General features: G+C 62.5%; 52 protein-coding genes, 1 tRNA gene and 1 pseudogene (2 of these 54 cut by a window edge). 23 read left to right on the forward strand and 31 right to left on the reverse strand.

Going from position 1 to position 55,984, the window contains the following annotated elements; all coding sequences use genetic code 11:
• On the forward strand, positions 1-116 hold the final stretch of the coding sequence (locus tag PFU01S_RS11290) for a DJ-1/PfpI family protein (protein ID WP_027914520.1). It extends 463 nt beyond the left edge of the window; only the last 116 of its 579 coding nucleotides appear in the window; its start codon lies off the left edge, out of view; it ends in the stop codon at positions 114-116.
• 25 nt (positions 117-141) lie between these two features.
• Here PFU01S_RS11290 and PFU01S_RS11295 read toward each other — a convergent pair whose 3' ends face one another.
• Positions 142-540, reverse strand: coding sequence for a nuclear transport factor 2 family protein (locus PFU01S_RS11295; RefSeq protein ID WP_028687215.1), 399 nt, complete (start codon positions 538-540; stop codon positions 142-144).
• Positions 541-655: 115 nt separating this feature from the next.
• Here PFU01S_RS11295 and PFU01S_RS11300 point away from each other — a divergent pair, with 115 nt between their 5' ends.
• Entirely contained in the window at positions 656-1,246 is a 591-nt protein-coding gene (locus PFU01S_RS11300; protein ID WP_028687216.1) for a GNAT family N-acetyltransferase, read from the forward strand.
• Positions 1,243-2,112, forward strand: coding sequence for a carbon-nitrogen hydrolase family protein (locus PFU01S_RS11305; protein WP_027914523.1), 870 nt, complete (start codon positions 1,243-1,245; stop codon positions 2,110-2,112). Before PFU01S_RS11300 ends, PFU01S_RS11305 begins: the two co-directional genes overlap by 4 nt.
• 106 nt (positions 2,113-2,218) lie before the next feature.
• Here PFU01S_RS11305 and PFU01S_RS11310 read toward each other — a convergent pair whose 3' ends face one another.
• The gene (locus PFU01S_RS11310; protein ID WP_028687217.1) at positions 2,219-3,742 is read right to left on the reverse strand and encodes a fumarate hydratase; all 1,524 of its coding nucleotides are present in this window, start codon (positions 3,740-3,742) and stop codon (positions 2,219-2,221) included.
• A gap of 280 nt (positions 3,743-4,022) precedes the next feature.
• On the opposite strand from PFU01S_RS11310, the gene PFU01S_RS11315 reads away from it, so the two are divergent.
• Positions 4,023-4,943, forward strand: coding sequence for an iron-sulfur-binding ferredoxin reductase (locus tag PFU01S_RS11315; protein WP_027914525.1), 921 nt, complete (start codon positions 4,023-4,025; stop codon positions 4,941-4,943).
• An 80-nt stretch (positions 4,944-5,023) separates the two neighbouring features.
• Here PFU01S_RS11315 and pyk read toward each other — a convergent pair whose 3' ends face one another.
• Positions 5,024-6,478, reverse strand: coding sequence for a pyruvate kinase (gene pyk / locus PFU01S_RS11320; protein WP_027914526.1), 1,455 nt, complete (start codon positions 6,476-6,478; stop codon positions 5,024-5,026).
• A gap of 212 nt (positions 6,479-6,690) precedes the next feature.
• On the opposite strand from pyk, the gene PFU01S_RS11325 reads away from it, so the two are divergent.
• The 3 genes from PFU01S_RS11325 to sbcB all read left to right on the forward strand — a co-directional run bounded on the left by PFU01S_RS11325 (position 6,691) and on the right by sbcB (position 9,152).
• A complete protein-coding gene (locus PFU01S_RS11325) occupies positions 6,691-7,077 on the forward strand; it encodes a tol-pal system YbgF family protein (RefSeq protein WP_027914527.1) in 387 nt (128 codons plus the stop codon).
• A 115-nt stretch (positions 7,078-7,192) separates the two neighbouring features.
• Positions 7,193-7,558 (forward strand): PilZ domain-containing protein, encoded by a 366-nt coding sequence (locus PFU01S_RS11330; RefSeq protein WP_033695024.1) that lies wholly within the window; start codon positions 7,193-7,195, stop codon positions 7,556-7,558.
• A 160-nt stretch (positions 7,559-7,718) separates the two neighbouring features.
• Positions 7,719-9,152, forward strand: a complete 1,434-nt coding sequence (sbcB, locus tag PFU01S_RS11335) for an exodeoxyribonuclease I (RefSeq protein WP_027914529.1) — start codon at positions 7,719-7,721, stop codon at positions 9,150-9,152.
• 69 nt (positions 9,153-9,221) lie between these two features.
• Here the strand turns inward: sbcB and mvaT are convergent, their stop codons facing one another.
• Complete coding sequence (gene mvaT / locus PFU01S_RS11340; RefSeq protein ID WP_023534419.1) at positions 9,222-9,599, reverse strand: histone-like nucleoid-structuring protein MvaT; 378 nt, start codon at positions 9,597-9,599, stop codon at positions 9,222-9,224.
• Positions 9,600-9,879: 280 nt separating this feature from the next.
• Between mvaT and purU the strand changes: the two genes are divergently transcribed.
• Complete coding sequence (gene purU, locus PFU01S_RS11345; RefSeq protein ID WP_027914530.1) at positions 9,880-10,731, forward strand: formyltetrahydrofolate deformylase; 852 nt, start codon at positions 9,880-9,882, stop codon at positions 10,729-10,731.
• Positions 10,732-10,913: 182 nt separating this feature from the next.
• Here purU and gpgF read toward each other — a convergent pair whose 3' ends face one another.
• From gpgF to PFU01S_RS22900, 5 genes and pseudogenes are all read right to left on the reverse strand, one after another.
• Positions 10,914-11,906, reverse strand: a complete 993-nt coding sequence (gene gpgF / locus PFU01S_RS11350; RefSeq protein WP_027914531.1) for a glucosaminyl phosphatidylglycerol flippase — start codon at positions 11,904-11,906, stop codon at positions 10,914-10,916.
• Positions 11,903-12,667 (reverse strand): N-acetylglucosaminyl phosphatidylglycerol deacetylase, encoded by a 765-nt coding sequence (gene gpgD, locus PFU01S_RS11355; RefSeq protein ID WP_027914532.1) that lies wholly within the window; start codon positions 12,665-12,667, stop codon positions 11,903-11,905. The genes gpgF and gpgD overlap by 4 nt, the downstream gene beginning before the upstream one ends.
• Complete coding sequence (gpgS, locus tag PFU01S_RS11360; protein ID WP_027914533.1) at positions 12,660-13,781, reverse strand: N-acetylglucosaminyl phosphatidylglycerol synthase; 1,122 nt, start codon at positions 13,779-13,781, stop codon at positions 12,660-12,662. The genes gpgD and gpgS overlap by 8 nt, the downstream gene beginning before the upstream one ends.
• Positions 13,782-13,946: 165 nt before the next feature.
• Positions 13,947-14,711, reverse strand: coding sequence for a methyl-accepting chemotaxis protein (locus PFU01S_RS22895; protein WP_371259667.1), 765 nt, complete (start codon positions 14,709-14,711; stop codon positions 13,947-13,949).
• A gap of 93 nt (positions 14,712-14,804) precedes the next feature.
• Positions 14,805-15,821, reverse strand: a pseudogene (locus tag PFU01S_RS22900) (HAMP domain-containing protein); the annotation flags it as partial.
• Positions 15,822-15,988: 167 nt separating this feature from the next.
• Here PFU01S_RS22900 and PFU01S_RS11370 point away from each other — a divergent pair.
• Positions 15,989-17,464 carry a helicase HerA-like domain-containing protein gene (locus PFU01S_RS11370; protein ID WP_027914535.1) on the forward strand — a complete coding sequence of 492 codons (1,476 nt, stop codon included), beginning with the start codon at positions 15,989-15,991 and terminating at the stop codon, positions 17,462-17,464.
• A gap of 66 nt (positions 17,465-17,530) precedes the next feature.
• Here PFU01S_RS11370 and PFU01S_RS11375 read toward each other — a convergent pair whose 3' ends face one another.
• Both PFU01S_RS11375 and PFU01S_RS11380 read right to left on the reverse strand, forming a co-directional pair.
• Positions 17,531-19,003, reverse strand: coding sequence for an inorganic phosphate transporter (locus tag PFU01S_RS11375; RefSeq protein ID WP_023534437.1), 1,473 nt, complete (start codon positions 19,001-19,003; stop codon positions 17,531-17,533).
• 304 nt (positions 19,004-19,307) lie between these two features.
• Positions 19,308-19,508, reverse strand: a complete 201-nt coding sequence (locus PFU01S_RS11380) for a hypothetical protein (RefSeq protein WP_027914536.1) — start codon at positions 19,506-19,508, stop codon at positions 19,308-19,310.
• A 431-nt stretch (positions 19,509-19,939) separates the two neighbouring features.
• Here PFU01S_RS11380 and pcaR point away from each other — a divergent pair, with 431 nt between their 5' ends.
• From pcaR to PFU01S_RS11395, 3 genes are all read left to right on the forward strand, one after another.
• Positions 19,940-20,815 carry a pca regulon transcriptional regulator PcaR gene (gene pcaR, locus PFU01S_RS11385; protein WP_248694598.1) on the forward strand — a complete coding sequence of 292 codons (876 nt, stop codon included), beginning with the start codon at positions 19,940-19,942 and terminating at the stop codon, positions 20,813-20,815.
• A 184-nt stretch (positions 20,816-20,999) separates the two neighbouring features.
• Positions 21,000-22,202: a 3-oxoadipyl-CoA thiolase gene (gene pcaF / locus PFU01S_RS11390; protein WP_027914538.1), complete on the forward strand. Its 1,203-nt coding sequence runs from the start codon at positions 21,000-21,002 to the stop codon at positions 22,200-22,202.
• A gap of 137 nt (positions 22,203-22,339) precedes the next feature.
• Positions 22,340-23,629, forward strand: a complete 1,290-nt coding sequence (locus PFU01S_RS11395) for an MFS family transporter (RefSeq protein WP_023534482.1) — start codon at positions 22,340-22,342, stop codon at positions 23,627-23,629.
• Between the two features lie 66 nt (positions 23,630-23,695).
• Here PFU01S_RS11395 and PFU01S_RS11400 read toward each other — a convergent pair whose 3' ends face one another.
• The 4 genes from PFU01S_RS11400 to PFU01S_RS11415 form a co-directional block, all read right to left on the reverse strand.
• The gene (locus PFU01S_RS11400) at positions 23,696-24,217 is read right to left on the reverse strand and encodes an Mpo1 family 2-hydroxy fatty acid dioxygenase (RefSeq protein WP_027914539.1); all 522 of its coding nucleotides are present in this window, start codon (positions 24,215-24,217) and stop codon (positions 23,696-23,698) included.
• 158 nt (positions 24,218-24,375) lie between these two features.
• On the reverse strand, positions 24,376-25,830 hold the full coding sequence (locus PFU01S_RS11405) for an AdeC/AdeK/OprM family multidrug efflux complex outer membrane factor (RefSeq protein WP_027914540.1): 1,455 nt from the start codon (positions 25,828-25,830) through the stop codon (positions 24,376-24,378).
• On the reverse strand, positions 25,827-28,979 hold the full coding sequence (gene ttgB / locus PFU01S_RS11410) for a multidrug efflux RND transporter permease subunit TtgB (protein ID WP_027914541.1): 3,153 nt from the start codon (positions 28,977-28,979) through the stop codon (positions 25,827-25,829). Before ttgB ends, PFU01S_RS11405 begins: the two co-directional genes overlap by 4 nt.
• Before the next feature lie 3 nt (positions 28,980-28,982).
• Positions 28,983-30,149 carry an efflux RND transporter periplasmic adaptor subunit gene (locus PFU01S_RS11415; protein WP_027914542.1) on the reverse strand — a complete coding sequence of 389 codons (1,167 nt, stop codon included), beginning with the start codon at positions 30,147-30,149 and terminating at the stop codon, positions 28,983-28,985.
• A gap of 255 nt (positions 30,150-30,404) precedes the next feature.
• On the opposite strand from PFU01S_RS11415, the gene ttgR reads away from it, so the two are divergent.
• Positions 30,405-31,037, forward strand: a complete 633-nt coding sequence (gene ttgR, locus PFU01S_RS11420) for an efflux transport transcriptional regulator TtgR (RefSeq protein WP_023534320.1) — start codon at positions 30,405-30,407, stop codon at positions 31,035-31,037.
• A 77-nt stretch (positions 31,038-31,114) separates the two neighbouring features.
• Here the strand turns inward: ttgR and PFU01S_RS11425 are convergent, their stop codons facing one another.
• Positions 31,115-32,566 carry an MDR family MFS transporter gene (locus tag PFU01S_RS11425; protein WP_027914543.1) on the reverse strand — a complete coding sequence of 484 codons (1,452 nt, stop codon included), beginning with the start codon at positions 32,564-32,566 and terminating at the stop codon, positions 31,115-31,117.
• A 417-nt stretch (positions 32,567-32,983) separates the two neighbouring features.
• On the opposite strand from PFU01S_RS11425, the gene PFU01S_RS11430 reads away from it, so the two are divergent.
• Positions 32,984-33,853, forward strand: a complete 870-nt coding sequence (locus tag PFU01S_RS11430) for an isocitrate lyase/PEP mutase family protein (protein WP_027914544.1) — start codon at positions 32,984-32,986, stop codon at positions 33,851-33,853.
• A gap of 8 nt (positions 33,854-33,861) precedes the next feature.
• Here the strand turns inward: PFU01S_RS11430 and PFU01S_RS11435 are convergent, their stop codons facing one another.
• A complete protein-coding gene (locus PFU01S_RS11435) occupies positions 33,862-34,767 on the reverse strand; it encodes a LysR family transcriptional regulator (RefSeq protein ID WP_028687219.1) in 906 nt (301 codons plus the stop codon).
• Positions 34,768-34,869: 102 nt separating this feature from the next.
• Here PFU01S_RS11435 and PFU01S_RS11440 point away from each other — a divergent pair, with 102 nt between their 5' ends.
• Positions 34,870-35,754: an MBL fold metallo-hydrolase gene (locus PFU01S_RS11440; RefSeq protein WP_028687220.1), complete on the forward strand. Its 885-nt coding sequence runs from the start codon at positions 34,870-34,872 to the stop codon at positions 35,752-35,754.
• Between the two features lie 45 nt (positions 35,755-35,799).
• Here the strand turns inward: PFU01S_RS11440 and PFU01S_RS11445 are convergent, their stop codons facing one another.
• Positions 35,800-36,720, reverse strand: coding sequence for an AraC family transcriptional regulator (locus PFU01S_RS11445; RefSeq protein ID WP_027914547.1), 921 nt, complete (start codon positions 36,718-36,720; stop codon positions 35,800-35,802).
• 198 nt (positions 36,721-36,918) lie between these two features.
• Here PFU01S_RS11445 and PFU01S_RS11450 point away from each other — a divergent pair, with 198 nt between their 5' ends.
• Both PFU01S_RS11450 and PFU01S_RS11455 read left to right on the forward strand, forming a co-directional pair.
• The gene (locus PFU01S_RS11450) at positions 36,919-37,212 is read left to right on the forward strand and encodes an antibiotic biosynthesis monooxygenase family protein (protein WP_027914548.1); all 294 of its coding nucleotides are present in this window, start codon (positions 36,919-36,921) and stop codon (positions 37,210-37,212) included.
• A gap of 81 nt (positions 37,213-37,293) precedes the next feature.
• Positions 37,294-37,536 (forward strand): hypothetical protein, encoded by a 243-nt coding sequence (locus PFU01S_RS11455; RefSeq protein ID WP_033695025.1) that lies wholly within the window; start codon positions 37,294-37,296, stop codon positions 37,534-37,536.
• Here the strand turns inward: PFU01S_RS11455 and PFU01S_RS11460 are convergent, their stop codons facing one another.
• The 6 genes from PFU01S_RS11460 to bglX form a co-directional block, all read right to left on the reverse strand.
• Positions 37,537-38,142, reverse strand: a complete 606-nt coding sequence (locus PFU01S_RS11460; RefSeq protein ID WP_027914549.1) for a flavin reductase family protein — start codon at positions 38,140-38,142, stop codon at positions 37,537-37,539.
• Between the two features lie 117 nt (positions 38,143-38,259).
• Positions 38,260-38,625 carry a hypothetical protein gene (locus PFU01S_RS11465; protein ID WP_027914550.1) on the reverse strand — a complete coding sequence of 122 codons (366 nt, stop codon included), beginning with the start codon at positions 38,623-38,625 and terminating at the stop codon, positions 38,260-38,262.
• Between the two features lie 382 nt (positions 38,626-39,007).
• Positions 39,008-40,327: an MFS transporter gene (locus PFU01S_RS11470; protein WP_023534430.1), complete on the reverse strand. Its 1,320-nt coding sequence runs from the start codon at positions 40,325-40,327 to the stop codon at positions 39,008-39,010.
• Between the two features lie 242 nt (positions 40,328-40,569).
• Entirely contained in the window at positions 40,570-41,904 is a 1,335-nt protein-coding gene (locus tag PFU01S_RS11475) for a sigma-54-dependent transcriptional regulator (RefSeq protein WP_028687221.1), read from the reverse strand.
• On the reverse strand, positions 41,898-43,655 hold the full coding sequence (locus PFU01S_RS11480) for a sensor histidine kinase (RefSeq protein WP_028687222.1): 1,758 nt from the start codon (positions 43,653-43,655) through the stop codon (positions 41,898-41,900). The genes PFU01S_RS11475 and PFU01S_RS11480 overlap by 7 nt, the downstream gene beginning before the upstream one ends.
• 104 nt (positions 43,656-43,759) lie before the next feature.
• Positions 43,760-46,051 carry a beta-glucosidase BglX gene (gene bglX, locus PFU01S_RS11485; RefSeq protein WP_028687223.1) on the reverse strand — a complete coding sequence of 764 codons (2,292 nt, stop codon included), beginning with the start codon at positions 46,049-46,051 and terminating at the stop codon, positions 43,760-43,762.
• A gap of 185 nt (positions 46,052-46,236) precedes the next feature.
• On the opposite strand from bglX, the gene PFU01S_RS11490 reads away from it, so the two are divergent.
• Together PFU01S_RS11490 and PFU01S_RS11495 are read left to right on the forward strand one after the other, a co-directional pair.
• A complete protein-coding gene (locus PFU01S_RS11490) occupies positions 46,237-46,854 on the forward strand; it encodes a membrane protein (protein WP_028687224.1) in 618 nt (205 codons plus the stop codon).
• Between the two features lie 66 nt (positions 46,855-46,920).
• On the forward strand, positions 46,921-48,126 hold the full coding sequence (locus PFU01S_RS11495) for a class I SAM-dependent methyltransferase (RefSeq protein WP_028687225.1): 1,206 nt from the start codon (positions 46,921-46,923) through the stop codon (positions 48,124-48,126).
• Between the two features lie 81 nt (positions 48,127-48,207).
• Here the strand turns inward: PFU01S_RS11495 and PFU01S_RS11500 are convergent, their stop codons facing one another.
• Positions 48,208-49,218 (reverse strand): DUF4917 family protein, encoded by a 1,011-nt coding sequence (locus PFU01S_RS11500; protein WP_027914556.1) that lies wholly within the window; start codon positions 49,216-49,218, stop codon positions 48,208-48,210.
• Between the two features lie 251 nt (positions 49,219-49,469).
• Between PFU01S_RS11500 and PFU01S_RS11505 the strand changes: the two genes are divergently transcribed.
• Together PFU01S_RS11505 and PFU01S_RS11510 are read left to right on the forward strand one after the other, a co-directional pair.
• Positions 49,470-49,694 carry a DUF2188 domain-containing protein gene (locus PFU01S_RS11505; protein ID WP_028687226.1) on the forward strand — a complete coding sequence of 75 codons (225 nt, stop codon included), beginning with the start codon at positions 49,470-49,472 and terminating at the stop codon, positions 49,692-49,694.
• Entirely contained in the window at positions 49,691-50,125 is a 435-nt protein-coding gene (locus tag PFU01S_RS11510; RefSeq protein WP_173645883.1) for an HhH-GDP family DNA glycosylase, read from the forward strand. Before PFU01S_RS11505 ends, PFU01S_RS11510 begins: the two co-directional genes overlap by 4 nt.
• A gap of 48 nt (positions 50,126-50,173) precedes the next feature.
• On the opposite strand, the gene PFU01S_RS11515 is transcribed toward PFU01S_RS11510, so the two are convergent.
• The 4 genes from PFU01S_RS11515 to PFU01S_RS11530 all read right to left on the reverse strand — a co-directional run bounded on the left by PFU01S_RS11515 (position 50,174) and on the right by PFU01S_RS11530 (position 52,739).
• Positions 50,174-50,247, reverse strand: a tRNA-Gly gene (locus PFU01S_RS11515).
• A gap of 111 nt (positions 50,248-50,358) precedes the next feature.
• Positions 50,359-51,051: a pseudouridine synthase gene (locus PFU01S_RS11520; RefSeq protein ID WP_027914559.1), complete on the reverse strand. Its 693-nt coding sequence runs from the start codon at positions 51,049-51,051 to the stop codon at positions 50,359-50,361.
• Positions 51,041-51,265: a cysteine-rich CWC family protein gene (locus PFU01S_RS11525; protein WP_028687227.1), complete on the reverse strand. Its 225-nt coding sequence runs from the start codon at positions 51,263-51,265 to the stop codon at positions 51,041-51,043. Before PFU01S_RS11525 ends, PFU01S_RS11520 begins: the two co-directional genes overlap by 11 nt.
• Position 51,266: 1 nt before the next feature.
• Positions 51,267-52,739, reverse strand: coding sequence for a sensor domain-containing diguanylate cyclase (locus PFU01S_RS11530; protein ID WP_028687228.1), 1,473 nt, complete (start codon positions 52,737-52,739; stop codon positions 51,267-51,269).
• Positions 52,740-52,954: 215 nt separating this feature from the next.
• Here PFU01S_RS11530 and PFU01S_RS11535 point away from each other — a divergent pair, with 215 nt between their 5' ends.
• On the forward strand, positions 52,955-53,365 hold the full coding sequence (locus PFU01S_RS11535; RefSeq protein WP_027914562.1) for a hypothetical protein: 411 nt from the start codon (positions 52,955-52,957) through the stop codon (positions 53,363-53,365).
• 33 nt (positions 53,366-53,398) lie between these two features.
• Here PFU01S_RS11535 and dspII read toward each other — a convergent pair whose 3' ends face one another.
• Positions 53,399-54,505, reverse strand: coding sequence for an enoyl-CoA hydratase/isomerase DspII (dspII, locus tag PFU01S_RS11540; RefSeq protein WP_028687229.1), 1,107 nt, complete (start codon positions 54,503-54,505; stop codon positions 53,399-53,401).
• Positions 54,506-54,631: 126 nt separating this feature from the next.
• Between dspII and ung the strand changes: the two genes are divergently transcribed.
• Positions 54,632-55,324 carry a uracil-DNA glycosylase gene (ung, locus tag PFU01S_RS11545; protein ID WP_027914564.1) on the forward strand — a complete coding sequence of 231 codons (693 nt, stop codon included), beginning with the start codon at positions 54,632-54,634 and terminating at the stop codon, positions 55,322-55,324.
• Between the two features lie 28 nt (positions 55,325-55,352).
• Here the strand turns inward: ung and PFU01S_RS11550 are convergent, their stop codons facing one another.
• Positions 55,353-55,984, reverse strand: the 3' portion of a protein-coding gene (locus PFU01S_RS11550) for an AbrB family transcriptional regulator (RefSeq protein ID WP_027914565.1). It continues 403 nt past the right edge of the window; the window shows 632 of its 1,035 coding nt (coding positions 404-1,035); the start codon falls outside the window, past its right edge; the stop codon is at positions 55,353-55,355.

Genomic DNA, 55,984 nt, shown 5'->3' on the forward strand with positions numbered 1-55,984 from the left:
ACATTGCGGTGGACCAGGCCCATGTGGACGGCAACCTGGTCACCGCGCCCGCCTGGCCGGCACACCCTGCGTGGCTGGCGGCGTTTCTGAAGGTGTTGGGCACCCGTATCCTCTGACCCAACAGGCCGACCGGCCCGTGGGTCAGCCGACTTGCTCGACCCAGTCGTTGAGGTTGTAATAGTTGGTCACGCGGGCGATCTTGCCGCAGTGGATATAGAAGAACGCGCCGGCCGGCAGGACATAGGTCTGGCCGGTGGCCACAGGCAGGCCTTCGTCATCGGCCACGTACTGGCCGTGCACGGTGAATTCCGCCGCTGCGCGACTGCCATCGGCATTTTGCATCACCACGATGTCGGCAAGGCGCTCGCGGTAACACCGGTTCATCTTGTCCATGAAGGCGGCGAACCTGGCCTTGCCCATCTGCCGCTCACCCTGGTTGATGTCGTGAATTACATCCTCGCTGAGCAGGGCCAGAAACCCTGGCATGTCGCCTGCGTTGAAGGCAGCGTAGTAAGCGTTTACCAATTCGGTAGCGGTCATGGAACATTACCTGTCGTGTAGGGAAAAGGCGTGTCGTTGGCCTGGATGATAGGGTTTCCCCTCAAGCCCGGCTTAGCCGAGCGCGTCATCCACATCGACAAAACGACCGCCAAGCATGCAAATACGCCTACTGCACGGCGCCGCCATCGCGCCTTATATCGATGACCTCGCTCGTCTGCGCCTGACCGTGTTCCGCGAGTTCCCCTACCTCTACGACGGTTCGCCCGAGTACGAAGCCGACTACCTGGCCACCTATGCCCGTTCCGGTCGCAGCCTGGTGGTGCTGGCCGTGGATGAGGACAAGGTGGTGGGCGCGTCGACGGGCCTGCCCCTGGTCGACGTCGCGCCCGAGTTTCAGGAGCCGTTCGTGGCCCAGGGTCGCGACCCGGCCAGCGTCTACTATTTCGGCGAGTCCGTGGTTCTGCCGCAATACCGAGGGCAGGGGCTTGGGGTACGCTTTTTCATCGAACGCGAATCCTACGCCCATAAACTGGCCGAGTTCGATTACTGCGCGTTCTGCGCCGTGGAGCGGCCCGGTGTACATCCGCGCCGCCCAACCGATTACAAGCCCTTGCATGGGTTCTGGCGCAACCGTGGTTTTCTGCATGACCCGTCCCTGCGTACCCGGTATGCCTGGCGCGACCTGGACGAGCAGGAAAGCTCGGACAAACTCATGTCGTTCTGGCTCAAGGAACTGCCCTTTTGATCCGTGTCGCGGCCTGCCAGTATGCCATTGAGCTGCACGAAACCTGGGAGGCCTATGCCGACCACCTGCAAGGTTTGTGTGCAGAGGCGGTGGAGGCTGGCGCGCGTCTGTTGCTGCTGCCCGAGTATGCAGGGCTGGTACTCAGTGGGCAGCTGACACCCGAGCAGCGGGGGGACCTGAACGCTTCCATTGCAGGCATCCAGCCGTTGATCGAGCCGTGGAAGGCCTTGTGTGCGGGCCTGGCCAGGCGTTGGGGCATCTACCTGCAACCAGGCACGCTGCCGGTACTGGACAGCGACGGCGCCTACCGCAACCGCGCCTGGCTGTTTGGCCCCAAGGGTGTGCTAGGGCATCAGGACAAGCTGATGATGACCCGCTTCGAGCGGGAACAGTGGGGCATTGCCGCAGGCCAAGGGCTGACGGTCTTCGACACCGATCTGGGCCGTCTTGGCATCCTGGTCTGTTACGACAATGAGTTCCCGCTCTTGGCCCGTCGGTTGGCAGAACGTGGCGCCGACCTGATCCTGGCGCCGAGCTGCACCGACACCGAAGCCGGCTATCACCGTGTACGGATCGGGGCTCAAGCACGCGCGTTGGAGAACCAGCTGGCCGTGTTGCAGAGCCCGACCGTGGGGCTGGCCCCTTGGTCGCCGGCACTGGACGAGAACCTGGGCCGGGCAGGGCTGTTCGTGCCGCCTGATCGTGGCATGCCGGGGGATGGGGTGATGGCATTGAGCGAATCGCTCGACCCGCAGCGCAGCCGTTGGCTGATGTGTGACCTGGATCTGGAGGCCGTGCGCCGGGTCAGGCAGCAGGGGCAGGTATTCACACGCAGGGACTGGCCCGAACAATTCGAACGTCTTTGAACGCAACAGCGGCGGGCCCTGGCATCAAGGTCCGCCGCTGCAGGTTGGCTGCGCATTGACTGCGCACGCGAGCGGCCGGTGACAGCGCCGTCGCTGTTGCCTTGGGTTACTTCACTTCGACGGCCAGGCTCTGGGCGATCTTGTTCTGCCACAAGGCGGGGCCTGTGATGTGCACCGACTCACCGTTGCTGTCCACGGCCACGGTCACTGGCATGTCCTTGACCTCGAACTCGTAGATGGCCTCCATGCCCAGCTCGGCAAAGGCCAGGACCTTGGACTTGCGGATGGCTTGCGCGACCAGATAGGCGGCGCCACCTACGGCCATCAGGTAAACGGCCTTGTTGTCCTTGATCGCGTCGATGGCGGTCGGGCCGCGCTCGGACTTGCCGATCATGCCCAGCAGACCGGTCTGCTCCAGGATCTGGCGGGTGAACTTGTCCATGCGCGTGGCGGTGGTGGGGCCAGCAGGGCCGACCACTTCGTCGCCTACCGGGTCGACCGGACCAACGTAGTAGATGAAGCGGCCCTTGAGATCCACCGGCAGTGCTTCGCCGCGGTTGAGCATTTCGACCATGCGCTTGTGGGCGGCATCCCGGCCGGTCAGCATCTTGCCGTTGAGCAGGATGGTTTCACCCGGTTTCCAGCTGGCCACTTCTTCGGGCGTGATGCTGTCCAGGTTGACACGTCGGGCGCTTGGGCCAGCTTCCCAGACGATCTCGGGGTAGGCGTCCAGCGACGGCGCTTCCAGCTGCGCCGGGCCCGTGCCGTCGAGCACGAAGTGGGCGTGGCGAGTGGCCGCGCAGTTTGGGATCATGCACACCGGCAGCGAGGCGGCGTGGGTCGGGTAGTCCATGATCTTGACGTCGAGCACGGTGGTCAGGCCACCGAGGCCCTGGGCGCCGATGCCCAGCTGGTTGACCTTCTCGAACAGCTCCAGACGGATTTCTTCCAGGCGGTTCTGCGGGCCGCGTGCCTTGAGCTCATGGATGTCGATGGACTCCATGAGCACTTCCTTGGCCATGACCGCGGCTTTTTCGGCGGTGCCGCCGATGCCGATGCCCAGCATGCCAGGCGGGCACCAGCCAGCGCCCATGGTCGGAACGGTCTTGAGCACCCAGTCGACGATGGAGTCGGACGGGTTGAGCATGGCCATCTTGGACTTGTTTTCCGAACCGCCGCCCTTGGCTGCAACATCGACCTCGACCTTGTCGCCGGGGACGATGGAGTAGTGGATGACGGCCGGGGTGTTGTCCTTGGTGTTCTTGCGGGCGCCGGCCGGGTCGGCCAGGATCGATGCGCGCAGGACGTTTTCAGGCAGATTGTAGGCGCGGCGCACACCCTCGTTGATCATGTCGTCCACGCTCAAGGTGGCGCCGTCCCAGCGCACATCCATACCCACGCGCACGAACACGGTGACGATGCCGGTGTCCTGGCAGATAGGCCGGTGACCGGTGGCACACATGCGCGAGTTGATCAGGATCTGGGCGATGGAGTCGCGCGCAGCCGGCGACTCTTCGCGCAGGTAGGCCTCGTGCATGGCCTGGATGAAATCGACGGGGTGGTAGTACGAGATGAATTGCAGGGCGTCGGCAACGCTCTGAATCAGGTCGTCTTGCTTGATCACGGTCATGCAGCGCGCTCCTCTTAAAGACGGGAACATTCAGTGAGACGTTCGACGGAGCCGACCAGCCTGTCGAAACGCCTTGCAAAGGCGCGCCGACAGCCTGCCGACGCAAAAAAGGCGCGGCAGTATAGCGCGCCTGCCCCGGTGAAACACCTGCGAGTGGTCAGGACCATGGTCTGGCCGGTGGCCGGCATCCTTTTTGCTGCTCGGCACAGTACAGGGCATTAGAATCGACGGGCACGCGGTCGCGTCCATCGGCACAAGGGGTTTGAAGAGGTGAGTGAACATGCCCGAACTTAGCGTGGGCACGCGTTGTTGGACAGTGCCGACTGGCGCCAACTTGCTCGATGCCTTGAACGAGGCAGGGCTTGATGTGCCCTACAGCTGCCGTGCAGGGCGCTGCCATGCGTGCCTGGTACGGTGCGAGCACGGGTTGCCCCTCGATGCCCTGCCAGAAGCCCTGGCGTTGGACAGGCATGCCGTGGGCTGGCGCCTGGCCTGCCAGTGCCGCGTGGTAGAAGACTTGCGCGTGGACGTGTTCGATCCCTTGCGCGACGGCGTAGGCGGCGTTGTCAGCGAACTGGACTGGTTCGGTGATGTGTTGCGGTTGCGCCTGCGGACCGAGCGCAGCGTCCGCTACCAGCCAGGCCAACACGCGGTGCTCTGGTTGGGTGGGGTGGCGCGGCCTTATTCACTGGCCAGCCTGCCGGGTGAGGATGATTGCCTGGAGTTTCATATCGATTGCCATCGTCCCGGTGCTTTCTGTGACCAGGCACGGGCGCTGGGGGTGGGCGATGCGTTGCGCCTTGGCGAAGTCAGGGGTGGGGCATTGCATTACGACCTTGACTGGCAGGACCGGCCGTTATGGCTACTGGCTGCCGGTACCGGGCTTGCACCGCTATGGGGCATCGTGCGCGAAGCGTTGCGTCAAGGGCATCGGGGGGAGATCCGGTTGCTGCACGTGGCCCGCGACCGCGCAGGGCACTACCTGGCAGCACCGTTGCAGCAGTTGCCAGGTGTGAGCGTGGAACTGGTGGTGACAGCGCAGCTGGAGGAAACACTGGCGGCGCTGCGGCCTTCATCGAGACAGACCTTGGCCCTGCTGTGCGGCGCGCCCGCCAGCGTCGAACGGTTTGCCCGAAGGCTGTTCATCGCCGGCGTGCCGAGGGGGCAGGTGTTCGCAGACAGCTTTGTCGAGCACGTCTGAGCCGACGTGTCTGCAGTGCCTGCACAGGGCCGCTTGCTCACGGGGGAACGCGCGCGAAGCGACCCTGGCTCGTCAGCCGATCAGCCGACCAGCGGATCACCGACATGCAGGATCTTCATGCCGTTGGTCCCGCCGATGGTGTGGTAGCTGTCGCCCTTGGTGAGGATCACCCAGTCACCTTGCTCGACCAGCCCACGCTTGAGCAGCTCGTCCACGGCGGCCTGGCTGACCTTGTCGGCCGGCAGCGATGCCGGGTCGAAATCGATCGGGTACACACCCCGGAACATCGAGGCACGGGCCTGGGTAGCGCGGTGCGGAGACAGGGCGAAGATCGGTACGTGCGAGCGCAGGCGCGACATGATCAGCGGGGTATAACCGCTCTCGGTCAGGGCGATGATCGCCTTCACGCCTGGGAAGTGGTTAGCCGTGTACATGGCTGCCAGGGCGATGCTTTCGTCGCAGCGCTCGAACGTGGTGTGCAGGCGGTGGCTGGAGCGCTGGCTAGTTGGGTGTTTCTCGGCACCCAGGCAGATGCGCGCCATGGCCTGGACGGCTTCGATCGGGTATGAACCGGCGGCGCTTTCGGCCGACAGCATCACGGCGTCGGTGTTGTCGAGCACGGCGTTGGCCACGTCGGACACTTCGGCACGGGTCGGCATCGGGTTCTGGATCATCGACTCCATCATCTGGGTCGCGACGATCACTGCCTTGTTGTTGCGGCGGGCGTGCTGGATGATCTTTTTCTGAATGGCGATCAGCTCGGCGTCGCCGATTTCCACGCCCAGGTCACCACGGGCAACCATGACGGCGTCGGAGGCTGCGATGAGCTTGTCGAGGGTTTCGTCGTCAGCAACCGCTTCGGCGCGTTCGATCTTGGCCACCAGCCAGGCGCTGCCACCAGACTCGTCACGCAGCTTGCGGGCGTATTCCATGTCGCTGGCGTCACGCGGGAAGGACACGGCCAGGTAGTCCAGGTCCATCTCGGCAGCCAGCTTGATGTCGGCCTTGTCCTTCTCGGTCAGGGCCGGTGCAGTCAGGCCGCCACCTTTGCGGTTGATGCCCTTGTGGTCCGACAGCGGTCCACCGATGATCACCACGCAGTGCAGGGCGTCGGCGGTCGCGGTTTCGACGCGCATGACCACGCGGCCATCGTCGAGCAGCAGTTCGTCGCCAACGCCACAGTCCTTGACCAGGTCGGGGTAGTCGATACCGACGATGTCCTGGTTGCCTTCGGTCAGCGGATGAGCGGTCGAGAAGGTGAAGGTGTCACCGACTTTCAGTTCGATGCGCTTGTTGGCGAACTTGGCGATGCGGATCTTCGGACCCTGCAGGTCGCCGAGCAAGGCCACGTGACGGCCATTCTTGGCAGCGATTTCACGGATCAGGCGGGCGCGTGCCTTGTGCTCGTCCGGAGTGCCATGAGAGAAGTTCAGGCGAGCCACGTCCAGGCCGGCGAGGATCAACTGTTCGATCACTTCCGGCGAATTGCTGGCGGGGCCAAGGGTGGCGACGATTTTGGTACGGCGGATGGTCATGCACAGACTCCTATAGTGAAGCGCAGCGAGAGGCTACTCCTGAATCGGGCTGTAGTCATCGTTAGGTTGCACTACCTGGCTTTGGAAAACTGTGCAGGTGACAGTCGCGCGCATTTGCTGGCTGGCGTGGTCGGGCCACTGCACGCGATACGTGCCGACCGTTGAAGAATCCGATGGGCCGGCCGATACGCTCTTCAGCAAAGGAGACTCCCATGCGCATGCTGATCGTTTTAGCCCTCGCGGCCAGTGCCGTCGGGTGTACCCGCTGGTCCATGGACCACCATCTCAACAATGCCTACCGCGCTTATGATCGCGGTGATTGCCAGCGGGTAATGTTGGAGCTGTCCCAGGTCGACCGCACCAGCCGCGCCCGGCCTTTCATCCACCCGGAAGTGGCGTTGCTGCGCGGGCAGTGCCTGGAGCGGCAAGCGTTGTACGTGGATGCCGCACAGACCTACCAGTACCTGATCCAGCGCTATCCGGGCAATGAATATGCCTACCGTGCCCAGGCGCGTCTGCAAACATTGGAGAAGCTGGGTCATTACCGGGGTGGCGAGCCGGCCGTGACCAGGCCAGCGCCGAGCGTACCTTGGCGCTAATGCCAAGGTGTGCTGTATTGACGGGGAGATTTGTCGCAGCGTGCGCTAACCTGTAACTCAACTGATACAACAACCGCCAGTACCAGGCGTTCCTGGCATCGCGGACGGACTGACCTTGACGCTATTCAATAAACGACATATCGACCGCCACCAGTTGCCTTTTGTCCTGAAGGTATTCAATCGCTTCAATGGGCAGGAGATGGGCCAGCTGGGCAATGCCTCTGAAAACGGCATGATGCTGATCAGCGAGCTGCCGGTCATGGTGGGCCCCGATTACGAATTGCAGTTGCGCCTGCCGTTGACGGGGGGTGGGCATCAGTTCGTCAACCTTACGGCCAGTTGTCTGTGGTGCCGCGAGGACCAGACGCCTGGGTACTACGATTCGGGCTTCATGTTGTTGCAGGCGCCTCGCGAATACGACGACTTTGTGCGCTCCTTGCAGGAGTACTTCAGTTTTCGCGCCTCCTCTACCTCGGTTTGACAGGTCGGTATTGCCGATTGCTGACGCCCGTCCATGAGATCGGTCCGGGTCAGTAGGGGCTGTGTAGCACGGCCTACTGGCCCCAAGTCGCTTCATTGGCCCGACGTCAGGCCCGGCTCAACGCGTTAGAATCAGGGCGAACCTGCAACAGGACGGCCCTGTGACTTCAAGCATTTTCTGGCATGACTACGAAACCACCGGCATCAACCCGCGCTGCGACCGGCCCGTGCAGATGGCAGGGGTGCGTACCGACCTCGACCTGAATGAAATCGCCGAACCGATCAACCTCTATTGCCGCTTGTCGGATGACATATTGCCGCATCCTGCTGCCTGCCTGGTGACGGGCGTCACGCCGCAACAGTTGGCCGAAAAAGGACTCGGCGAGGCCGAGTTCATGGCGCGCGTGCATGCCGAACTGGCGCAACCCGGTACCTGCGGTGCCGGCTACAACACGCTGCGTTTCGACGACGAAGTCACGCGCTACAGCCTATACCGCAACTTCTTCGACCCTTACGCACGCGAGTGGCAGGGCGGTAACAGTCGCTGGGACCTGATCGATATCGTCAGGACCGCGTTCGCGTTGCGTCCCGATGGCATTCAATGGCCCCAGCAGGAAGGGCGCATCAGTCTGCGCCTTGAGTTGTTGAGCAAGGCCAACGGCCTCGAACATGGCCACGCACACGAGGCACTCTCCGATGTTCGGGCGACCATTGCCCTTGCCCGGCTGATACGCGAGAAGCAGCCAAAGTTGTACGACTGGTTGTTTCAGCTTCGCAGCAAGCACAAGGTCATGGAGCAGATACGGCTGCTGCAGCCGATGGTGCATATTTCTGGACGTTTCAGTGCTGCGCGTCATTACTTGGGCGTCGTGTTGCCTTTGGCCTGGCACCCTAAAAACCGCAATGCATTGATTGTTTGCGATCTGCATCAGCAAACCCTGCCGCTGATTGAAGAGCGCGCCGAAACTTTGCGCCAGCGGCTCTATACCCGTCGAGAAGCCCTTGGCGAAGGCGAGCTCCCTGTACCGCTCAAACTCATCCAGATCAACCGCTGCCCGGTGGTGGCGCCCCTTTCTGTATTACGACCGGCTGATCAAGCGCGTCTGGGGATTGACCTGGACGCATTACAACGACGCGCCGAGGCATTGGTCCGTCAACAGGATCAATGGCAGGAAAAACTGGCACCTATTTATACGCAAGACGGTTTTGCGGCCAGTGACGATCCTGAACAGCAATTGTATGAGCGGTTTCTCGGCGAGCGTGACCGGCGGTTATGCGATCAAGTGCGTTCGCTGTCGCCCGCCCAGTTGGGCGCCGGGCAGTGGATGTTCGATGATCCACGCTTGGCCGAATTGCTCTTTCGTTACCGTGCACGTAACTTTCCCGACACCTTGAACGATGAAGACAGGGCGCGATGGCAGGATTTTTGTAGGCAACGTCTGACTGACCCCCGCTGGGGTGCGCCCAATACCCTGGGTGATTTCGCCCAGGCCCTGGCCGCAGCCTGGCCTGGCGCGGGTGAAGCAGGACAGCAAGTGCTGACAGCCTGGCAACTGCATGCCAACGCGTTGCAAACGAGGTTTGCCGTCAATTGAAAGCCCATAAAAAAACGCCGGTTATTAACCGGCGTTTTTTACGTATATCAAATAGCGAGCAATGGACAATCAGTCCAGCAGGGTTGCCCAGCTTTCTACCTCGTCACCGCCCCATTGAGCTTTCCACTCTTTCAGGGTTTTGTGGTTGCCACCTTTGGTTTCGATGACTTCACCGTTGTGCGGGTTTTTGTATTGCTTGACCTTGCGCGCGCGTTTGGTGCCAGTGGTTTTCACGGCGCCACGCGGCAGTTTGCTCATCTTGGCATCAGGGTCGAGCAGGGCAATGATGTCACGCAGCGACTTGGAATATTCGCCCATCAGGGTGCGCAGTTTGCCTTCGAACTCCAGTTCTTTTTTCAGCTTGTCATCCTGAGACAGGTTGGCCAGGCGGGCCTGAAGTTCCTTGATGGCTTCTTCGGTAGCACGGTACTCGTTGATCAGGGACATGGAGTGTTCCTTAATGCGTGTTCGGAAATGTGTGGAGCAATAGTAAACAGGCAATTCTCGCAAGTAAACATATGATTGATGTATTAACAGTTGATTAGCTGTGACAGTAATTCTCCACGTGAACAAAAATTTACATAGGTTGCCGTTTCGTCCATAAACCTTGTCGGAAGATTCCCGCCTGATAGGCACAGCGACCCTATGCAGCACGTCGCAATCATTACTGCGTTTTTCTCAGCGTGCCGCTAGAATAAGCGCCTTTGCGAGTTCTGGAGTCTTATTCATGCGCACCTACCGTCTGGTGATCGCTTGCCCCGACCGTGTCGGCATCGTGGCGAAAGTCAGTAATTTCCTGGCCTTGTACAACGGCTGGATCACCGAAGCCAGCCATCACTCCGACGAGCAGACTGGCTGGTTCTTCATGCGTCATGAAATTCGCGCCGAGTCGCTGCCCTTCGGTATCGAGGCGTTCCGCGAAGCGTTCGCGCCCATCGCCGAAGAGTTCTCCATGACCTGGCGCGTGACCGATTCTGCCCAGAAAAAGCGCGTCGTGCTGATGGCCAGCCGCGAATCCCACTGCCTGGCCGACCTGCTGCACCGCTGGCACAGCGATGAGCTCGATTGCGACATTCCCTGCGTCATTTCCAACCACGACGACCTGCGCAGCATGGTCGAGTGGCACGGTATTCCGTTCTTCCACGTTCCAGTAGACCCCAAGGATAAAGCCCCGGCGTTTGCCGAGGTGTCACGCCTGGTGCAGGAACACGCAGCCGATGTGGTCGTGCTGGCGCGGTACATGCAAATTCTGCCGCCGCAACTCTGCCAGGACTATGCTGAGAAGGTCATCAACATCCACCATAGCTTCCTGCCATCGTTCGTCGGCGCCAAGCCGTACCATCAGGCGGCGCTGCGTGGCGTGAAGCTGATCGGTGCGACCTGCCACTACGTGACCGAAGAGCTGGACGCCGGCCCCATCATCGAGCAGGACGTGGTGCGGGTTACCCATGCCGACAGCATCGAGGACATGGTCCGCTTCGGGCGCGACGTGGAGAAAATGGTGCTGGCCCGCGGCCTGCGCTATCACCTGGAAGACCGGGTTCTGGTGCACGGCAACAAGACAGTGGTGTTCGACTGATAGCAGGGCTGCTATCAAGCCTCTTGAGCAACGTGAGGATCGACCAATGGGACGGCGCGGTACGCCTACAGCCTCTCCACCCCCTGTAGTGGGCCAGGGTTGCCTGGCCCGCTACGATCCAGACGCGTTGCAGGACACCGACGGCACCGACTTCCCCGGTGCCGCTGCGCTTTGGCAAGCGCTCAACCCACCTGACGCCGCCAGCGCTCCAGCAGCGGACGTGCCAGCAGGCACACGAACACAGGCCCTCCGGCGAGCAGATACAGGTAGTAAGTGATTGCGCGCCAGATCAGGATCGCCGCTGCCGCCGTCGAACTGCCCACCATGGGTGTCAGCAGGCTGGCCGAGGTCAGCTCGGCAGCGCCTGCGCCGCCGGGCATCATGCTGAACTGACCGGCGCTGAGCGAGAGCATCTGGACCAGGAAACTGGGGATCCAGGCCAGCTCCACGCCCAGGCCCTTGACCACTAGGTACAGCACGCTAAAGCGCAGCCCCCAGTGGACGCACGTCAGGCTGAACACCAGAAACAGGGTGCGCTTGGGTAGCTGCCAGGTTTGCGCCAGTGCCTGCACGAAACGAAACAGCTTACGGGCCCAGCGCCGTTTGCGCGGTGCGCTGGTACCCAGGCGCTGCAGCAGCCTGCCATTCAGCCGCATCACCTTGCGCCGGTAGCGCAGCAACGCCACCACGCCTGCCAGCGCCGCGCACAGCAGTGCCGCACTGCCCAGCAACATGCTTTCCTGGCTGCGCCCCAGGCTGTGAAACAACGCATAGCCGGCGATCGCCAGCATGGCGCAGAAGAAAAACACCAAGTCATTGAGCTGATCCATCGCGAACACCGCGCCGCTGCGGGCTGCGCTGATGCCCTCGCGGGCCAGCAAGGCCATCAGGGTCAGGGGACCGCCGCCACCACCTGGAGTGGTACAGATGGCGAATTCGGTGGCCATGACCACACCCAAGGTGCGCACCCGCGACACGCGCACTGCCTGATCGCCTAGCAGCAGGCGCATCCGGCAGGCGTTGATCACCCAGCACAGCAGAATCATGCCCACCAGCGTCATCAACAGCTGCGGGTCGAAGCGGCTCAGCTTGGGCAGCAGTTCGCTGCCGCCCAACAGTGCCGGCACCAACGCTGCGCCCAGCAGCGCCAAGCCCAGCAGCAGCCAGCGGTTCATGCTGCCACCTGCCGCTCCAGCCAGGCTGACTTGGTCAAGGGTTCGCGCCCGTCTTCGATCAGTTTTTCAAGGGTGCGCAGCCAGTAGTCCCGTGAGTATTGATGGCGCATGTCCACCGGGTGCAGCCCCAGGCGCAGGGTGTTAGCACCTTGCCAGCGTCGACATTGCCAGTCGCTGAGCACCCGCGACACACCACGGCGCCAGGCGCTGCGCGCGCTCCAGACCAAACCGGGTGCATCGATGGCGGTAAAGTCCGGCAGGCGATAGAGGTGCTGCGGGGTGCTGGTGTATTTGAGCGGCAGTTGGCGCAGCGCTTGCCGCGTGCCCTGGCTCATCAACCACGCGGGGGCCACGAAGCCTGCTACAGGCCAGCCTTGACGGTCGAACAACGCCAGGCCGTCTTGTAGCCGGGCGATGGCCTGGTGTTCGTCCAGCGCGTAGAACTCGCCTTCATGGGTATAGATCCGCCGCATGAAGTAGTCCACGGGCGTACGCGGCGTGGGGCCCTCATCGGCATGGGCGTAACCGTGCAGGGCCAGCTCGTCACCCGCGGCCAGACGGCGATCGAGCAACTGGCAGAAGCCGGGAGACTGAGTCAGCAGGTTGCGCCGATGAAAGTCGGGCACCACCAGCCAGGTCATGGGCACGTTACCCAATGCATCGACCGCCTGCACGAACGGCTCGTAATCTGGCCACGTCTCTGGGGCCACATCATGCAGCACCAGCATCACGCTACGGGAACGGGTACCGGACTCAAGCATGTGCCCGCACCTGCTGTTGATGGCCAAGTACAGCCTGGTAATGCTCAAGCAGGCCATTGACCACGTTGTCCCATGAGTAATGCTGCTCTACATGTCGCCTGGCCTGTGCACCGAGCTTGCGCGCCCCGGCTTCGAACGCCTCGCGCACCGCCAGGGCCATTGCCCGGGCATCATTGGGTTGGCACAAGCGCCCGCACTGGTCGTTGACGATTTCGCCGAAGGCGCCGGCACGCACTGCAACCACGGGCGTGCCACTGGCCATGGCTTCGAGGATGACCAGGCCGAAGGTTTCCTGGTCGCCGGCATGCACCAACAGGTCGGCGCTGGCCATCAGGCGAGCCACCTGGTCAGGTGGGCAGAACTGGCCGATCACGCTGACGTTGTCGGGCACATTGGCGGGCATGTTGGACCCCACCAGCAGCAGGTGATACCCGCGCCCCAGCTGCCGCATGCAGTCGAGCAGCACGGGCAGGTTCTTCTCCCGAGAGCCTCGGCCTGCATAGATCAGCAGCCGGCAGGTGTCGGCGATGCCCAGTTCGGCCCGCACCTGTGGATCGCGGCGTGCGGGGTTGAAGGTTTCCAGGTCCACGCCCAGCGGCTGCACGTGAACATCACGTACCCCCAGGCGGCGGAGCTTGTCTGCCATGACCTTGCTCGGTGCGAGCACGCGGTCGAAATTGCCATACAACTTGCTGACATAGGCCTCGACGTTGGGCGTGAACCAATTACCCATGCGGTTGCTCACCAACAGCGGCAGGTCGGAGTGATAGAAACCAATGACCGGTACGTCCAGCTGACGGCGCGCTTCAAGCGCCGCCCAGGCGGTCAGGTACGGGTCGCCGACCTCGATCAGGTCTGGCTTTAGCGTGCGCAGCGTGTTGCACCATGGCGCCAGGCGTACCGGAAAGCGATAGCCTTTGCCAAAGGGCAGGGGTAGTGCAGGCACATGATAGACACCGCCTTCATGCCGAGCGCTGGCGCCGGGGATCAACAGGCTGTGACGGACACCTTGTAGGGCATCCAGGCGGTGGTGTTTGGCATCAAGGTAAGTGCGTACGCCGCCGCTGGCCGGGGCGTAGAACATGGTGATGTCGGCAATGTGCACGATCTGCATCCCTCCGGGATCGTCTTTCGGGTCTGTCATCGCGCGGTAACGAAACCGGCGTTGACATGCCATGAAGTTGACCTTTCAGAAGGATAGTTTGTTCGATCAGCTTGTGCGGTTGATCGCCCGGCAGCCGAGCGCCAGGCAAAGGCGCTCGGCGGGTCGGTGCCGGCTTCAGATACGGAAGGTGCCGACCAGGTGTTTCAGACGGCTGGCCTGCTGTTCCAAATCGGAACAGGCACGCAGCGTCGCCTGCAGGTTTTCGACGCCTTCCTGATTGAGCATGTTGATTTCGTTGATATCCATATTGATGGCTTCGACCACGGCCGTCTGCTCCTCGGTGGCCGTGGCCACGGACTGGTTCATGCCATCGATTTCGCCAATGCGCACGGTGACACTGTCCAGCCGCTCACCGGCCTGGTTGGCGATCTGCACACTGTCCAGGCTGTGGCGCTGGCTCTGGTCCATGGTATCGACCGACTCGCGGGCGCCCACTTGCAGCTCCTCGATCATGCCCTGGACCTGCTGCGCGGATTCCTGGGTGCGATGGGCCAGGTTACGCACTTCGTCGGCCACCACTGCGAAACCACGACCCGCTTCACCGGCACGCGCGGCCTCGATGGCGGCGTTGAGCGCCAGCAGGTTGGTCTGCTGGGAAATGCTGGTGATCACTTCGAGAATCTGGCCGATGTTGACGGTTTTACTGTTGAGCGTCTCGATGTGGGCGCTGGACGTCACGATCAAGTCGGAAAGCCGGTTCATGGCGGCGATGTTGCGATCGACCACTTGCTGGCCTTCTTCAGCCAGACGCCGTGCAGAACTTGCATGCTGAGAAGCCTGCGCCGCATTGCCGGCGATCTCCTGGGCGGCAGCGCCCAGCTCGTTGATGGCGGCCGCCACGCTGTTGGTGCGGTTGGATTGTTCGTCGGAATTGGTCATCGACGAATTGGACGCACTGATCACACGCAACGCGACTTCGTTCACCTGCTCGGTGGCCGAGGACACTTCACGGATCGAGCCGTGGATACGCTCGACGAAGCGGTTGAAGGCGTTGCCCAGGATGCCGAACTCGTCGTGATGGTGGATGCGCAGGCGCTTGGTGAGGTCGCCTTCGCCCTCGGCGATATCCTCCATGGCCCGTGTCATGGTGTGCAGCGGCTGCATCAGCACACGGATCAGCAGCCCCAGCAGGGCGATGATGATCACCACGGCCACCACGGTGGCGATCACGGCGGAGGTGCGGAACGTGCTGAGCATCGCGAAGGCCTTGTCCTTGTCCACCGACAGGCCGATGTACCAGTTGGCCGAAGGCAAGCCGGTCACCGGTGTGAACGTCAGCAGGCGGGCATGGCCGTCACTTTGCACTTCGGTCAGCTCAGGGGTGAGCTTCGGTGTGCGCTCGGGGAACAGGTCTGACAATGATTTCATCACCAGGCCTTGATCCGGGTGGACCAGGATCTTGCCTTGGTCGTTTACCAGGAAGGCATACCCCATGCCGCCGAAGTTCAGCGAGTTGATGATTTGCGCCAGGCCGTCCAGTGCCAGGTCACCACCGACCACTCCCACCGAATCGGCCACCTTGTCGAGGATGCCGATCACCATCTTGTTGGTGGTCATGTCGATGTAGGGTTCGGTCAGCAGGGTGCCGCTGGCACTCATGCCATCCTTGTACCAGGGGCGTGTGCGGGGATCGTACCCGTCAGGCATCTTTGCATCCGGGCGCACGCTGAAGCTGCCATCGACCCTGCCCAGGTAAACGGTAAGGAAACTCGATATCAGCGCCTGCTGGCCCATCAGGGTTTCAGCATTGGCCGGTTGCTGGGCGATATTCTGCGCCAGGTTCTCGACCAGTTTGATACGTCCCTCGAACAAACTGCGGATGTTGGTCGACGTAGAGGCGCCCATCTCAGTCAGGTAGTCCTGAAGGTCCTCGCGAATCGCATTACGCTGCAGGTAATCGTTGTAGAGGGTGAACAGGCTGAATGCGAGGATCACGATCAGTGATGCTGCCAGCAGAATCTTGTGGCTGAAACGAAGGCTTTTGTTCATGAAATCATCGGGTCCGCTAAGGTTTTGTATCAGGCGTTCGCAGCTGTAGGGCCCAGCCAGTGCAACATCCCGAAAAGTCCTTTTTCGGTTGTTCTCTCTGAGTAAGGCGAATATCACCCAGAGGTATCGGCCGAAGTAAGACAAAGCTTGAGCAGAGGATTAAAGAGATGTCGGAATCTTCATTTATCGTTGTAGGATCAAGCCCTGATGGCCAGCCCGTAGGGCAAGCGATGCGGCTTGCCAACCGGCACGGGTTGGTGGCGGGGGCCACCGGTACCGGCAAGACCGTGACCCTGCAACACTTGGCCGAGGCTTTCAGCGATGCCGGCGTGGCGGTGTTCGCGGCCGACGTCAAAGGCGACCTGTGTGGGCTAGGCGCCAAAGGCGCGCCTGAGGGCAAGGTGGCCGAGCGCATCGCAGGGATGCCTTGGTTGCACCACCAGCCACAGGCCTACCCAGTCAGCGTGTGGGACATCGCGGGCCAGTCGGGGCATCCGTTGCGTACCACGATCAGCGAAATGGGGCCTTTGCTGCTAGGCAACTTGCTTGAGCTCACCGATAGCCAACAGGCGGCGCTGTATGCCAGTTTCAAGGTGGCCGATCGCGAAGGCTTGCTGTTGCTGGACCTCAAGGACCTCAAAGCGCTGCTTGGCCACCTGAAGGACAACCCGCAGGTGCTGGGCGAAGACAGTGCGCTGGTTACCGGCGCGTCCGTGCAGGCGTTGCTGCGCCGGCTGGCCACCCTGGAGCAGCAGGGGGCAGAGGCGTTGTTTGGTGAGCCGGCATTGCAGCTCGAAGACATTCTGCGGCCCGACCCGGATGGGCGAGGGCGCATCCATTTGCTCGACGCCAGCCGCCTGGTGCATGAGGCACCCAAGGTCTACGCCACGTTTCTACTGTGGCTGCTGGCCGAACTGTTCGAGCAACTGCCCGAGCGTGGTGATGCCGAAAAACCGGTGCTGGCGCTGTTCTTCGATGAAGCGCACCTGCTGTTCAAGGACACGCCCAAGGCCTTGCAAGACCGCCTGGAGCAGGTGGTGCGGCTGATTCGCTCAAAAGGGGTCGGGGTGTATTTCGTCACCCAGTCCCCAGCCGACCTGCCCGATGCAGTCCTTGCCCAGTTGGGCCTGCGAATCCAGCATGGCTTGCGGGCGTATACGGCCAAGGAGCAGAAGGCGCTACGCGCCGTAGCCGAGGGCTTTCGCCCCAACCCTTCATTCGATGCGTTGTCCTCGCTGACCGAGCTGGGCATCGGCGAGGCACTGGTCGGCACGCTCGAGGACAAGGGAACACCTGCCAGTGTGCAGCGAGTGCTGGTCGCCCCACCGCAATCGCGCATCGGCCCGTTGAGTGAGGCCGAGCGCAGTGCACTGATTGCGCGGTCCCCCTTGGTTGGCCGTTATGACAAACCCATAGACCGGGAGTCGGCTTACGAAAGGCTCAACCAACGCAAGGGCGAAGCGGTGGAGCCCGCGCCGCAACCCAAGGCTGATGACAGCAGTTTCGCTGAAAAGGCGGGCGAATTTCTGCAAGGCGCGGCTGGGCAGGCGATCAAGTCGGCGATGCGTCAGGCTGCCAATCAACTGGGGCGGCAGCTGGTGCGCGGGCTGATGGGCTCGTTGCTGGGCGGGAAAAAGAAGTAGCTGCGCGGTGTGAAACCATCGCCCATAAAAAAGGCGCCCGACGGCGCCTTTTTCTATGGGCTGAGGTCAGCCGATTGCCTTGGACGCCAACCAGAACAGGCCGGCGGCAAGCCCCATCGAGGCGGGCAGGGTCAGCACCCACGCCATCAGGATGGTCTTCACCGTACCGCCCTGCAGGCCGCTTTTGTTGGCGACCATGGTGCCGGCAACGCCGGAAGACAGCACATGCGTGGTTGAAACCGGCAGCGCGAACACGTTGGCCATGCCAATGGCGCAGGCCGCGGTGATCTGCGCCGACATGCCCTGGGCATAGGTCATGCCCTGTTTGCCAATCTTCTCGCCGACGGTCAACACCACGCGGCGCCAGCCAACCATGGTGCCCAGGCCCAGGGCCAGGGCAACGGCCACGATCACCCAGAACGGAGCGTACTCAGTGGTGGCGGTCAGGTCCTTGCGCAGCTTTTCCAGGTCGGACTTTTCACGCGCATCCAGGCCCGGCAACTTGCCAACCTTTTTCGCGGTGTCGTCCAGGCACAGCAGGTAACGGCGTACTTCTACACGCTTGTCCGCGTCCAGGGCCCGGTAGTCGGTCACGCCCTGCAGCGAGGACTGCAGCGCGGCGATGGTCGGCTCGGTCTGCTGGGGATTGCAGCTGAACTGTTCAGGCAGGTCACTGGCCTTGGCCTTGCCCAGCGCCAGGAATTCGCCCAGCGTGGCAGCGTTGCGCTCGTAGAACTGGCTCATGTGCAACGTGGCATCACGGGTGCGTTCGATCTGGTAGGTGGTGCTGTTCAGGTCGAGCACGAACTTGGCCGGTACGATGCCGATCAATACCAGCATGATCAGGCCAATGCCTTTCTGACCGTCATTGGAGCCGTGCACGAAGCTCACGCCCATGGCCGAAATCACCAGCACCAGACGATTCCAGAAAGGCGGGTGCTTCTTGTCGTCCAGTTTGCGGCGTTGCTCAGGCGTCTTGTGCATCTTCGACAGCGGGCGCCACCATTTCAGGCCAAGCAGGACCAGCGCGGCCACGGCAAACCCGGCGATCGGCGAAACCACCAGGGACATGGCGATATCGATGGCTTTCTGCCAATTGACGCCGTCACCCAGCGGAATGTCGTTGATGAGCGCGTTGGCCAGGCCCACGCCCAGGATCGAGCCGATCAGGGTATGCGAACTGGACGCAGGAATACCGAAGTACCAGGTGCCCAGGTTCCAGGTAATGGCTGCGGCCAGCAGCGAGAAGACCATGGCCAGGCCGTGCCCGGTGTTCACATTGATCAGCAGCTCTACCGGAAGCAGGTGCACGATGGCATAAGCCACCCCGACCCCACCCAGCAGAACGCCAAGGAAGTTGAACACGCCGGAGAAGAACACGGCCAGGTGTGGTGGCATGGCTTTGGTGTAGATGACGGTGGCTACCGCGTTGGCGGTGTCATGAAAGCCATTGATGAACTCGAAGGCGAGCACGAAGGTCAAGGCGAGCAGCAAGCTCACCAATACCCAGGCATCCAGTCCGCTGAATAAATCGATCATGAAGGTTGTCTGGCGGTCGTAGGGGGGCCGGATTATGCCAGAAAACGTTGGCAATCGATGCACCCGCGGCAGCCGCTGATCATGTCGCCCAGGTCAGAAATTGCCGTCTGCCACTGCAGGTCGGTCAACATTATCGAAGCCAAATGTGTTCAACGTCAGCGAAAAATCAGCAAAATGCGCGGAAGGTGAGGCGGTTAATCGTTTTAAACGCCCGTATGAAATTTGTGAAATTCCATTACAACCATTGCGCCAGAGCAATTACGCGCTCTGGGCACCCCTAGCGCTTTGACGATTGGGCAAAGGGCTAGGGGTTAGCGCTGCGCAATTCCTTCTCCATGCGTTCCAGCTCCTGGCTGAACGCCTGGTCGCGCATGTTGGCGCGTTTGCGCCAGGGTTTGCGTTCCGGTTCCGGCTGTGCCGCATAGGTGGTCACTTCGCCGCCATACACATCCTTGAAACGCTCAGCCTGGCGCTCGAGTTCTGCGCGCAGTTCTTCTTTTGTCACATGCAGTACCTGAATTGAATTGAAAAGAGGACCGCCCTGTCGGCGTAAACCGTTAGACGATATCGACACTTAACTTGCCGGCGGGACCTGGATCGACGCGTCGTCCAACTAGACGACCGGAGTATATCAACACTCGAATAAGGCCAGTGTGATGGGATTGGCCCGACGGGCAATCAAAGACATGTCGATATTAAGAAAACCACAACGTGTGAAAGTTCGATATCGCACGCGATGCACACCGCAAAAACAAAACGGCCCCACCAATTGGCAGGGCCGTTGCCTGGGACTTCTACGGTGGGTACCTGACCAGTCTCTCCAAAGAAGCCACAAGTGGCACTGGAAAGGTATAAGCAAACGTGTCGCCGGTCAATTGCGATTATCGGCCGGTTGTTCGATAATCGCACAAGTCGGCGATTTTGTTGAGGTGTGCGATGAATGACGATAAAACAGCCCGTGACAGTGCTCTGCCCGAAGCAGCACGCAGTCCGGCACCCGCCCTGGCCCCGCCAATCGTGGCATCGCCGGCCAAACGCATTCAGGCGTTCACCGGCGATCCTGACTTCATGACCTCCCTGGCGCGTGGGCTTGCCGTCATACAGGCATTTCAGGAACGCAAGCGGCACCTGACCATCGCGCAAATCAGCCATCGCACCGAAATACCTCGGGCGGCAGTGCGCCGATGCCTGCATACGCTGATGAAGCTGGGCTACGCGACCACCGACGGGCGTACCTACTCCTTGCTGCCCAAAGTGCTGACGCTCGGCCATGCGTACCTGTCATCGACACCCCTGGCCATTTCCGCGCAGCCTTACCTGGACCGTATCAGCGACCAGTTGCACGAGGCGGCCAACATGGCGACCCTCGAAGGGGACGACATTCTGTACATCGCCCGCTCGGCGACGGTAGAGCGCCTGATCTCGGTAGACCTGTCGGTCGGTGGACGGCTCCCGGCGTATTGCACGTCCATGGGCCGCATCCTCCTGGCGGCCATGGACGACACCAGCTTGCGCGAATACTTCGATCGTGCCGACCTCAAGGCCCGCACCAGCCGTACCCTGCAAGACGCCCCGTCGCTGTTCGCCTGCATCGAGCAAGTGCGTAGCCAGGGATGGTGCGTGGTCGACCAGGAACTCGAACAAGGCCTGCGCTCGGTGGCCGTGCCCGTCTACGACGCCTCAGGCCAGGTACTGGCAGCGCTGAACGTCAGTACCCACGTCGGGCGTGTACCGCGCAGTGAACTGGAGCAGCGGTTTCTTCCCGTACTGCTGGAAGCCAGCCAAGAGCTCAGCCATCAGCTGTTTGGATAAGCGCGAAGGCTTTAGGATCATTACAGCCTGCTGACAAAGCGTTCGATAATCGCCCAGTTCAGCCTTGAGCTAATTGTGACGGCCCCGCCTTTGTCCCTAACCTGATGCCCACCCGGCGGACAGGTTGCAGTGACCCGATTGTGCCTGTATCGCCGGCGCCCATGGTCACTGTAGGAGACGCAAGATGCGCGAGGTCTATATTTGTGATGCCGTTCGCACGCCCATTGGCCGGTTTGGTGGCGCCCTTGCCAGCATCCGGGCTGACGACTTGGCGGCGGTACCGCTCAAGGCATTGATCGCGCGCAACCCGGGTGTGCACTGGGCGCACCTGGACGAGGTGTTTTTCGGTTGTGCCAATCAGGCGGGCGAAGACAACCGTAACGTGGCACGCATGGCGTTGCTGCTGGCCGGGCTGCCTGAATGCGTGCCGGGTGTCACCCTCAACCGCTTGTGCGCTTCGGGCATGGAGGCCGTCGGCGCGGCGTTCCGCGCCATCGCCTGTGGCGAAATGGAGCTGGCCATCGCGGGCGGCGTGGAGTCGATGTCGCGAGCGCCGTTTGTCATGGGCAAAGCGCAAAGCGCTTATTCACGCACCATGCAACTGGAAGACACCACCATCGGCTGGCGTTTCGTCAACCCGCTCATGAAAGCGCAATACGGCGTGGATGCCATGCCGCAGACGGCGGACAACGTAGCTGACGACCATGGCATCTCCCGCGCCGACCAGGATGCGTTTGCCTTGCGCAGTCAGCACAAGGCCGCAGCGGCGCAAGCTGCCGGGTTTTTCGCCGAGGAAATCGTGCCGGTGTGCGTCGCGCACAAGAAGGGTGAGACCTGGGTAGAGCACGATGAGCACGTGCGACCCGATACCACCCTTGAGGCCTTGGCCAGGCTCAACCCCGTCAATGGCGTGGGCAAAACGGTGACGGCTGGCAATGCATCGGGGGTCAACGATGGCGCGGCAGCGATGATCCTGGCGTCTGCAGAGGCCGTGCACACCCATGGCCTGACCGCTCGCGCCAAGGTACTGGGCATGGCCAGTGCGGGGGTGGCCCCGCGGGTCATGGGCATCGGGCCGGTGCCTGCGGTACGCAAGCTGATCGAGCGACTGGGCATCGACATCAGCGCATTCGATGTCATTGAACTCAACGAGGCCTTCGCCAGCCAGGGGCTGGCCGTTCTTCGCGGGCTAGGGGTGGCGGACGATGCGCCCCAGGTCAACCCCAACGGCGGTGCCATCGCACTGGGCCACCCGCTGGGCATGAGTGGTGCGCGCCTGGTACTGACGGCGCTGCACCACCTTGAGCGCACAGGAGGGCGCAAAGGCTTGGCCACGATGTGCGTAGGTGTCGGTCAAGGGCTGGCGCTGGCCATTGAACGGCTTTGAGGGAGCCTGCGCCCGGGTGCCTCAGAGATGAGGGCAGCCGGCAGCGCCTCGCTGCACTTGATTGCACACCACGCGGAACGACTGTGTAACCAGGTATGTCTAGACTTACCTTGTATTCCTCCAGGAGCACGACTGACATGACCACCCCTCACTACACTGGCGAGGAGCGTAGCAAACGCATCTTCGCCATCGTCGGCGCCTCTTCAGGCAACCTGGTGGAATGGTTCGACTTCTATGTCTACGCCTTCTGCGCCATTTATTTTGCTCCGGCGTTCTTTCCCTCAGATGACCCGACCGTGCAACTGCTCAATACCGCCGGTGTGTTTGCCGCGGGCTTTCTGATGCGGCCTATCGGCGGCTGGATCTTCGGCCGTCTGGCCGACCGCCACGGTCGCAAGAACTCGCTGATGATCTCGGTACTGATGATGTGCTTCGGGTCCTTGGCCATCGCCTGCCTGCCCACTTACGCCAGCATTGGCACATGGGCGCCGGCATTGCTGCTGCTGGCGCGCTTGATTCAGGGCCTGTCGGTGGGGGGTGAATACGGCACCACGGCGACCTACATGAGCGAAGTGGCGCTGCGTGGCCAGCGGGGCTTCTTTGCATCGTTCCAGTACGTGACCCTGATTGGCGGCCAGTTGCTGGCAGTATTGGTGGTGGTGATCCTGCAGCAGTTGCTGACCGAAGACGAGCTGCGCGCCTGGGGCTGGCGAATTCCCTTCGTGGTCGGTGCGATCGCTGCCGTCATCTCCTTGATGCTGCGCCGCTCCCTGCACGAAACCAGCAGCGCAGAAACGCGCCAGGACAAGGACGCCGGCAGTATCCGCGGTTTGTTCGGCAATCACCTGGCGGCCTTCATCACGGTGCTGGGCTACACCGCTGGCGGCTCGCTGATCTTCTACACCTTTACCACCTACATGCAGAAGTACCTGGTCAACACGGCTGGCATGACCGCCAAGCACGCCAGCTACGCAATGACCGGGGCGCTGTTCCTGTTCATGGTGATGCAGCCGTTCTTCGGTATGCTGTCCGACCGCATCGGCCGGCGTAACTCCATGCTGTTGTTCGGCGCGCTGGGCACGGTGTTCACGGTGCCATTGCTCATGGCGCTCAAGACGGTCAGCAGCCCCTTCATGGCGTTCGTGCTGGTGAGCCTGGCGTTGTGCATCGTCAGCTTCTACACCTCCATCAGTGGTCTGGTGAAAGCCGAAATGTTCCCGCCCCAGGTGCGGGCCTTGGGCGTGGGGCTTGCCTACGCGGTGGCCAACGCCGTGTTTGGCGGGTCGGCGGAGTACGTGGCCCTGGGGCTCAAGACCTTGGGCATGGAAAACACGTTCTACTGGTACGTGACCGCCATGATGGCCATCGCTTTCCTGTTCAGCCTGCGCTTGCCAAAACAAGCCAAGTACCTGCACCACGATCATTGACGAGCTCGACACAGAGCATGAAGCGCGGCGGGCCGTCCGCGGTATCGGGACGGCCTGTCGAGGTTGTCACTGCCGCACGGCCTTACGCACCGCCACCGGGCCGGCGGCGCGCTCGATCTGACGCTTGAGGGCAGGGCACAGGCCCATCATGAAGGCCGCTTCGGCCACCACGAACAGCGGCCCGATGATCAAGCCGCTGATGTCATCGACGAACGCTGGCTTGCGCCCCTCGTAATGATGACCGACGAACTGGATGATCCAGCCCACCACGAATGCACCCACGCCCACCGACAGCCACAGCGCCGTGGTCTGCACCGCCAGCAGGTGACCTAACCACAGGCACAGGCCCAACAGGGCGCCCATCACCAGGCCGAAGCGAAGCTCCAGGCGCAGGTAGAACCAGGTGGCCGCCGCCGAGACAAGCAGGGCAGGAGACAGCCAAATGCCGCCCAGCGACCCGCCTGGCCGAGACAACAGAATGGTCACGGACAGGACAATCAGAGGTATGCCGACGAAATGAGTGACGATGTTGCGTGGGTCGCGGTGATAGCCCGCGTAGCGGATCAGGTGCTCGGCGAGGGTGCTCATGGTGCTGCCTCCTGGTGGGCTTGCCGGGGTGTGCCCGATATAGCTCAGGATAGCTGTGGTCACCATCATCATCAGCCTGGCGAATGCCAGGGCCGCGCCTTGCTCATCACCCACCGCGTCTGTCGAGGCCTGGCGGGTGGTGAGCAAGCGGGCGGGTATCAGCCGCGGGGCGTCTGTACCGAGGCCTGCTGGTTGGCCTGCCCGGTGCGCTCGTACCAGCCGCCACCGAGTGCCTTGTACAGGTTGACTTCGCTGGTCAGCTGCGAAAGGCGGTCACCGATCAGCGCCTGCTGCGCACTGAACAGGTTGCGCTGGGCGTCGAGGAACGTCAGGTTGCTGTCGATGCCGATACGGTACCGACGCTCGGCCAGGCGGTAGTAGTCCTGGTTGGCTTGCACCAGGTCCCGCTGGGCTTGCAACTGCTCCTCGAAGGTCTTGCGCGCAGCCAGCCCATCGGATACTTCCTGGAACGCAGTCTGGATGGACTTCTCGTAGCGGGCGACGTTGATGTCCTTCTGGATCTTGGCGTAGTCAAGGCTCGCTTTCAGGCTGCCGGCGGTGAAGATCGGCAGGTTGATCTGCGGCTGGAACAGCCAGGTGCCCGACCCACCCTTGAACAGCCCGCCCATGTCGGTGCTCAAGGTGCCCGCATTGGCCGTCAGGCTGATGCTGGGGAAGAAGGCCGCGCGGGCAGCGCCGATGTTGGCGTTGGCCGCCTTGAGCAGGTGCTCGGCCTCCTGGATGTCAGGGCGGCGCTGCAACAGGTCCGACGGCAGGCCTGCCGGTACTTCGGCCAGTTGATCGGCGTCCAGGCGCAGTGGTTCAGGCAGGTTTGTGGGGATGCCGGTCCCCAGCAGGACAGTCAGGCTGTTCACGTCCTGGGCGACCAGGCGCTGGTACTGCGAGTACTTGACCCGGGCGCCTTCGACAGCCGTGCGGGCCTGGCTCAGGTCCAGCGCCGACGCCACGCCCACCTCGTTGCTGCGCCGGGTGAGGTTGTAGCTTTCCTGGTAGTTCTTCAGGGTTTCCTCGGTCAGCTTGAACAGCGCCTGGTCGGCCTGCCAGGTGTAATAGGCGTTCGCCACGCTCGCCACCAGGCTGATCTGGGTGGAGCGACGCGCCTGCTCGCTGGACAGGTAGGTCTCCAGCGCCTGTTCCGAAAGGCTGCGCACGCGGCCGAACAGGTCGAGTTCATAGGCACTGACGCCCAGGGTTGCCGAATACTGGCTGGTGATGCCCGACTGGCCAGTCTGCGACATGTTCGCCGGGATGCGTTGACGGCTGCCACTGCCGTTGGCCGACACCGCCGGGAACAGGTCCGCACGCTGGATGCGGTACTGGGCGCGGTAGGCGTCGATGTTCAGCGCCGCGACGCGCAGGTCCCGGTTGTTGACCAGCGCGGTCTGGATCAGTTGCTGCAGCGCCGGGTCGTTGAAGAACTGCCGCCAGCCCTGTTCAGCGGCAGCGACGTCCGCCGACTGGGTGGGCGAGTAGGCCGGGCCTTGCGGCCACTGCTCAGCCACCGGTGCTTCCGGGGTCTGGTAGTCGGGAATCAGCGAGCAGCCGCCGAGGATGAAAGCGGTGACTGCCAGGGACAACAAAGACTTGGTCATTGCCCAGCCTCATAACGTGGAGTTTCAGGGGTGTCATCTTTTTTCGGCTCTTTGCTGCCGAACAGCGACGACACTGCGACGAAGAACAACGGTACCCAGAAGATGGCCAGCACGGTCGCACTGATCATGCCGCCGATCACGCCGGTACCAATGGCGTGCTGGCTGCCGGCGCCAGCGCCGCTGGCGATGGTCAACGGTACCACGCCGAGGATGAAGGCCAGCGAGGTCATGATGATCGGGCGCAAACGCATGCGGCACGCCTCGATCGCCGCGTCGTACAGGCTGCGGCCCTGCTCGTGCAATTCCTTGGCGAACTCGACGATCAGAATGGCGTTCTTGGCCGCCAGGCCGATGGTGGTCAAGAGGCCGACCAGGAAGTACACGTCATTGGACAGCCCGCGCAGGCTGGTAGCGATCAACGCACCGATGATGCCCAGTGGCACCACCAGCACCACGGCGATCGGAATCGACCAGCTTTCGTACAGCGCTGCCAGGCACAGGAACACGAACAGCAGCGACAGGGCGAACAGGGCCGGCATTTGCGAACCAGACAGCTTCTCCTCGTAGGACATGCCCGTCCAGGAGAAACCTACGCCGCTTGGCAGTTCGCCGGCGATGCGCTCGACCTCGGCCATGGCCTCACCGGTACTGTAGCCAGGGGCAGGCGCACCGAGGATTTCCATGGCTTCTACGCCGTTGTAGCGCGAGAGCTTGGGCGAGCCGTAGGTCCATTCACCTTTGGCGAACGAAGAGAACGGCACCATTTCGCCATCGGCGTTGCGCACATACCACTTCTGCAGGTCTTCCGGGCTCATCCGGGCATTGGCTTCGCCCTGGATGTAGACCTTCTTGACCCGGCCGCGGTCGATGAAGTCGTTGACGTAGCTGGCACCGAAGGCAATCGACAGAGTGTTGTTGATGTCCGAGATGGTCACGCCCAGGGCGCTGGCACGCTCGTCATCGATGGTCAGCTGGTACTGCGGTTCGTCGTTCAGGCCATTGGGGCGTACACCGCTGAGGATCTTGCTTTGCGAAGCCTTGGCCAGGAACTGGTTGCGGGCCTCCATCAGCTTGGCATGGCCGACACCGCCGCGGTCCTGCAGGAACACGTCGAAGCCTGTGGCGTTACCCAGCTCGAGCACCGCTGGTGGTGCGAACGCGAAGACCATGGCGTCGCGGAAGCTGAAGAAGTGCTGCTGCGCCCGCTGGGCAAGACCGAACACGCTGTTTTCCGCCGTACGCTCACCCCAGGGCTTGAGCATGATGAACGCCATGCCCGAGCTCTGGCCGCGGCCTGCGAAGTTGAAGCCGTTGACGGTGAACACCGAGGACACCGTGTCGGCTTCGTCCTTGAGCAGGTATTCGCGCATCTGATCGACCACTGCCTGGGTACGCTCGGCACTGGAGCCGGCCGGCGTCTGCACCTGGGCAAACAGTACACCCTGGTCTTCCTCGGGCAGGAACGCGGTTGGAATGCGGGTGAACAGGAAAATCATGCCGGCCACGATCAGGGCATAGCCCAACAGGAACGGAATCTTGTTGCGCAGGATGGTCCCCACGCTGCGCTCGTAGCCGTTGACGCTGCGATCGAAGCTGCGGTTGAACCAGCCGAAGAACCCACCCTTGGCCTCATGGTGCTGGCCCTTTTTCAAAGGCTTGAGCATGGTGGCGCACAGCGCCGGGGTGAAGACCAGCGCCACCAGCACCGACAGGCCCATGGCCGAGACGATGGTGATGGAGAACTGGCGGTAGATCACACCGGTGGAGCCCCCGAAGAACGCCATGGGCAGCAGTACGGCGGACAATACCAGGGCGATACCCACCAGCGCGCCCTGGATCTGCTCCATGGAGCGCTTGGTCGCCTCCTTGGGCGGCAGCCCTTCTTCGGACATCACCCGCTCGACGTTTTCCACCACCACGATGGCATCGTCCACCAGCAGGCCGATGGCCAGCACCATGGCGAACATGGTCAGGGTGTTGATGCTGAAGCCTGCGGCGGCAAGGATGCCGAAGGTGCCCAGCAAAACCACCGGTACGGTCATGGTGGTGATGATGGTGGCGCGGAAGTTCTGCAGGAACAGGTACATCACCAGGAACACCAGCACGACGGCTTCGATCAGGGTATGGATGACCCCGCTGATCGATTCGGTGACCACCGGCGTGGTGTCATACGGGAATACCGCCTTGACCCCTGGCGGGAAGAACGGCTCCAGGTCGGCGATGGTCTGGCGCAGGGCCTTGGCCGTATCCAGTGCGTTGGCGCCCGTGGCCAGCTTGACGGCCAGGCCCGAGGCGGGCTTGCCGTTGAACTGGGCGCTGACGGCGTAGTTCTCGCCGCCAAGGCTGACCTGGGCCACATCGCCCAGGCGTACCTGGGAGCCGTCGTTGTTGACCTTGAGCAGGATCTTCTCGAACTGCTCGGCAGTCTGCAGGCGGGTCTTGCCGATGATGGTGGCGTTGAGCTGCGTCCCAGGCACGGCTGGCAGGCCGCCGAGCTGGCCGGAGGAGACCTGAACGTTCTGGGCAGCCACGGCGGTCTTGACGTCCACCGGGGTCAGCTGGAACTTGTTCAATTTGGCCGGATCGAGCCAGATGCGCATGGCGTACTGGGCGCCGAACACCTGGAAATCACCCACACCGGCCGTACGCGAGATCGGGTCCTGCATGTTGGAGACGATGTAGTTGGCCAGGTCGTCCTTGGTCATGCTGCCGTCTTCGGACACCAGACCGATCACCATCAGGAAGTTCTTCACGGCCTTGGTGACGCGGATACCTTGTTGCTGCACTTCCTGCGGCAGCAAGGGGGTGGCCAGGTTGAGCTTGTTCTGCACCTGCACCTGGGCGGTGTCGGGGTTGGTACCCTGCTCGAAGGTGGCAGTAATGGTCATGCTGCCGTCGGAGTTACTTTCCGACGACACATAACGCAGGTTGTCGATACCGTTGAGCTGCTGTTCGATCACCTGCACCACCGTATCCTGCACGGTTTGCGCCGAAGCGCCCGGGTAGGTCACGGCAATGGCGATGGCCGGTGGGGCGATGCTGGGGTACTGGTTGATCGGCAACTTCAGGATCGACAAGGCGCCGACCAGCATGATCACCAAGGCGATCACCCAGGCGAAGATCGGGCGATCAATAAAGAACTTCGACATGGTTTACTCCGCTTTGGCGTCTGCTTTCGCTGCGTTGCCCTGGTTGGGGCTGTCCGGCTTCTTGACGTTGGTGGCTTCGCTGACCTTGACCTCGGCACCTGGACGCACGTACTGCAAGCCTTCGGTGATCAGGCGGTCGCCTGGGTTCAGGCCTTCCTCGATCAGCCAGTCGCTGCCCACGGTACGGCTGGCCTTGAGCTGGCGCAGTTCGACCTTGTTGTCCTTGTTCACCACCAGCGCGGTAGGGGCGCCCTTGAGGTCGCGCGTCACGCCCTGCTGCGGTGCCAGGATGGCATTGGCGTTCACGCCCGCCTTGAGCCGTGCATGCACGAACATGCCAGGCAACAGGGTGTGGTCAGGGTTGGGGAAGATGGCACGCAGGGTGACCGAGCCGGTGGTTTCGTCCACGGCCACTTCGGAGAACTCCAGGCGCCCTTCCTGCTTGTACAGGGTGCCGTCTTCGAGCACCAGTTGGACCGACGCTGCGTTGTCGCCAGCGCGCTGCAGTTGGCCGCTTTCCAGCTCGCGCCGCAGCTTGAGCAGCTCGGCAGTGGACTGGGTCACGTCGACGTAGATCGGGTCCAGTTGCTGGATGGTGGCCATGGCATTGGTCTGGCCGCTGTTGACCAGCGCGCCTTCGGTTACCGCCGAACGACCGATGCGGCCGCTGATGGGGGCCAGGACCTTGGTGTAGCGCAGGTCGATCTGCGCACTTTTGAGCGAGGCCTCGGCTTGCAGGCGCTTGGCATTGGCGTCGTCGTATTCCTGCCGGGAAACCGCCTGTTCCTCGATCAGCTGCTTGTAGCGATCAGCCAGAGAGCGGGTAGCCTGCAGGTCTGCCTGGGCCTTGCTCAGGTTGGCTTCGTAGACGGCCGGGTCGATCTGATACAGCTGTTGACCCTGCTTGACCTCGCTGCCTTCCTTGAACAGGCGCTTGAGGATGATCCCGTTGACCTGTGGACGAACTTCGGCGATCCGGTAGGCATTGGTGCGGCCTGGCAGCTCGGTGGTCAAGGTGAAGGCCTGCGGCTGTAGGGTCACTACGCCGACTTGAGGCGCCTGCTGCTGCTGTTGCTGCTGCGCGGCTTGGTCTTCTTTATTGCAGCCACTGAGCAGGGTTGCGAGGGCTACGGCTGAAACCAGGGCGGTAACGGCTGGCTTGAATTGCATGAGAATCCTCGGATCGCAGGAGCAGGGAGACGCTCAAGAGTAATGGAATGTCTTGATCTGGATAAATGGCTATCCGGTGGATAAATAGCTTGCTAAGGAATATACTTACATTCATGGTTGTTTGTAAATACCGCCGGGTTGTCCATGGCTACCGCCACAGCCCTTGATTAGCTTGATCCGCCAGGTGCCCCTAGAGGCGCCCCGGAGCCTTCCCGCACGCGTCGCCGCGTTCGGGCCAGATGAGGTTGTACTGCCATGGTCCGTCGAACCAAAGAGGAAGCCCAGGAAACTCGCGCCCAGATCATCCAGGCGGCAGAAAGGGCTTTCTACAAGCGCGGGGTTGCGCGAACCACCCTTGCGGACATCGCCGAACAGGCGGGCGTCACGCGAGGTGCAATCTACTGGCACTTCAATAACAAGGCCGAACTGGTGCAGGCACTGCTCGATAGCTTGCATGAAACCCATGACCATCTTGCGCGCGCCAGCGAAAGCGAGGACGAACTCGACCCGCTCGACTGCATGCGCAAATTGCTGCTGCAAGTGTTCAACGACCTGGTGCGCGACGCCAGGACACGCCGTATCAATGAGATTCTGCATCACAAGTGCGAGTTCACCGATGACATGTGCGAAATCCGCCAGCAGCGCCAGGTGGCAGTAGTGGACTGCCATACAGGCATTACCCTGGCCCTGGCCAATGCAGTGCGCCGTGGACAACTCCCGGTGGAGCTGGATGTGGAGCGGGCAGCGGTGGCCATGTTTTCTTACGTTGATGGGTTGATCAGGCGCTGGCTGTTGCTGCCCGACAGCGTGGACCTGCTGGGCAACGCCGAGAAATGGGTCGACGCCGGGTTGGATATGCTGCGCTTGAGCCCGGCGATGCGCAAATGAGACTTTGTGAAGGTTTGTGAGGGCTAGTCCCCAGGGACGTGCCAGTGATCAGCACCTGAGCTTCCCTGCGGGCCACCTCAATGCCCGCGCAGTGGCCGATCCGGCAGCAGCACCGCCACCACCAGTGCAATGACGCCGACCCCTGCACTGGCCATCAACAGATGCCGGAAAGTGATCGCCAAGTGTGCCTGCAGTTCAGGGCTCACTTGGTTGGCCTTGAAGGTACCCAGCAACGGATTGTCCAGCAACGCGAACCCGCCTTGGTGCAGCAAGGCCAGCAGCAGGCTCGACATGCAGGCCACGCCCATGGCGCCACCGAGGGACCGAAACAGGTTGGTGGTGCTGGTGGCGACCCCCATGTCCTGGGCCTGCACGGCATTCTGCGTGCCTACCAGTGACGTTGGGAACTGCATCCCGCACGCGATCCCTGTCAGCAGCATGAACAGTGCACTGGCCAGCCCGGCCTGCGGCGGCGTGATCGCCAAGGCGAAGATAGACACCGGCATCAGCAGGGCGCCAGTAAGGATCTGCGGCTTGTAGCGGCCAAGCCGCGTTGTCAGACGTCCTGCGGTAAAAGCACCGATGGGTAGCCCCATGGCCAACGGCAGCAGATGCAAGGCGGCGCTGTCGGCACCGGCACCGGTGAGGCCCTGGTAGCGCAAGGGCATCAGCATGGTCAGGGAAATGGCCTGGAAGCTGGCGAAGAAAATCACGCCCCAGCACAGCACCGCGGCGCGATTGCCGAATAGCGTCAACGGCAGAAGTGGCTCGACGCAGCGGCGCTCCTGGAGGATGAACAGGATCATGGCGATCACGGCGCAGGTGAACAGGCCTAGCACGGCGGGCGCCGTCCAGGCCTGCCCCTGGCCGACCAGGGTGATCCCGAGCAGCAGGCTGCCCAAGCCCACGATCAGCAGCAGCGCGCCCGGATAATCCACTTGTGCGGGCCGATGCTGCACGGGCAGACCGGCCAGGGCGCGGTGGATAGCCCAGAGCGCGGCGATGCCCAGCGGCACGTTGATCCAGAACACCCAGCGCCAGGACAGGTACTCGGTCAGCCAGCCGCCCAGTACCGGCCCCGCCACGCTGGCCAGGGCATACATGCTGCTGAAATAGCCCTGATAACGGCCTCGTTCGCGCGGGGGCACGAAGTCGCCGATGATCGCCTGGCTCACCGATACCATGCCGCCTGCGCCGATGCCTTGCAGCACTCTGGCCAGCACCAGTTGCGGCATGTCCTGAGCCAGCGCACAGCCGATCGAGGCGACAGTGAACACGCCGATCCCGGTCAGGATCATGCGACGCCGCCCATAGAGATCGCCCAGCTTGCCGTAGATCGGGACGGCCACTGTCATGGCCACCATATAGCCGGAAATGACCCAGGCCAGCAGACCGACATCATTGAACTGCGCGGAGATCGCAGGCAATGACACTGCCACGATGGTTTGATCCAGTGCGCCGAGAAAGATGGCCAGCATCAAGGCGGTCAGGATCTGGCGCAGGGCAATCGCAGGCAGGGCAGGGGGCACGGCAGTTCCTTGGTTTGAGTGGGCTTCATCCGAACGATCCCGCAGGCTACAGCTACGCGCCATCAAGACCAGGGCACGCCTGCACAGGGGCAGTGAAAGCATGGCAGTGTAACCTGAGTTACGTAGCTTCCTATGTACTCTGAGCATCGCCTATGCACGATCGGCATCAACGCATTCATCCAGCAGAGGCTGGCCCCGTGATATCTTTGGTATGCCAATCCCGCGCTAAGCCCCTGTTTGCACTAGCTTGGTGCGACCTCTCGGGGGTTAATCGGATTCCCCTGGCTCCTACACCTTTATTCCTCTGCCTGCATGTGGAGCATGACCGCGACTTGAGTGGTCCATGAATTGTGCAGGTACGCCCGATACAGAGGCCGGTAGTTACCGTTCAGAAATTTCTACAATTGCGGAGTGATCATGCCCAAGGCTTCCCACCAAGATCTGCGTATTGCCTTCCGCGAGCTGCTCGCTTCAGGTTCGTGCTACCACACCGCCTCGGTGTTCGACCCCATGTCTGCGCGCATTGCCGCGGACCTGGGTTTTGAGGTCGGCATCCTCGGAGGTTCGGTGGCATCGCTGCAGGTACTGGCTGCGCCGGATTTTGCCCTGATCACACTCAGCGAATTCGTCGAGCAAGCCACGCGAATTGGTCGCGTGGCCCAGTTGCCGGTGCTGGCAGACGCCGACCACGGATACGGCAATGCGCTGAACGTGATGCGCACTGTCACGGAGCTGGAGCGTGCCGGCGTGGCGGCGTTGACGATCGAGGATACGCTGTTGCCGGCCCAGTTCGGGCGCAAGTCCACCGATCTCATATCGGTAGAAGAAGGCGTGGGCAAGATCCGCGCGGCGCTCGAGGCGCGCGTCGATTCGTCCCTGTCGATCATCGCCCGTACCAACGCCGGCGTGCTCAGCACCGAGGAAGTGATCGTGCGGACCCAGAGCTACCAGAAAGCGGGTGCCGATGGCATCTGCATGGTAGGGGTGAAGGACTTCGACCAGCTCGAACAGATCGCCAGCCACCTGACCGTACCCTTGATGCTGGTGACCTACGGCAACCCCAACCTGCATGATGACGCGCGTCTGGCAAGCCTGGGCGTGCGCATCGCCGTCGACGGTCACGCGGCTTACTTCGCCGCCATCAAGGCGACGTACGACTGCCTGCGCCAGCAGCGTGGCCAGCAGCACAAGTCCGATAACTTGAGCGCCACCGAGCTTTCGCATACCTACACCCAGCCCGAGGACTACATCCGCTGGGCCAAGGAATACATGAGCGTCGAGGAGTAAGCAGGCGCTTACAGGTCCCAGTCCCAGGCCGGCTCCTCCTCGAAGCGCTGGACGAGAAAGTCCAGCAGGGTGCGCAAGGTCGCGGGCATGTGCTTGCGTGAGGTATAGACCGCCGTCAGGTCCAGGGTCTGCGGCCTGGCCTCGGGAAGCAGGCGCACCAGTTCTGCGCTGCGCAGGGCGGCAGCCGCCTGATAGGTGGGGAGCAGGGCGATGCCGGCGCCTGCTGCTACCGCCTTTTGCAATGTCAGGGACTCGTTGGCGCTGATGTTGCCCTGAACCGGCACCGCAACCTGCTGGCCGTTGACCTCGAACTGCCACACTCCATTGCCGTAATAGCTGTGCGTCAGGCAATTGTGGTGTGACAGGTCCTCGACCCGCTCGGGTGTGCCGTGCTCGGCCAGGTAGGCGGGCGCGGCGCAGATCACCGAGCGGCATACGCTCAGGCGGCGGGCAACCAGGCTGGGGTCCAAGTCGTTGCTGTTGCGGATGGCCAGGTCGATGCGTTCGTCCACCAGGTTCACAGTGCGATCGAGCATCTGCAGGTCGACTTTTACCAATGGGTACTGACGCACATAGGCGGCCACGGCATCGGCCAGCTGCGCCTGTCCAAATGACGTACTGACGCTGATACGCAACGTCCCCCGCGGTGTCTGGTCTTGCTGTTGTACGGCTCCTTGCAGTTCGCTGGCCAACTCCAGCAATTGCCTGCAGCGCGGCAGGAGGTCCTGGCCTGCGGCAGTCAGGCTGAGCCGGCGCGTGGTGCGCTGCATCAGCCGCGCGCCCACCCACGCTTCGAGCTGTGCCAGGTACCGAGAGACCACGGGGCGCGAGAGCTGCAGGTGCTCGGCCGCCGCCGACTGACTGCCAAGGTCCACTACCGTGACGAAAACGCGCATAGCTATTAAACGATCCATCATTTGCCCGATTTCAGAAACAAACCATGTGCAAGCATGGCATTTTTCTGCAGGGTGTCGCCCCTTAAGCTGCAGGCATTTCCACTCTGACGGATGCCTGCGATGACACTCCTTTCTCCCTTGCGTGGCCTGGTGCTCGGATGCCTGGCCTGTGCCGCCCCACTGCTGGCCGCCGCTCCCTTGCAATTGGACGTGTACAACCCTGGCGCTGATGCGCCGTTTGCGGTCAGCTCGGTGATCGTGAGCGGCCAGCGTGACGCCGTGTTGATCGATGCACAATTTGGCACTGATCACGCCCGGCAACTGGTGCAGCGTATCCGTGCGAGTGGCAAGCGCTTGACGACGATCTACATCAGCCAGGGTGACCCCGATTATTACTTCGGCCTGGCAACCTTGACCCAAGCGTTCCCTGACGCCGAGGTGTTGGCTTCGGTCGCCACGGTCGAACACATCCGCAACACCATGGAGGCCAAACTGGCGTACTGGGGGCCTGAAATGGGGGCGCAAAAACCTGAGCGGCTGGTGCTGCCCAAGGTGTTGACAGGCAACCGCCTGCTGCTCGAGGACCAGGTGCTGGAGGTGCGTGGCCTTGAAGGACCGCAGCCGGACCGCAGCTTTGTCTGGATACCTTCGATCAAGGCAGTGGTTGGCGGGGTCGTGGTTTCGCAGAACATTCATGTGTGGATGGCCGACACACAATCGGCGTCCTCGCGTGCCCATTGGCTGCAAACCCTGGCGGACATCCAGGCGCTTGCGCCGCAAACCGTGGTGCCCGGGCACTTCGTCGGTGCCAGTGATTACTCACCGCAGTCCGTTGGCTTTACCGTCGATTACATCCGCACCTTCGAGGCGCAGGCGCGCGCAGCAAACGATTCGGCTGCGCTGGTCGAGGCCATGAAACGACGCTATCCGGGGTTGGGCGATGAGAGTGCGCTGGCGCTCAGCGCCAAGGTGGCCAAGGGCGAGATGCAGTGGCCCCTCCAGTGACGGTGCGCGCGTACGCAATGCAGCGCTGCGGTGACCTTGGTCTTGCTACACCGCGCTGGACCGCAGCCGGGCCATGTCACGAATAGGCGGTGCGCCGTAGAGCCGGCTGTACTCACGGCTGAATTGCGAAGGGCTCTCGTAGCCCACTCGATAGGCCGCCACGGCGGCCTCAAGGCCATCGTTGAGCATCAGCCGCCGGGCTTCTTGCAAGCGCAGTTGCTTCTGGTACTGCAGCGGGCTCATCGAAGTCACCGCCTTGAAGCGATGGTGCAGGGTGGAAACGCTGAGGTTGACCTCGCGGGCCAGGTCCTCGATGCGCAGTGGCCGCTGATAGTTGTCGTTGAGCCAGCTGATGGCCTGGCACACGCGGTGGGTCTGGCTGTTGGCCAAGGCAATTTCGTACAGCCGGTAGCCCTGCGGGCCGCGCAGCAGGCGGTAGAGAATCTCCCTGCGCACCAGCGGTGCCAGCATGGCGATGTCGCGTGGCGTGTCGAGCAGGCGGAGCAGGCGCAGCAAGGCATCGAGCAGCGCGCTGTCAGTTTTTTCCACGTACAGGCCGCGCCCATACGGGCGATTGGGTACCAGCATCGGACCGCTGTCGGCGATCAGCTGGCTGATCTCGGCAGGGTCCAGGTCCATGCGCAACCCCAGGCTCGGGCGCTGCGGGCTGGCGTCGAGCTTGACCGCGCTCAGCGGCAAGGTGACCGAAACCACCATGTAGTGCAGCGGGTCGTAGGCGTACTGTTCGTCCCCGAGGAACAGGCTTTTGCTGCCCTGGGCCAGAATGCACAGCGCAGGTTGCGCCAGGGTAGGTACCGAGCGAATGTTCTCGGTGTAGCGCACCAGGAACAGGTTGTCGATGGCCGAGGCCGGCCCATAAGGGTCGCCTGCATGGCGAGCGATCAAGTCGGCCAACTCCTGGCGCTGGACCTCCAGGTGCGGATCAAGGGACGGGGCGATGGACATGGGGCTTTCCTCTGCTGACCGACGCAGAATAGGTTTGGGCAACCGCCGAAGCTAGTCGAATACTGCAGATCGATTGCCTGATCCTGCCGCGATGCAGAATCAGGCAATCGGTGTGCAGTAATGGCCTAACGCGCAAACGCGCCCAGGCCCTAGCCTTGCAAGCCAGGTATTCGACTGCTGCTTCAGGGAGAGTGTGCAATGAGGCTACAACAACCGGTCACCCACCTTGCCTTGATTCGCGCCAGCAGCGGGCGCTCGGCCGAACTGGGCGCACGCTTGCGCGACCTGTTGGTGCCATCGCTGGACATCCCGGGTTGCCTGAGTTTTTCGGTGCAACGCTCGCAGGCTGATGACGACCTGTGGTTATTGAGCGGTAGCTGGCAGGATCAGCAGGCGATGAATGGTTACTTCGCTTCGCCAACGCTGAATGTGTTCGGCGAGTTGGTACAGTCCCAAGTGGTGAGCAGTCTGGATCTGCACACGTTTGGTTGAGCCTGTTCAACGGGCGCCCAGGCCAATGATTGCCGCATCATCAAGCCAGTGTGTACCATCCAGGTTTCACCCACAAGGCGTATGGCAAAGATGGCACGTAGAGAGTTTCCCCAGTTCGAAGCCGTGTCGGCAATGGTGCCGGCCGAAGGCGGTGGCTACCACGCAGCCATTGCCGTCAAGGCCATGGGCATGGGCGGTGCACCGCGCTTTCACAAGGTGCTCGATGGGCAAGTGTTCAAGGGCGCCGTGGCTGCCGACGAGGCGGCCACGGGCGAATTGCAACGCCTGCAAGGTGTCAGCGAAGCGGGTGAGCTGATCTGGTGATCAGGCTTTGGGCCTGGGCATCTTGAACAGGTTGCCCAGCTCGAAATAGTCCGCCGGGCCACCGCCACGCAGGATAGGCTCGGCCGCTGCGGTATCGTAGATGCCGTCCTTGAGCAGGCGCTCGGCGATGTGCACCGCCACCACTTCGCCCAGGATCAACCAGCTGGGTACCAACGCCTGGTCGGCGCGCTGCAGTTGCACGATCTGCGTCACCTTGCATTCGAACGCCACAGGGGTTTCCCCTACCCGTGGCACCTTTACCACGCTCGACGGCGTGGCCGTCAGGCCGCTGAGTTCGAACTCGTTCACCTCAGGCGATACCGCCGAGCAGCTCAGGTTCATCTGCTCGGCCAGGGGGCGGGTGGCCAGGTTCCAGACGAATTCACCGGTTTGCTCGATATTGTTCAGGCTGTCTTTGCGCCCGACGCTGCAGAAACCGATGATCGGTGGAATGTAGTTGAAGGCGTTGAAGAAGCTGTAAGGCGCGAGATTCAAATGGCCTTGCTGGTCCTGCGAGGATATCCAGCCGATCGGACGAGGGCCGACGATGGCGTTGAACGGATCATGGGGCAGGCCATGGCCTTTGGCGGGTTCGTAGTAATACATCTGCGCTGGGCTTGCCGGCCCACCTCCTGGTTTGAGAGGCGACCAGTGTGCCAAGCCTGAGGCCAACTGGGAATGCTGGAGCCCGGCGAAAGCCGGGCTGAATGCGCATGGCTACTATCAGCTAATGCGATGGGCGTTGGTGCGGTCGAAACCGTCTTCGGCGAAGCGCTGGCCACCGGTGCGCTCGAAACCATCTTCGGCGAAGCGCTGGGCACCGGTGCGGTCGAAACCATCTTCGGCGAAGCGCTGGCCACCGGTGCGGTCGAAACCATCTTCGGCGAAGCGCTGGCCACCGGTGCGGTCGAAACCATCTTCAGCGAAGCGCTGACCGCCTGTGCGGTCAAAGCCGTCCTCGGCATAGCCGGTGGCCTGAGCAGGCGCCGCTGCGAAGGTATGCGCATGGGTGCGATCGAATCCATCTTCGGCGGATGCGCCTGCGGCAAATGCGAAAAGGGCGAGGGTCAGGATGAATTTGCTTTTCATGGGGATGCTCCAGAGTAGGTGTGTCGTTTCGATAAACTGAATGCTACGCCGATTAATGCGATTAAAAAGTGCTAAAAATCGTGCTTAATAATCTATTTATCCGATTGATTGGAGCGCGCACCTGGGCTGGAACGCAGGCAGCCGGGGAGTTTCGAGGCGCAGGTACTGGCGCTTTTGCTGATGGGGGTAATGTGCCGGAGTGTGATTAATGGGCCATTAAGCCAAGCGCGTCGGACGAACGTCGTGCCAGTGCGGGAAGGGAAGGTGCAAGCTGGGCCTGCAGAGGAGGGCTGGCGCCTGGATGATCCGACGAGGCCCGGCGTGGCCAAACGAAATCGGGCGCCCTCTAGGCGCCCGAAGCAGTGCTAAGCGTGGGATGGGCTTAGTCGGTGGTGATCCGCGAATGCTGCTTGGTGTCCTTCATGGTGGCGTACACCAACAGCGAGCAGGCGATGCAGCCTGTGACGTACCAGTAGAAGCCGCTTTCCATGCCGGCGCTCTTGAACCACAAGGCGACGTATTCGGCAGTACCGCCGAAGATGGACACGGTAAGCGCGTAGGGCAGGCCAACGCCCAGGGCGCGGATTTCGGTGGGGAACAGCTCAGCCTTCACCACCGCGTTGATCGAGGTGTAGCCACTGACGATGATCAACGCGGCCATGATCAGAAAGAACGCGCCCCACCAGGTCTGGATGGTGTGCAGGGTGCTGAGGATCGGCACCGTGAACAGCGTACCGAGCACCCCGAAGGCAATCAGGATAGGGCGCCGGCCGATCTTGTCCGACAGCCCACCCACCAGGGGTTGCAGGCACATGAACAGGAACAGCGTCGCGGCCGAGATGGTGGTCGAATCGCTGATGCTCATCCCGACTGTGTTGACCAGGTATTTCTGCATGTAGGTGGTGTAGGTGTAGAAGGCCAGGGTACCGCCCATGGTCAGGCCGACCACGGTCAGCAGTTCCTTGGGGTGGCGCATCAAGGTGCGCATCAGGCTTTCCTTGGCTTTCTCCTTCTTGGTGAACGACGCGGTTTCTTCCATGCCCCGTCGCAGGTAGAGGGCCACCACCGCACACAGGGCACCGATCACGAACGGCACACGCCAGCCCCAGGCGTACAACTGCTCGGTGGTCAGGGTCTGTTGCAGAACGATCAGTACCGCCAGGGCGATGAGCTGGCCCGAAATCAGCGTCACGTACTGGAAGCTGGAGAAGAAGCCTCGACGCTCCTTGCTGGCCATTTCGCTCAGGTAGGTGGCCGAGGTGCCGTACTCACCGCCCACCGACAACCCTTGCATCAAGCGAGCGACCACCAGCAGGACCGGCGCTGCCACACCGATGGTTTCATAGCCGGGTGTGAGGGCGATCACCAGCGAGCCTGCGCACATCAGCAGCACCGAGGCCATCAGTGCAGCCTTGCGGCCCTTGCGGTCGGCGTACATGCCCATCAGCCAGCCACCGATCGGGCGCATCAAAAAGCCCACCGCAAAGATGGCGGCGGTGTTGAGCAGTTGAGCGGTGGAATCGCCGGCCGGGAAGAAAGCCTTGGCGAAATACAGCGAGAACGCTGCATAGACGTACCAGTCGTACCATTCGACCATGTTGCCGATCGAACCGCTGAAGATCGACTTGAGGCGACTGGCAGTGGTTCTTGGCGCGGCAGGCGTTGCGGCCGCCCCGGTAGGCAGGGAGGTAGCGTTATCCATCAGGGACACCTTCTCATTGTTGTTGTGAAAGCGCGCAGGGCGCAGCTTGCAGTAGCTTTTGCAGAAGGTGTGCCAAAAAGAGGCGCGATTGCTTCGTTTGGGTGCGCGCTTGGGTGAAACCCGTATGAATCATGGCGTTGCGCCGAACGCGCGACGCACTGAGGGAGAGATCCGCGGCAGGCCAGTTCACCTGCATAGGCAAGATCCCGCTCATTAGGGCGTAGACGTCGGCGAGTTTCCGCTTACGGTGCGTTGACGAATTCGTCCCGAACCAGCCCATGACGCTGCATTTTCTCGTTCAAGGTACGGCGGGGCATTTGCAGGTCCTGCATCACCGCCTTGATCTCACCGGCATGTTGGCGCAGTGAAGCACGCAGGCACTGCGCCTCGAATGCTTCCACGCGCTCAGCCAACGACTGCCCGGCAGGCGCCTGTTCTGGCATGGGCGAACCAAGTCCCAGCACGTGGCGCTCCGCCGCGTTGGCCAGTTCACGCACATTGCCTGGCCAATCATGGGTCAGCAGTTGAGCCAACTGCAGGCCCGACTGCGGCAGGGCCGTGCGGCCAATCCGGGACGCGGCTGCCTGTGCGAAATGCTCGAACAACAGGACGATGTCTTCCCGCCGTTCCCGCAGGGGCGGCAGGCGCAGCTCTGCAACGTTCAGGCGGTAGGCCAGGTCCTCGCGAAAGCGTCCGGCCCGGGCTTCGTCGAACAGGTCGGGCTTGGTGGCGGCAATGATGCGCAGGTCTACGTGGATGCTCTGGTTCGCGCCCAGGCGCTCGATCTTCTGGTCCTGGATCACACGCAGCAACTTGGCCTGTTGCGCCAGGGGCATGCTTTCGATTTCATCGAGAAAGACCGTGCCACCATCGGCATATTCCAGCCTGCCGATGCGTTTGCCCTGGGCGCCGGTGAAGGCGCCGCTTTCATGGCCGAACAGCTCGGCCTCGAACAAGGCTTCGGGAATGGCCGCGCAGTTGAGCGCAACGAAAGGTTTGCTGGCGCGTGGGCCAAAGTCGTGCAGGCAGCGGGCGACCTGCTCCTTGCCGCTGCCGGTTTCGCCGCGAATCAGCACGTTCACCGGCAACGCGGCCAAATCCAGTACCTGGCGGCGCAACTGCTGCATGCCTGGTGATACCCCAAGCAGCGTGGTTTCAAGGCGCGTCCTGAGGTCTGCCTGCTGATGCAGGCGTCGATTTTCCAGCACCAATTGGCGTTTTTCCAACGCCCGGCGAAGGCTGCCGAGCAGGTGCTGGGGGGTGAAGGGCTTTTCCAGGAAATCGTAGGCGCCGCTGCGCATGGCCTCGACCGCCATAGGCACGTCACCGTGACCGGTGAGCAGGATCACAGGCAGGTCCGGATCGTCGGCCTGCAGCCGTTCGAGCAGTTGCAGGCCGTCCATGCCAGGCATGCGCACATCGCTGATGATCACGCCTGGATAGTCCCGGCCAATGTGCACCAGGCCGTCCTCGGCACGGGCAAAGACCTGGACCTCGAAGCCCGACAGGCTCAGCCATTGCTCGACTGCCGTACGGATACTGGCTTCATCGTCTATGACCATCACTGAGTTCAACATGCAGGCTCCTGATCGCGAGGCAAGGTGATGCTCAGGCGCGCGCCGCCCGGTACGTTTTCGGCCAGCAGCTGCCCACCGGCGTCGTGCACGATGCCATAGGAGATCGCCAGGCCCAAGCCCAGGCCGTCCCCTACGGGCTTGGTGGTGAAGAAGGGGTCGAAGATCCTGGGCAGGTCCTCGGCCGCGATGCCGCCCCCCGAATCGAGCACGCTCAAGCGCCAGTGCTGCGCATCGGGCTCGATGCGGATTTCCAGGCGCCGGTAGCGCTTGTCTGCCATGGCGTCCAACGCGTTGCTCAGCAGGTTGATCAGCACCTGTTCCAAGCGGATGGCATCGCCGCGCACCCACGCCGGACGCGCCAGGTACAGGGCCAACTGCACGTCCAGGGCATGCAGGCGTGCCTGCAACAAATCCAGCGCCTGGTCGACCACGCCGGCCAAGTCCAGGCGCTCGCGCAAGCCACCGGGGCTATTACGGGCAAACGTCTTCAAGTGCCCGGTCAGCGACGCCATGCGCGTCAACATCTGCTCCAGCGGCTCCAGGGCCTGGCGAGCCTCGTCGTAACGCCCGTGGTCCAGCAGCAGTTTCAGGGTTTCAAGCTGCATGCGCTGGGTCGTGAAGGGCTGGTTGATTTCGTGCGCCATGGCAGCGGACATCTGCCCCAGGGCAGCCAGCTTGGCCGTTTGCACCAGGCCTTCCTGAGCCGTGCGCAGCTCGCGGGTGCGCTCCTCGACCTGGCGCTCGAGCTCCTCGCGGCTGCGTTGGCGCAGGCGCGACAGGCGCAGGCGCTGGCTGACCAGCAAAGCAGCGAATACCAGGCTCAACCATACCGCTGCAGCACCCAGGCCAGCATTGCGCGCGTCGGTACCGACCTGGGGCCTGCGCAGCAGGTGCAGGGTCCATTGCTCGCTTTCCAGCGGCAGGCTTTCCCACAGGAACTCGGTCTCGCCTTGCGGTGCCTGCACCCGGCTGAGTGTGCTGTTTTCAGCGAAACGCGTCAGCACCTGGTGCATCAGCGGTATCAGCGGGTGTTTGTCGTACTGGCGGGTCTGCGCCAGTTCGGCCCGGTCGGCGCCGTCCAGCGGGCGCAATTCCCGGTAGCGCCAGCCGTCCTGGTTGGCGATGAAGGTAATGCCACGGGCATCGCTGACCAGCAGGATGTCGCTGCCCTGGCGCCATTCTCGCTCGAGCTCGGGAAATTCCAGCTTGACCACCATGGCGCCGAGAAAACGGCCCTGTTCGTCATTCACCGCGCTGGACAGAAAGTAGCCAGGCACCCCGCTGGTCACGCCAACGGCATAGAAGCGGCCGTTACCCAGGCTACGGGTTTGCTTGAAATAAGGGCGAAAGCCGTAGTTGGAGCCCACGTAACTGGTTGGCAGCCGCCAGTTGCTGGCCGCCACGGCCAGCCCGTTGCGGTCGAGCAGTTCGAGGGTGGAGGAGTTGGCTGCACCGTTGATGCGCTCGAGTTTGCGGTTCAGGGCAGCCTGCGTTTGCTCCTGGACCGGGCCGCGCAACGCGTCGATCAGTTCCGGGTCCAGGGCCAGCACCGCTGGCAGGGCCCGATAGCGGTCGATGAGGGTGTGCAAGGCATTGGCGTACAGCCCCAGTTGCTGGCTGGCCCGGCGGGCGTCCGCCTCCATGGCCTGGCGTTTGGCCTGGTGCATGGCCCAACTGGCACAAAGCACGGTACCCAGCACGATCACCAGGGTGATCAGGCCCAGACGCAGGGCGCGAAAGGAAAAAGGCATTGGGAGCAGATCCGCATGGGTGGGGAAGGGGCCCGCTTTGGCGGAACCGGAGCGCTGCACCGCCGCTCCGGTCTCTCCGCGAAATGGCCGTCAAGGGTCGACACTTACAGCAGTTCAAAGCCCTGCTGTTGCACCGCCTCGGAATCCAGGCCCACCTGGACGTTGAAGGTCCCGGGCTCGGCAACGCGCTGCAGCTGGCCATTGTAGAACTTCAAGTCTTCTTCGCTGATGCTGAAGGTCACGGTCCGTGTTTCGCCGGACTTGAGCATGAGCTTCTGGAAGTTCTTCAACTCCTTGACCGGGCGACTCATCGAGGCGGACACATCCTGCACGTACAACTGAACCACCGTCTCGCCGGCCACCTTGCCGGTATTGCGCACCACGACGCTGGCTTGCAACGTGTCCCCGCGCTTGAGCTTGTTGCCTGAAAGCGCGAGCCCCGACAGTTCGAACGTGCTGTAGCTCAGGCCGTAGCCGAAAGGATACAGCGGCCCATTGGGTTCTTCGAAGTACTGCGAGGTGTAGTTGCCGGGTTTGCCAGGCGTGAACGGACGACCGATACGGGTGTGGTTGTAGTACATAGGAATCTGCCCGACCGAACGTGGGAACGTGATCGGTAGCTTGCCGGAGGGGTTGTAGTCGCCGAACAGCACGTCGGCGATGGCGTTACCGCCTTCGGTACCGGCGAACCAGGTTTCGAGCAGGGCGTCGGCCTGCTCGCGCTCCCAGCCGATGGACAGCGGCCGGCCATTCATCAGTACCAGTACCAGCGGTTTACCGGTGGCCTTCAAGGCCTCGATCAACGCGCGCTGGTTGGCCGGCACCTGCAGCGTGGTGCGGCTGGAAGATTCATGGGACATGCCGCGCGATTCGCCGACCACGGCCACGACCACATCCGCCTGCTGCGCGGCCTTGACCGCTTCGTCGATGAGCACTGCAGGTGGTCGAGGGTCGTCGACGATTTCCGGCGCATCGAAGTTGAGGAAGTTCAGGTAGTCGAGAATGGCCTTGTCACCGGTGACGTTAGAGCCCTTGGCGTAGACCAGCTTGCCCTTGCCCTCGATGGCGCGGCGCAGCCCTTCGCGCACCGTGACCGAGTGGTTGGGCCGCCCGTCGGCCGCCCAGCTGCCCATCATGTCGATCGGAGCGTCGGCAAGGGGACCGACCAGGGCGATGGTGGCGTCTTTGCTCAGCGGCAGTGTCTGCTTGCGGTTTTCCAGCAACACCAGGCTGCGGCGCGCCACGTCGCGCGCGGCGTCGCGGTGCAGGCGGTCCTCGCCGTAGTAGTCCTTGAGGTCGTTCTGCGCCGCGCCGATGCGCACGTAGGGGTTCTTGAACAGGCCCATGTCGTACTTGGCGCCCAGCACTTCGCGTACGGCCTGATCCAGCTCCGCCTGGCTCACGCCGCCCGCCTTGAGCAACCCTGGTAGCTCTTCGCCGTACAAGGTGTCGTTCATGCTCATGTCGATGCCCGCCTTGATCGCGAGTTTGGCAGCCTCGCGACCGTCGCGCGCCACGCCATGGCGGATCAGCTCCTGGATGGCGCCATGATCGCTGATGGTAACGCCCTTGAACCCCCACTCCTTGCGCAGCACGTCGTTCATCAGCCAGGTGTTGGAGGTGGCCGGCACGCCGTTGATCGAGTTCAGCGCAACCATCACCCCACCGGAGCCGGCATCGATCGCAGCGCGGTAGGGCGGCAGGTAATCGTTGTACATCTTCGGCAGGCTCATATCGACCGTGTTGTAGTCACGCCCGCCTTCCACCGCGCCGTAAAGGGCGAAATGCTTGACGATGGCCATGATGCTGTCCGGGTTGGCCGGGCTGCTGCCCTGGAACGCGCGGACCATCACCTGGCCGATCTTCGCCGTCAGGTACGTGTCTTCGCCAAAGCCCTCGCTGGTGCGACCCCAGCGCGGATCCCGGGCGATGTCGACCATCGGCGCGAAGGTCATGTCCAGTGCGTCGGCAGCCGCTTCGATGGCCGCCGTGCGGCCGACCTTGGCGACGGCGTCCATGTCCCAGGTGGCGGCCATGCCCAGGCCGATGGGGAAGATGGTGCGCTCGCCATGTACCGTGTCGTAGGCGAAGAACATCGGGATCTTCAACCGGCTGCGCATGGCCGCGTCCTGCATCGGCCGGTTTTCCGGTGCCGTGCGCGAGTTGAACGTGCCTCCGATGCGTCCGGCGGCGATCTCCTCGCGGATCTTCTCCCGGGGCATTTCGGGGCTGATGCTGATCAGGCGCAACTGCCCGATTTTTTCGGCCTCGGTCATCTGGCTGATCAGATGGTCGATGAAGGCCTGTTTGTTCTCGAGCGGCGGCGCGGAAGTGGCGGCGACAGCCGCCTGGCTGACGAGGCCCATGGCCAGGCCCAGCAGAGACAGTTTCATCATGAATTCCGTAAGGGGGCCGATGCACGGTCAACGGTGACACACGCACGGGCGAAGTTTTCGGGCGGCTGTTATTGTACGATTTGCACGCAGATCTTCCTGCGGCGGATTATGCCTGAATCCGTCGCGTGCTGACGAAGCCCCGTACACCGGGAAAACAACTATAAGAACGCTCACGAGAACACGGCATGACCCCGCTTGAACCCTACCACCAGCGTCAGCTCGCTGAAGCCATGGCCGGTGTTGGCCGGCGCACGGATGTCGCGTTGCTGGCAGTGCTCGCCCGCCGCGCCGATGATTACGCGTATTTCCCACTATTCTGGTCAGCCGTGCTGGCGCTGGCGCTGCCAGGCTTGCTGCACGGGGTGCTGGGCTGGCCCAGCGTGCGCGGCCTGATCGTCGCCAACGTGCTGCTGTTCGTAGGCCTGTGCGTGCTGTTGCGCAGCCCGCGCCTGGAACGCTTGACCGTCCCGCGGGCCTGGCGCCGCTGGCGAGCGTCGCGTCTGGCCACTCGTCAATTTCTCGACCTTGGCGCTCAGGCCTTTACAGGTGCCGGATGCGTCATGATTTTCGTCAGCGAGGCCGAGCAGTACGCACGGTTGCTGATGGACAAGCAGGTCGCGCTTTGCCTTGATGACGCGGTGCGGGTCGCGCTCACTGACCGTCTAGCCAGCCAGGTTCGCCAAGGGCAAACCTTGCAGGGCATGATCGAGTGCGTCGAGGCGTGCGGCCTTCTCCTTGGCCAGCAGGCGCCACGCGCGCTTGCGTGCAGGCGTTTGCCCCAGCCGCTGGTAATCCTCGACTAACGCAACCCTGGCCGACTGCGCGGGGGTGTAGAATACGGCCCCCGCTATTGGAGGTACCGTTTGCCCATGTCTGCCCTTTCTACTCCACCGGATGCGCGCGTCCAGTTTCTCGACCTGCTTCGCACCGGCTTGCAGGGCAACACTGTGGTCAAGCTGGTACTGGCGCGGCCTGTGGGCACCGACCCGACCCTGCAACGCATTATCGCCAAGCCCTTGCTGGTCAAGGGGCAGGCGAACCTGTCCCTGGTCTACCGTCACCAGACCCGCGATATCACCCGCAACCTGCCGCTCGATGATGCTCTGCAATGCATCGCCGAGCTGCTGCCAGAACATTTTCGCAACGCTCACCTGTTCGATGCAGAGGGTGAACTGCAATTGACCTTCAGCAAGAAGGGCAAGCCCATGCTGCAGCGTCATGGCGCCCAGGCGCCCCGGGAAACCGTTGGCAGCAACGGGCATGACCGCGAGAAAAAGCGCTACCTGGACATTGCCCGACCGTTTTTGCGTGACCTTGGCGTAACGGATGGCCAGGGCGCACTGATCCCTTCGATGTCGCGCAAGTGGAAGCAGATCAACAGGTTCATCGAGGTTTTCGACCACGCCCTGGCCAATGCGCCCTTGTCGAGCGAGCAGCGCTTGCGGGTGGCCGACTTCGGCTCGGGCAAGGGGTATCTGACCTTCGCCATGCACGATTACCTGCGCAATACGCTGGGCCGCGATGCCCAGGTAACGGGGGTGGAGCTGCGCCAGGACATGGTCGAGCTGTGCAACGCTGCCGCCGCGCGGCTCGAACACCCAGGGCTCGAGTTTCAATGCGGGGATGTGCGCAGCGTGGTGCCCGATGCCATCGAGGTGATGATCGCCCTGCACGCCTGCGACGTGGCGACCGACTACGCCATCCATACCGGCATCCGCTGCAACGCGGCGATCATCATGTGCTCACCGTGCTGCCACAAGCAGATCCGCCCGCAGTTGCACAGCCCAGGTCTGTTGCAGCCGATGCTGCAATATGGCCTGCACCTGGGCCAGCAGGCCGAAATGCTCACCGACAGTCTGCGCGCACTGTACCTGGAGGCCTGCGGCTACGAGACCAAGGTGTTCGAGTTCATATCGTTGGAGCACACCAACAAGAACAAGATGATCCTGGCCGTCAAGCGGCGCCAGCCAGCGGATCAGTCAGCCTTGCTGGAAAAGATAGAACAGCTCAAGGCGTTCTATGGCGTGAAGGCGCATTGCCTTGAAACGTTGCTGCGGGCGGATGGTTTACTTTGAACCTGATGCGCTCCAGCCTTGGATATGCTCATCCATGCTTCGCTGCTCATGAGCGCGTTCTGATGCTGCAGGCATGCTTGATCACTCAGCTTGAGCAATCAATTGCACAGTCGTGCTTGCCAGCCCCAACGGATGCGTCTGGGCGTCGAAGAAGTGCAGGGCCGTGTCCGGCATGTCTTCGAAGCGGCTGGTGAAATGACGCTTCTGATTGATGACCGATGCCTCTCCCAATGGGCGTATGGCAATGGCCAGGTGGCTGGGCCGGGCTGAGCGAATGGCTTCGAGCAGGTGCCGGTCGTTGCTGTCCAAATGCTGGCCGAACAGGCACATGCCTTGGTGTTCACCGGCCAACTGGCCGAGGCTCCAGCTGAGGTAGTCCGAATGCCGGATGGCACGCAGTTTTTCGTCGCTGCGCTCTTCGTTGACGAACAGCGGCACTTCACCTGGCACATTCACGGCGAACCCTTCGAGCATTTCAGCGCTGCTTGCACTGCGTTGCCGGGTGGTGCCGTCAGGCAGCTTGAGCAGGTGCATGCCACCGTGCAGGTGCAGCACCCGAGTGCCTTTATCCGTCGTTCGGCGCACGTCGAAAAAACCCTGCTCGTCGAACAATTCGGCGAAGCCCTTCGGGTCGTGCTGCACGGCCCAGACCAGCAGCAGGTCATAGTTGCTGGTATAGACGTTGCGGTAGCCGCGCAGGGCCTGGTTGAGGGTGGTCAGGGCGGCTTCGGGCATGGCCGACCAGGGCATGTGCACGGTGCGCACGGCGTGGATCAGCGCCTCCTTGATGGAGTAATAGCGGTTAAGCGGCGCTGTCGAGTTGATGGCCAGCGCAGCGTTGGTGCGCACCGTAGTGTTGAGGGCGGTCAGCACCGGTTCGAACAGCTCAGTGCCCAACGACTTGAACAAGGCCTGATCGCTGATGGCCAAGCCCTTTTTGCGCCCGGCCCGTTGCGCCTCCTCATACAGCGAGAAGTACCCGAACGGCTTCCAGAAGGCCCGGCTTGCGCCGTTGCCGACTAGTAGGGTTTCGCAGGGGTACTGGTCGGCAAGGTCTGACCAGGCGGGGAGAGTGGCGTCGAGTGCGGGCATGCTGAAGTCCGTAAAGCGGGATCCGGCAGACTTTACCACGCCAAGCCCAGGTCATGAGTGCGCCGTGCCAGAGCTGGCAGCGCCGTGTAGGGTGCATTGGTGAGGGTGAGGGCATCTGCAGAGGATTGAAAGTGAACACGAGCGGACTTCATTCCCTCCAAGGCATTGAGTGGTCACGGTGCAGTGCCTAGCCAGCACCGGCCACACCGACACATAGATCGTCATGTCTTTACCTGAACAGGAGATCCCTCATGGACACCTATCATGTAAGCCCTGCCAACGACGGGTGGGAACTGAAGAAGGCAGGTGCTGCGCGTGCCTCGAAACACAGCGCGACCAAGCAAGAACTGGTGGGGTCGCTGGCCACCTTCTTTGAGGGCAAGACCGCCTCGGTGAAGATCCACAAGGCCGACGGCACCCTCGAGGAAGAGCGCACCTACCCACGTTCCGCTGACCCGCGGCGCACCAAGGGTTGATACCGATCAGCGCCGCGCTGCTTGGCATCGACATGCACCAGTGCCATGGGCGCGGCCTCTACAAGTGGTTGCTTGCAAGCTTTCTGATCGGCAAGCGCATTCGCGCCAGTGTCGCGGTCCAGGCCTATCAGGTACTGGTCGATACCCACGGCCTGGACACACCGGGCAAGCTGGCGAGGTGCCCGCATCACACGTTGGTGAAGCTGCTGGGTCAGGCCGGTTACGCACGCTACGACGAATCCACGGCCCGGCGGCTGCATCGGTTGGGCAAAGGGCTTGAAGCGGAAATGGACCACGTGCTGCTGGACGACGCAGTGGACATGGCGCACGTAAACGCTTGGCTGCTGAGGTTTGAAGGCGTGGGGCCCAAGACGCTCGAGATTTTCATGCGGGAAGCGGCGCCGGTACTGCAGCATCAACGTGCGCAATGAGGATGGGCGGTAGAGGAAGCGTAAGCCATGTGAACGCTGGCTTGAAGGTGGAGCGGGTAGAGGGAATCGAACCCTCAACTAAAGCTTGGGAAGCTTTCGTTTTGCCACTAAACTATACCCGCATCTGAGCTGCACTTTTTACCAGAACGTTCGGCAAATTAGAAGCCCGCGTTATAAAAAAACGTCATTTCCCTCCGTTTTCCCGTGCTCCCCTCCATGCGCCTAAGGCTCGCCTACACGGCAGCGATTTCCTCGCGCGTGAGTTCACGGTATGCCCCTGGCGGCAGGTCCAGGTCCAGCGCGATGGCGCCCATGCGCTCCCGGTGCAGCTTGACCACCTTATTGTCGTAGAACCCGAACATGCGTTTGACCTGATGGTAGCGCCCTTCGACGATGGCGAGCCGGGCCAGGCGCGGCCCGAGGATCTGCAGGTCGGCCGGTTGGGTCGTCAGGTTTTCGAAAGCAAAGTGGAAACCCTCCTGAAACCGGGCCACGTAGTGCTCGCCGATCTCGTCCTGGGTTTCGACCAGGTAATGCTTGGGCAGCTTGGTGGTGGGTTGGGTCAGCCGCCGGGACCACTGGCCATCGTTGGTCAGGATCATCAGCCCGGTGGTATTGAAGTCCAGGCGCCCGGCAATATGCAGACCCTGCGCAAGCGCGTCGGGCAGCAAATCCATGACGGTCGGATGCTGGGGGTCGTGGGTGGCGCTGACGCAACCGGCCGGCTTGTGCAGCATCAGGTAGCGTGGCGGGTGGCCCGCCTGCAGCACCTCATCGTCCAGCTCGACCCGGCTGAACGCCCGCACTTCCGTCAGCGGGTCGCTGGTTACCTGGCCATCGACGCGCACGCGACGTTGAGCCAGCATCAGGCGCGCATGCTGGCGGTTGCAGGTCGGCAGGTTGGCAAGAAAACGATCAAGGCGCATGGGTGAAACCAGCAGGCGATGCCAATTGGGCCTCGACGCCCGCGCAGCTTGGGCACAGGCAGGCACGGTCGCGCAGTTCGGCAGGCAGGGCCTGCAGCACGGCCGGGTCGATGCGCACACTGAAGCACCAGCAGGCCTGGGTGGCCTGGGCAGGGTCGGCCAGGGTGCACTGGTTAAGGGCACCGCAGGCGGGGCAGTATTGATCGTCGTTCATATCAGGTTTCAGTGCAGACACGGTTGCGGCCAGCCTGTTTGGCACGATAGAGGGCGCCGTCGGCGCGGGTCAGGAGGGTATGCAACGTGTCGCCTGACTTCAGGTGGCTGACCCCGATGCTGGTGGTCAGGCGCAGCGGCTGGTCTTCGTAACTGAAGGTCAGTTGCTCGGCGCGGCGCCGGATCTTTTCGGCAGCCTCGTTCGCCTGGCAAGCATCGGCCTCACGCAGCAGCACGATGAACTCCTCGCCTCCCCAGCGGCAGAGTATATCGGACTGGCGAATGCTGCCTTGCAGGACATTGGCAAATTGGCGCAGCACTTCGTCGCCTGCCAGGTGACCATAGGTGTCGTTGAGCACTTTGAAGTGGTCCAGGTCGATCAGCAACGCCACCAGCGGACTGTTGTCACGCTGGGCCTCGCGCAGCGCCTGGGCGGCCAGCAGGTCGAAGCTGCGTCGGTTGGGCAGCCCGGTCAGGCTGTCGAGCGTGGCCAGGGCTTCGGTGCTGGCCTGGTGACGGCGCACCATCGCATGCACCAGGGCCACCACCACGAGGGTGATCATGGCGCAGATCGCCAGGTTCAGGTACAGCGAATGACGAATCCGGTCCAGCGCCCCGGTCTCGCGCTTGTCCACCAGCAGGTACCAGTCCAGTTCCGGCAAGTGGCGTACGTTCAGAAAATGGCTGTGGCCTGCAAGGTCACGGTATTCATGACTGCCCTCGCCAGGCACCGGCTGGTGTGCGAGCACGCCGCCCAGGTCTGGGCTGTCGACCAGCGACTGGCCGACGCGCAGGCCCTGCGGGCCACCACCCGAGCCTGTCATCAACACCTTGCCCTGGGCGTCGACGAAGACCACGGATCGCTGATAGCGATGTTGGTACTGGTCGATCATCCTGACCACGGTCGAAACGCTCAGCCCTACCCCCGCAGCGCCGATGAAGCGCTCCTGATAGTCGTGCACCTTGTAGTTGATGAACACGGTGAGGTTGTCCTGGTTGGCCATGTCCAGGTCTACATTGATCTCGTAAGGCGCTGCCTGGTCGCGCAGGCGGAAGTACCAGGCATCACGCCAGGCCTGGGGCTGGACCTGCTTAAGCACGCCCTTGGCCTGGTAGTAGGTCAGCGTGCGTTCGGAGACGAAAAAGGACGTGAAGATGTCCTGCTTGCCCGTCAACTCGCCCAGGTAGCGGGTCATGCGCTGGGCGTCCTGCTCACCGGCCAGCACCCAGTCACGCAGGAAGGTGTCCTGGGCCATCATCGATGCGATCAGAACAGGGCGAATCAGGTCTTTCTGGATTTCCGAATAAACCGTGTCGGAAGTCAGGGGCAGTTCGGTATTGATGATGCCGTCACGTATGGCGCTGCGCGAGGAGAAATAACTCAGCAGCGACGTGGCGAGGAAACCGCAGGCCAGCAGCATCAGCAGGGCGGCGATTAACGAACGCTGCGATGACGGAGCGGAGCGTGAAGGCATGATCTTCCCATGATGTGTGCCGGGCCGCATATTCTAGTGTTCTGGGCACTAAATAACTGCAAGATTTTGTTCGGAAGCTGCAGCTGTATCAAATTATTACCAGTATGGCACTGCACGAGTTGGCGCTTGTCTGATTCCATGTCGATCAACGTGTTGTGCATCGACGCTCGGCAGCGTTCGCTGTGCGGGCACCTCAGCGGTCCGGGAGGCCGCCTATGTCCTATCGAATTCTGCTTGTGGCCCTGCTCGGGCTGACGCTTGGCGCCTGTGCGCCGTACGCTGGACGGTCGACCTACTACCGCTCCGACTATTACGTCACGGACCGGTATGTCTCGCCTGGCTACGCGCCCGGCTATTACCGCTACGGTCGTTATCCGGTGGCGCCACAACCGCGCTACTACTACCAACCGGTGCCTCGTTACCATGCGCCGCCCGGCTACCGACCGTTGCCGCCGCCCGACGTGCGCCGCTGGCACGGCAACCCGCGCTACGATTATGGTCATCGCCAGCGCTGGGACTACAGGCGTGACCGTGACCGGCACGACTACCGCAACGATGGCCCGCGCTATCAGGATGGAGGTCGACATCAAGGCGGCTGGGGTGACAGGCGTGGACGAGGACACTGATCAGGTGACAAGCACCCTGGCACTTACGAGCCGCTAGTGCAGGTCCGACAGTGGGTGATGGCCTTCCCAGGGTGCTTGGAAGTGTGCCTGTACCACGGCTGCGGGCACATGGTCCACATCCGGCCAGTGCCAGCGTGGCTGGTGATCCTTGTCCAGCAGGCGTGCGCGCACCCCTTCGCTGAACTCAGGGTGGCGACAGCAGTTCAGGCTCATGGCGTACTCCATCTGCAGCACCTGCGCCAGTGACAAGTACCGGGCCCGACGGATCTGCTCCCACACCAGATGAGCCGTCAGCGGGCAGCCCGCCAGCATGCGCTCGGCGGCTGCCGAGAGCAGTGGGTCCTCGTGCTGGCGCAGGCCCGCCACGGCCCGCCAGGCAGCGCCTGCGCAGGTGACATCGAGCAATGCGTCGATGAGCGCGCGGCGCGGCAACCACTGGGCTGTGGGTAGCGTTTGGCGGGCACAATGCTCCTCAGCCCTGAACAGGCTGTTGAGCTGGAGCGCGGTCTGCTCCTGCCAGTTCACCTGCAGCAGTTCATCGATCAACGCCGCTTGTCGGTCTTCGCCCATGAAGCGGTCGGCCAGCCCCAGGTCCAGCGCATCGCGCGCATTGACAGGCGCACCGGTGAGCCCCAGGAACAACCCCAGCTTGCCCGGCAAGCGGGCCAGGTACCAACTGGCCCCGACATCGGGGTACAGACCAATGCTGATCTCTGGCATGGCCAATACGCTGCTGGGGGTCACGATGCGTACGTTGGCGCCCTGAAGCAAACCCATGCCGCCGCCCAGCACATGGCCATGGCCCCAGCACAGCAGCGGCTTGGGATAAGTGTCCAGGGCATGGTCCAGGCGATATTCGGCGGCGAAGAACGACGCGGCCAGCGGTGGCACGCTGCCAGGCTGCTCGCGGCACGCCTGGGCCAGCGCCCGCACGTCGCCACCGGCGCAGAAGGCCTTGGCGCCATTGCCACGCAGCAGCACACAGGCGATGCCCGGGTCTTGCGCCCAGCTGTGCAACTGCTCGGCCAGCGTCTCTATCATTGGCAGGTCGAGGGCATTGAGCGCCCTTGGCGCATCGAGGGTGACGATGCCCAGGCGAGCGCCGTCGGCGCCTGTCAGGACTTGGCAGTGAATGCTCATGGCTTACCTCATTCAGGTCACCGCTCAAGTATGGCCTGCCTGGTCGATCCCGCCGGGCACTGGTCGGATCGTTTGACAAGCGTCGGTGTCACCCCTAGTGTCGCCCCATTGTTTACGGAAGCCCACATGACTGACGACGATCGCATCAAACTCGAGCCCAGTTGGAAAGCCGCCTTGCGTGCCGAGTTCGAGCAGCCTTACATGCAGCAGTTGCGCGAGTTCCTGCGTGGTGAATATGCCGCCGGCAAGCAGATCTACCCGCCTGGCCCGCTGATCTTCAATGCACTCAACTCCACCCCCCTGGATCAGGTCAAGGTGGTGATCCTCGGCCAGGACCCGTACCACGGCCCAGGGCAGGCCCATGGCCTGTGCTTCTCGGTGCAGCCTGGCGTGCCGACGCCGCCGTCGCTGGTGAACATCTACAAGGAGCTGCATCGCGATCTGAATATTCCCATCCCCAACCATGGCTACCTGCAAAGCTGGGCCGAGCAGGGTGTGTTGCTGCTCAATACCACCATGACCGTGGAGCGGGGCAACGCGGCATCCCATGCCAAGAAAGGCTGGGAGTTCTTCACCGACCGTATCATCGAGGTGGTCAGCGAACAGTGCGAGCACGTGGTGTTTCTGCTGTGGGGCTCCCATGCGCAGAGCAAGCAGAAGCTGATCGACGGCACCAAGCACCTGGTGCTCAAGTCTGTGCACCCCTCGCCGTTGTCGGCGTACCGCGGTTTTCTTGGCTGTGGACATTTCAGCCGTGCCAACGGTTTTCTCGAGCAGCGCGGGCTAGCGCCCATCAACTGGGCGTTGCCACCGCTGTGAGCCAGGCGGGGCCGTCAGGCCCCACAGGTCATGAGGGCCGCGTGCTCATCCAGTAACGGAACAGGGGCTCGGCCAGGAACAGCACGAAGAGCAGGCGCATCACTTGCAAAGCGGTCACCAGGGGCACCGACAGTTGCAGCGTTTCGGCGGTCAGGCTCATTTCAGCGATGCCCCCGGGCATCATGCCCAGCGTCAGTGAGCGCAGGTCCAAGGCTGTCAGCAGGCTCAAGCCCCAGGCGGCAGCGCCAGCCAGGGCCATGCTCAAGGCAGTCGCCACCAGCGTGCGCCCCAGAAATGCCGGGGCTCGGCGGAAGAACGCACGGTTGAAGTGGCAGGCCAGGCCGCTGCCGATCAGCCATTGGCCGATCTGACTGGCGCCATTGGGCAGGGCAATCTGCAAGTCGGCGGCCAGGCTGAAGGTGGCTGCCACCAGCAGCGGCCCGAACAGCCATGGGTTGGGCTGTTGCAGCCGCTGCCAGAGCCACCCGGCGGCCACCCCCAGCGGTGCGATGAGGGCCAGCCAGGCCCAGCTGACGCTGCCGGTGTGGTTGAGCGCTACGCCATCGCCCAGCAGCAGCTTGAACAGCGCCGGCACGCACAGCACCACGGCCAGCACGCGCAGGCTCTGGGCTGCGGCTACCTGGCTCAGTACCGCGCCAT

This window comes from Pseudomonas fulva NBRC 16637 = DSM 17717 (assembly GCF_000730565.1).
Taxonomy (GTDB): domain Bacteria; phylum Pseudomonadota; class Gammaproteobacteria; order Pseudomonadales; family Pseudomonadaceae; genus Aquipseudomonas; species Aquipseudomonas fulva.

Excerpts from the sequence above, each read along its gene's own strand:
- PFU01S_RS11445 (WP_027914547.1), bottom strand. The coding sequence starts at position 36,720 with ATGTCCATCGCCCCGTCCCTTGATCCGCACCTGGAGGTCCAGCGCCAG.
- PFU01S_RS11400 (WP_027914539.1), bottom strand. The coding sequence starts at position 24,217 with ATGAGCACCCTCGCCGAGCACCTGATCCGCTACGCGGGCTATCACCGC.
- PFU01S_RS11480 (WP_028687222.1), bottom strand. The coding sequence starts at position 43,655 with ATGCCTTTTTCCTTTCGCGCCCTGCGTCTGGGCCTGATCACCCTGGTG.
- pcaF (WP_027914538.1), top strand. The coding sequence starts at position 21,000 with ATGCGCGAGGTCTATATTTGTGATGCCGTTCGCACGCCCATTGGCCGG.
- PFU01S_RS11470 (WP_023534430.1), bottom strand. The coding sequence starts at position 40,327 with ATGGATAACGCTACCTCCCTGCCTACCGGGGCGGCCGCAACGCCTGCC.
- PFU01S_RS11375 (WP_023534437.1), bottom strand. The coding sequence starts at position 19,003 with ATGATCGATTTATTCAGCGGACTGGATGCCTGGGTATTGGTGAGCTTG.
- PFU01S_RS11495 (WP_028687225.1), top strand. The coding sequence starts at position 46,921 with ATGTCTGCCCTTTCTACTCCACCGGATGCGCGCGTCCAGTTTCTCGAC.
- PFU01S_RS11475 (WP_028687221.1), bottom strand. The coding sequence starts at position 41,904 with ATGTTGAACTCAGTGATGGTCATAGACGATGAAGCCAGTATCCGTACG.
- ttgR (WP_023534320.1), top strand. The coding sequence starts at position 30,405 with ATGGTCCGTCGAACCAAAGAGGAAGCCCAGGAAACTCGCGCCCAGATC.
- PFU01S_RS11520 (WP_027914559.1), bottom strand. The coding sequence starts at position 51,051 with ATGCGCCTTGATCGTTTTCTTGCCAACCTGCCGACCTGCAACCGCCAG.
- PFU01S_RS22895 (WP_371259667.1), bottom strand. The coding sequence starts at position 14,711 with ATGACCAATTCCGACGAACAATCCAACCGCACCAACAGCGTGGCGGCC.
- PFU01S_RS11370 (WP_027914535.1), top strand. The coding sequence starts at position 15,989 with ATGTCGGAATCTTCATTTATCGTTGTAGGATCAAGCCCTGATGGCCAG.
- PFU01S_RS11300 (WP_028687216.1), top strand. The coding sequence starts at position 656 with ATGCAAATACGCCTACTGCACGGCGCCGCCATCGCGCCTTATATCGAT.
- PFU01S_RS11490 (WP_028687224.1), top strand. The coding sequence starts at position 46,237 with ATGACCCCGCTTGAACCCTACCACCAGCGTCAGCTCGCTGAAGCCATG.
- PFU01S_RS11465 (WP_027914550.1), bottom strand. The coding sequence starts at position 38,625 with ATGAAAAGCAAATTCATCCTGACCCTCGCCCTTTTCGCATTTGCCGCA.
- PFU01S_RS11435 (WP_028687219.1), bottom strand. The coding sequence starts at position 34,767 with ATGGATCGTTTAATAGCTATGCGCGTTTTCGTCACGGTAGTGGACCTT.
- PFU01S_RS11505 (WP_028687226.1), top strand. The coding sequence starts at position 49,470 with ATGGACACCTATCATGTAAGCCCTGCCAACGACGGGTGGGAACTGAAG.
- gpgS (WP_027914533.1), bottom strand. The coding sequence starts at position 13,781 with ATGCAGATCGTGCACATTGCCGACATCACCATGTTCTACGCCCCGGCC.
- PFU01S_RS11460 (WP_027914549.1), bottom strand. The coding sequence starts at position 38,142 with ATGTATTACTACGAACCCGCCAAAGGCCATGGCCTGCCCCATGATCCG.
- PFU01S_RS11310 (WP_028687217.1), bottom strand. The coding sequence starts at position 3,742 with ATGACCGTGATCAAGCAAGACGACCTGATTCAGAGCGTTGCCGACGCC.
- pcaR (WP_248694598.1), top strand. The coding sequence starts at position 19,940 with ATGAATGACGATAAAACAGCCCGTGACAGTGCTCTGCCCGAAGCAGCA.
- PFU01S_RS11405 (WP_027914540.1), bottom strand. The coding sequence starts at position 25,830 with ATGACCAAGTCTTTGTTGTCCCTGGCAGTCACCGCTTTCATCCTCGGC.
- dspII (WP_028687229.1), bottom strand. The coding sequence starts at position 54,505 with ATGAGCATTCACTGCCAAGTCCTGACAGGCGCCGACGGCGCTCGCCTG.
- gpgF (WP_027914531.1), bottom strand. The coding sequence starts at position 11,906 with ATGAACCGCTGGCTGCTGCTGGGCTTGGCGCTGCTGGGCGCAGCGTTG.
- gpgD (WP_027914532.1), bottom strand. The coding sequence starts at position 12,667 with ATGCTTGAGTCCGGTACCCGTTCCCGTAGCGTGATGCTGGTGCTGCAT.
- PFU01S_RS11430 (WP_027914544.1), top strand. The coding sequence starts at position 32,984 with ATGCCCAAGGCTTCCCACCAAGATCTGCGTATTGCCTTCCGCGAGCTG.
- PFU01S_RS11295 (WP_028687215.1), bottom strand. The coding sequence starts at position 540 with ATGACCGCTACCGAATTGGTAAACGCTTACTACGCTGCCTTCAACGCA.
- PFU01S_RS11415 (WP_027914542.1), bottom strand. The coding sequence starts at position 30,149 with ATGCAATTCAAGCCAGCCGTTACCGCCCTGGTTTCAGCCGTAGCCCTC.
- PFU01S_RS11535 (WP_027914562.1), top strand. The coding sequence starts at position 52,955 with ATGTCCTATCGAATTCTGCTTGTGGCCCTGCTCGGGCTGACGCTTGGC.
- PFU01S_RS11525 (WP_028687227.1), bottom strand. The coding sequence starts at position 51,265 with ATGAACGACGATCAATACTGCCCCGCCTGCGGTGCCCTTAACCAGTGC.
- PFU01S_RS11450 (WP_027914548.1), top strand. The coding sequence starts at position 36,919 with ATGAGGCTACAACAACCGGTCACCCACCTTGCCTTGATTCGCGCCAGC.
- bglX (WP_028687223.1), bottom strand. The coding sequence starts at position 46,051 with ATGATGAAACTGTCTCTGCTGGGCCTGGCCATGGGCCTCGTCAGCCAG.
- PFU01S_RS11315 (WP_027914525.1), top strand. The coding sequence starts at position 4,023 with ATGCCCGAACTTAGCGTGGGCACGCGTTGTTGGACAGTGCCGACTGGC.
- ung (WP_027914564.1), top strand. The coding sequence starts at position 54,632 with ATGACTGACGACGATCGCATCAAACTCGAGCCCAGTTGGAAAGCCGCC.
- mvaT (WP_023534419.1), bottom strand. The coding sequence starts at position 9,599 with ATGTCCCTGATCAACGAGTACCGTGCTACCGAAGAAGCCATCAAGGAA.
- pyk (WP_027914526.1), bottom strand. The coding sequence starts at position 6,478 with ATGACCATCCGCCGTACCAAAATCGTCGCCACCCTTGGCCCCGCCAGC.
- purU (WP_027914530.1), top strand. The coding sequence starts at position 9,880 with ATGCGCACCTACCGTCTGGTGATCGCTTGCCCCGACCGTGTCGGCATC.
- PFU01S_RS11440 (WP_028687220.1), top strand. The coding sequence starts at position 34,870 with ATGACACTCCTTTCTCCCTTGCGTGGCCTGGTGCTCGGATGCCTGGCC.
- PFU01S_RS11395 (WP_023534482.1), top strand. The coding sequence starts at position 22,340 with ATGACCACCCCTCACTACACTGGCGAGGAGCGTAGCAAACGCATCTTC.
- PFU01S_RS11530 (WP_028687228.1), bottom strand. The coding sequence starts at position 52,739 with ATGCCTTCACGCTCCGCTCCGTCATCGCAGCGTTCGTTAATCGCCGCC.
- PFU01S_RS11325 (WP_027914527.1), top strand. The coding sequence starts at position 6,691 with ATGCGCATGCTGATCGTTTTAGCCCTCGCGGCCAGTGCCGTCGGGTGT.
- PFU01S_RS11500 (WP_027914556.1), bottom strand. The coding sequence starts at position 49,218 with ATGCCCGCACTCGACGCCACTCTCCCCGCCTGGTCAGACCTTGCCGAC.
- ttgB (WP_027914541.1), bottom strand. The coding sequence starts at position 28,979 with ATGTCGAAGTTCTTTATTGATCGCCCGATCTTCGCCTGGGTGATCGCC.
- PFU01S_RS11455 (WP_033695025.1), top strand. The coding sequence starts at position 37,294 with ATGGCAAAGATGGCACGTAGAGAGTTTCCCCAGTTCGAAGCCGTGTCG.